This window comes from Streptomyces sp. NPDC056231 (assembly GCF_048270745.1).
Taxonomy (GTDB): domain Bacteria; phylum Actinomycetota; class Actinomycetes; order Streptomycetales; family Streptomycetaceae; genus Streptomyces.
Map to the genome: position 1 here is coordinate 57,672 of NZ_JBLVKW010000017.1, position 55,685 is coordinate 113,356.

Sequence of the window (55,685 nt, forward strand, 5' to 3'; positions counted from 1 at the left end):
CTGCCTTGAGCGCGACGCCGTCCACAGCGGGGAGGCTCAGGCCCCGCTCGGACCCGCGAGGGGCCGCCGGCGCGCTGTCGGCGACGTTCACACTGTTCCGATAGGTGGCGATGAGCGGCAGCGTGTCGGTGTGTGTGTCGTCGTATCCCTGGCGGATGAGCCCAGTGACGTTGAACAGCTGCTCGTCGACCTTGCCCTCGGCGATCGCCTGGGACGCGCCCTCGGGGTAGACGTAGAGGTCCTTGCCCCTCTGATAGGTCTGGACTACCGGCTGTGTGCCGTCCTCGCGGGGCAGCACCGCCGCCGAGCTGTGACCCGACGTGTCCGTGGTCACCATCACCTTGTCACCGGTGACGAGCGTGACCGTCACCTGCTTGCCACCCGTTGTTGCGGTCCCGCCGCCGACGATGGGCTTCCCCGAGGCACCGTCAGGCGGTGTGTCCGCCGCCCCGGAAGGCGTGACCGCCGTGACGGCCAGGACGGCGGCGGTCGCCGTGCCCAAGGCCATACGCGTTATGGAACGCATGAATCTCCCTATTCGAGCCATGAACGTCTGCCAAACTGCGGCTGCAGCCTGTCAGACGTGTGGATTGAGTGGGGATGCCGCGCGTGACGGGTTTCCCGCATGGCGGATTTCCGTCACGTGGTCACTTCCATCGGCTCGGTGGAACTTCTGACCTGGCCGATGGGGTAACGGCCTCACGCACGACAGCGAGCGTGCTCCCGGCGTCATGCGACTCCGCCTCCGGCGTTGTCGTCAGTCGACGACGCTCCGCGCCGCGACGCCGCCTCCCATGTGCCGGTCGGTCCAACCCGCCAGGAGTTGGCGGCCGCCCTCGCTCGGCGACCGTCAAGTCACGGAGGCTCCTTGGCCCTCAGGCCGACGAGGAGGTCAAAGCCAGCCTGCGCGTGCGGCGTGCCATCCGAGTTGCAGGCGCGAATCCGCTCCGGCCAGATCCATCAGACGGCGTGTCCGCCGCTCCACGGTACGTATGGACAGGCCGAGTTGGGAGGCCGCCCGCCGGTCGGAGATCCCTGCCAGCAGCAAAGCAAGAACCTCCAGCTCCCCCTCGGTTGGCTGCTGATCGCCTGTCGGCTCCGCACGCACACCTGTGGCGGTGGTGTACAGCGGCCGGGCCTGGGCCCATTCCTTCTCGAACAGATGGACCAGGGCCGTCAGCAGGCCGCTGCGGTGCACCACGATCGCGCTCGGCTCGCCGCCGGAGTCCGCCATGTCCAGTGGCACCATGGCGCGCTCCCGGTCCGACACGATCATCTTCAGCGGCAGCGAGTCGACCAGGCGAAGCTCGATGCCCGCCGTGATGCCCGCCCGTGCGTCCTTCGCCATACCGGGACCGTCGAGATAGTCCTTGGCAGCCACGATGCGGAAGTCGACTCCGCGGTCCAGCGCGGAACTCTCCGACATGTCGGCGTCCTCGCGCGGCACTGCTATGGGCTCGCCGACGAGGAAGATCAGCAACTCCTGCTGGGCGCCGCGCTGCAGTTGGTGGAAGCGGTGTGCGACCTGCTCCACGCCGACAACCACCTCCACGACGCTGCCCGCAGGGTGTGCGGCGGTACTGCGGTACTGCTCGGTCAGCATCGAGAACGCGGTCTCGGCCCGGTGCAGTGCGTTGCGCTGCTCGGCAAGGAACGGGGCCAGAGCCACTGAGGGGGGTGTGAGCCGGTAGCGGGCGGGCAGGCGGCCGGCCCCACAGTCAGCCGAGTCAGGTGTCTCGCTCCCGGCCTCGCCGACGACCGCCACCAGGCCACGTGTCGTCAGGTCGAGCAAGATGCGGGTGGTCTCGGCGCTCTCGAGTCCGGTCTGCCGGGCGAGGTCCTGCGCAGAGGCTGTCGGGCGGGCCAGCAGTGCAGTGTAGATGGCCTCTTCAGCCGGTCCCAATCCCAATGCCTGCAGCATCCAGCTCCCCTTCCGGCGGCCGCCGTGTCTGGACCTTGGCGCAGCTCGGGTGGACCGAGCAGGTTCTTCCCGGCCAGAACCGTATCCCACTGTCGGGATGTCGCCCTTGGCTGCTGCCTGTTGCGCACGTCACCCAGGGCGTGTTTCGAAAGTAGCGTCGTCCGCCCCTAGGGCGGGCCGGGCGGCGTCTGGTGCGTGCGATCGCAAGGCGGAGGGTCGTGCCGATACCGGTTGTATCGGGGCGAGCCCGACAACGCGGCGAGCGTGCGTGCCAGGCGTCGCCCGGCAGGCGGGACTTTCGAAACACGCCTAGCACGCCCGGACCGGCCTCTCGGGTGTGGGGACCCGGATCCCGGGCCCGTCCGCACCCAGCGACATCGAATGCGACCGGGTCGAAGGCGAGCACGGGCCACACCCACCCTGCACGTAGTGCTGGTCACCACACACGGGACATCGTCCGGCGGGGCGCGGCTCACCCACGGCCGGGCCTGCCTAACGTACGCGGAGTACACCACCTGCCCGGGAGGTCCCGTGCCCCATCAGCGTCCGAAGACACTCGCGCGTCCCTTCGAGACCATCGAACCACCGCGCAACGCCGAAGTAATGATCCGCGTGGTGTCAGTGACCTTTCTGGTGCTGCTCCTCGGTGCCCTGTCCGAGTCTCCGGTGTGGCTTCTCGGGCTCCTTGTATTCCTGCCGGGGACGGCGTCCGCGCTGTGCACCGTACGCCAGACGAAGTTCGTGTCTGCGTGGACCACGCTTGTGGTCACCGTCACCGTGCTGGTCCGGCACGGTGACGGGCGGTCGTGGCTCGACAGGATCCTCATGATGCTGCTCACCCTCGCCCTGGGCGCGGCCTCCGTCTACGCCTGCCACCGTCGTATCCGCCGCGAGCACGAGATGCTGCGGCTGCGCTCCACCGCTGCAGCGATGCAACGCCACATCCTGCGCCCGCTGCCTCTGCTCACCGACGACGTCCTGGTCGACGGCGTGTACGAGCCCGTACAGGAGGACCGGCTCGTTGGCGGCGACATCTACGACGTCGTCGTCTCTCCGTGGGGAACCCGGGTTCTGATCGGCGATGTCCAGGGCAAGGGCCTGCCCGCGGTCGGCGCCGCGTTCGCCGTCATCGGCGCCTTCCGTGAGGCGGCCCACCGAGAGCCCACCCTGACCGCGCTCGTCGATGCCCTCGATGCCTCTGTCGTACGGCACAACTCCTACGCCGCACAGACCGGCGACGACGAACGGTTCGTCACAGCGCTCGTCATCAACGTCGACGCGCACGACGAGGTACAAGTCATCAACTGCGGGCACATTCCGCCGCAGTTGCTGCACAACACCACCGTCATCACGCCGGCCCTCGGCTCCGGCGTCCCCCTCGGTCTCGCCGAGCTCGCCGCCGAACCCGCGACCGTCGACTGGTTTACCTTCCCAGCCGGCGCGACGCTGCTGCTGACCACCGATGGGCTCACCGAGACCCGCGACGCCGACGGCACGTTCTACCCCGTCACCGAACGCCTCACCGAACGTGTATCTCTCACCCCCAGCGATCTGCCGCACGCCCTCTTCGACGACGCGCGGGCGTTCGCCGGAGAGGGCGGCCAGCACGACGACGTCGCGATCCTGTCCGTCCGACGGTCACCGTTCCGCTGAGTACGTCACGGCGCACATCACGTAATCGACCGTTACGCCCGCCCCCTGCGGGACGCGCTGCGAACCAGGCCGCGGCGGAACGGTGCGGGCGTTGGCAATCCTTTTGGTCAGGATGGTCTGCCAGTGGTCCGGCACGTGATCGTGCCGTCCGGGGACGATGACGACCGTCGGCGATGCGGTGAGACTCATGGCGACAGCTCCGGGTTCGTGAGAGTCATGGCGGGAAGAAGCCCCAAGCGGCGTAGATCGTTCTCGTAGCGGAGCTTGCCGATGACGAAGGCCGCGCCACTCAGGACCGCGACACATGGGACCAGCTGCAGTGCGCCGAGCAGGCCCATGCGGTCCGCGAGCATGCCCGTCACCGCGGGCCCCGGGGCAAGCCCGAGCAGGCTGTTGGCCAGGGTGAGCGTGGCCATGGCCGTCGCCGCGACAGCGGCGGGGGTCAAATTCGCCACCATGGCGGCCGCCGGGCCGGCCGTGGCGTTGGACAGCAGGGTCCCGGCGCCGATCAGTAACAGCTGCGGCGGGCCGGCCGACAGGTGGAATCCGGCCGTCAGCAGCACGAGCGACCCGAGACTGCAGATGATCGCGACGGTCCACTTCCGGGCGCCGACCCTCCGGCTGAGGCGGTCGGTGACGAACCCGCAGAGGATCATGCCTATCCCTGTGATCATTGCGAAGGCCCCGGCAATCACGCCGGCCTTCGCGGGAGGCATGGCGTAATAGCGGTTGAGGAAGCTGGGCATCCAGGCGAGCAGGGCCATCGCAATGAACATCTGCAGCCCGCTGCCGATGTAGGCGCAGAGCACGGAGACCGAGGAGAACAGCCGTGGCAGCAAGGTCCGCACCGGGGCCCGTTCGCCGGATGTGCCGCTGCTGCCGCCGGCACCTGAACCCAGTCTCTTTTCCGTGACCACCATGCCGTAGATCGCAGCCATGACCAGTCCGGCGATCCCCATGACGCCGAACGCCCATCGCCAGCCGAGTTGCTGGGCCACGATGCCACCGATCGAGACGCCCAGCACGGATCCGAAGGCGCCTCCCGCGATGAACGCGCCGGAGAGTGTGGCCCGCAGGGTGACGGGAAAGATGCTGAGGACCACCGCGATGCCGACACTCCCGTAGGCCGCCTCGCCGACACCGACCATGAACCGCCCCAGGAACATCTGGCCGTAGCTCGCGGCAACGGCGCAGCCCAGCGTCGCCAGACTCCACACCGTCGCGGCGATGACCAGGCTCCTGACCCGGCCCCAGCGGTCCGCCAGGAGTGACAGGGGGAAGGTGAGCACACCCACCATCAAGGCCACGATGCCGCTGAGAGAACCCAACTGGGCATCGGCAAGCTGCCACTCCGCCTTCAGCAGAGGAAAAACCGCGTTGAGGACCTGCCGCGACATGTAGTCGATCAGCAGGAGCCCAAAACTCAGTGCGAACACCAGCCGGGCATAACCGCGAGATACAGCCGGCATGGCATGAGACGTGCCCGGCACGACCGTGCCGGCAGTGTGAACTCCCATGGGCGTCACCTTCTCGTCTCTGGTCAGGGCTCAGAAGGGCCTGTCGCCGACGATTCCGGCGCGCTCCATCTTGCGGACGGCGGGCCAGTAGTCCTGGACGGCGTAGTGCTGTGTGGAGCGGTTGTCCCAGACGGCGAAGCTGTTCTTCTGCCAGCGCCAGCGCACCTGGTACTCAGGGACGGCCGCCTGGCTGATCAGGTAGTTCAAGAGGTTGTTCGCCCCGGGCGCGTGGTCCTGGCCGAAGCGCACGTTCTCGGGCGTATGGAAGTTGACGAAGTGCGTGGTGAAAGCGTTGACGAAGAGGATCTGCTCGCCGGTCTCCGGGTGGACGCGCACCACCGGGTGCTCGGGGTCCGAGTACCGGGCCTTCAGCTGGTGGCGCTGTTCCATGGGCATGACGGCGCCGAAGGTCGCCTCGATGCTGTGCCGCGCGCGCAGACCCGCGATCTGCGTCTTGATCTGCTCCGGCAGCCTCCGGTAGGCCTCGGCCATGTTGACCCAGACCGTGTCTCCGCCGACCTCGGGCGTTTCCACACAGCGCAGCACGGCCCCCATGGGCGGGCACTCGCGCCAGGTCCCGTCGCAGTGGAGCGCGTTCTCGTAGTGCTCGGGCTTGCTGTCCAGGTCCTTGTAAATGCGGACCAGCCCCGTGTAGTCCGGATCGCTGCCGGCCACAGGATGGTCCTCCAGCGGGCCGAAGCGCGAGGCGAGGGCGACGTGCTCGGCGCGCGTGATGTCCTGGTCCCGCAGAAAAAGGACCTTGTACTTCAGCAGCAGTTCCCTGAACTCGGCGAACAGGTCGTCGTCGCGCGAGGCGTCGCCGAGGTTCACTCCGAAGAGCTCGGCCCCGATGGTGCAGGTCAGCGGCTCAGCCTTGATCGATGTACGGAGGACGCCCGGGCGCACCAGGGCGGGTGTGGCTTCCTTCGGATGGACTGTCCGGGGCATGACTCACTCCTGGGGTGATGTGCGAGGCACGGCGGGTTCGAAGGTGCGTGGCACGGAGTGTTCAGAAGACGAAGACGGAAGATCCCGTGGTCCGTCCTGCTTCCAGATCGCGGTGTGCCTGTACCGCGTCCTGGAGGGAGTAGCGCTGATTGATCTGGATCTTGATACGTCCGGACGCGACGTGCCCGAACAGCTCGCCCGCCAGGGCGTCCCGCTCGGCGGCTTCTGCGATGTAGTCGGCGAGCGCGGGCCGGGTCACGAACAGAGAGCCGTGGATGGCGAGCTGCATGGCGTCGAGGGGCGGCACACCGGAGGCCGTGCCGAAGCACACCAGCAGACCGCGGCGCTGCAGCGAGGCCATGGATCCGGCGACGGTGTCCTTGCCGATGCTGTCGAAGACGACGGGAACTCCGGCACCTCCGGTCAGCTCTCGCACCCGCTCGGCCACGTCTTCGCGCCGGTAGTAGATGATGTGTTCGCAGCCGTGCGCGCGGGCGATCTCGGCTTTCTCCTCGCTGGAGACTGTGCCGATCACGGTGATTCCGAGCAGCTTGGCCCACTGGGAGAAGATCAGGCCCACGCCGCCCGCCGCCGCGTGGAGCAATACGGTGTCGCCGGACTTCAGCGGGTGGATCCGGCGCAGCAGATAGGCCGCTGTGAGGCCCCGCATGGTCATCGCCGCGGCGGTCTCGCAGCTGATCTCCTCCGGCAGCTTGATCAGCGAATCCGCGGGCATGACCCGCTCCGTGCTGTAGGCCCCCAACGGGCTGCCGGTGTAGGTCACCCGATCGCCCTCTGCGACATGGGTGACGGCTTCGCCCACGGCCTCGATGACACCTGAGGCCTCCACGCCGAGCCCCGCAGGCAGCGGAGCCGGGTACAGACCGGAGCGGAAATAGGTGTCGGCGAAGTTGAGTCCGACGGCGACGTGCCGGATCCGTACTTCGCCCGGGCCCGGGTCGCCGACGGTGACCTCCTCCCACCGCATGACATCGGGGCCGCCGGTCTCATGGAAGCGAATGGCGTGTGCCACAAGTTGCTCCGTCTGCTCGTGTGTGGGAACGGCGGTCGCGGGCCGACCCGGATCAGCTGGGGCGGATGCAGGATCGGCCCCGAGACCGCCACTGGTGGGGGGTGGGTCAGCTCGTGACGTCGCGCAGCATGAAACCGCGCCGGCCGGGGCGTCGGTTGGGCACCATGCCGAGCTGGGCCAGGGTCTCGTCAGCGTCCGCGTACCATTCGCCGATCTTGTAGATCTTCTTCGCCTCCTGCCCGGTGGCGATCTCACGGCCGAGCGCATCGGCGACCTGAACCATCTGCTCGACCTGCTTCACGGAGGACATCCGCTCGCCCTTGCGCCGCCACAGGTTGTCCTCGTTGCCCACCCGCACGTGCGTGCCCAGGGCGATGCCGATCGCGTTCATCGGCGCCACCGCGCGCATGGAGGCCTCGATGGTGAGCACGGCGCCGTCCGGGACGCGTCGGATGAACTCGATCAGGTCGGCCGGATGCCGGCCGGCGAAACCGCCGCCGATGGCAACGTAGTTGAGCACCAGCGGACCGGTGTGGATGCCCTTGCGGACAAGCCGCTCCACGGTCTCCAGCTGTGCCATGTTGGCGAGTTGGAAGTGCGGCTGGATGCCGTTGGCGCGGAGCCGCTCGAGGTGCTCCAGGTAGAAGTCCGGTCCTGCCTCGACCACCATGTCCCGGTAGGCCTTGTAGTACGCCGGCTTGGCCATCGAGGTGCCGTCGATGTCCTCGTCGTCGAAGAGCTCGACGATGTTCATCTGGTTGGTGTTGATCGCGATCGTCACCTGGTCCGGACTGGGGGTGATCTCTGCCAGCATGTGGCGAGTGTCGTAGCTCAGCCACTTGGCATCGGAACCCTCGTCCTCGGGGGCGAAGGAGATCGACCCACCGATCTGGAGGACCATGTCCGGCACGGCTTCGCGCAGCCGGGCCATCAGCTCGTTGAACATGGACATGCGCTTGGAGCCGTGACCGTCCAGCTCGCGCACGTGAATGTGGAGCACCGTGGCGCCGGCGTTGTGACAGTCGACCGCCGCCTGTACGTGCTCATCCATGGTGAGCGGCAGGTCGTCGGCGTCACCGGGCAGCCACTCCGGCCCGTAAGGGGCCGCCTGGATCACCAACTTCTCCTGGTTCTCCGGATACAGGGAGTCGTCGAGGAAGTGCACGGTCCATCTCCTTTGTCGGACGGGTCTTCACTCGCCGCGCGCATCGCTGTCCCCATGCGAGGCCTGAAGGGCTTGGCGAGGGGCGGAGTGAGCTCGCAGACCGGGGTCCCAAGCCCGTTGGGCGGCTCGGATACGATCAACGGCTCCGGAGGGAGCACGCGGCTGCAGCAGGGTTCCTGCTCGTCCTTGTGGGGCTGTCGGTGTCCCCTGCGGTAATGCAACGTTAAGGGCCGGTTACGCGCCACGCTTGCCCCTGGGTGACAACTGACTTATCACTTGGGGACAGGCTTTGCCCGTGTCGGCGTCGCCGGCCGACGGGCTGTCCCGTCATCCCTGGTGGATCAAGGCGCGGCTGTCTTCGTGTGCCCGCCAGGGATGACGGGACAGCTCTGAGGAAGGCCCAGGGCGAGGCGGCGGGGCGCACCGGCCTCCGGCTCTTGATCCCCGGTGATCACTCCTCGCCGGAGTGCTACTGCCTGGCCCTTCCGGTGCGCCACTCCCTCGGGCTGCTGCCGAACTGCTCACGGAACCAGCGTGAGAAGCCGCTCGGTCCGGAGAATCCCAGCAGCCCGGAGATCTCCGTCAACGAGCGGCGCGGGTTCGCCACGAGCTGCTCCGCGAGCTCGGTACGCGTCGCGTTGAGGAGGGAGGAGAATGTCGCACCCGAACCCGCCAGGTGCCGGTGGACGGTTCTCCGGTCGACGCCGAGGCTGGATGCGACCTGCTCGATCGAACAGCGCCCGCTCGGCAGCAGGACTTCGATCAACTCGCGCACGCGGTCCAGTACGGTCGTGTCCCTCGAGACGGCGATGGAATCGAAATACTGTCGCGCGTAGTTCCGGAGCAGCGGATCCGACATCGTATTGGGAGTGTTGAGGTCGCTTGCGCAGAAAACGATCCCGGTGAATTCCTGGTCGAATTCCACTACCGGACCGAAGATGTGCCGGTGGGTACCGAGATCTTTGGGAGCGCTGTGCGTGAAACACACGGAGACCGGCTGCCACCGAGCACCGAGGAAAGTGCGGAGAACTCCATGGAAGGCACCCACGGCCAGCTCCGTGGCCTGCCGGGCTTCCATTGCCCCACCCAACTCCAGGCCCACCTTGAGGGTGGTCAGGCCATTTGCCTCGGATAGTCGACTACGGAGCATTTCGTTGTACATGTAGTCATGTCGCATAAGTAGTCCGAGTGCGCTGCGGACATCGGGCTCCTCGCGGATGACCAAGCTGATGGGGCCGAGATTGGCGAAGCGGCGGCGCTCGGCGAGGAGCAGGCCGAAGTCCTCGCGGCGCGAGGCCACCGCCGAGAGTTCGAGCAGCTGAGTCACGGCCACGCCAGAGATCCATCTGTCCTGGACCGCAAGGCCCACGGGGTCCAGACCCACGCTCTTCATCAGCGCCCGCGGGTCGATACCGAGGGACTGGCTGAGCTCGACGTAGCTGTTCAGCGCTGCGTTGCGGACCAGTGGCTTCAAGGGCGCACTCCAAGGCTCTGTCCCCAAATGGTAAGTAAGGTGTCACGTCAAGTAAAGCGATGCGCCAGGCCGTGACCTAGCGTTGCACCACTCCGATGGAGCTCGCCTCCCGGATTCGACGTCCCGGCCGACCGGAATTCCCGCGGAGAACACCATGGCAAATACTCCAACCGTTGACCACCCCCTGGAAAGCGGCACGGAATCCTGTGCAGATCAATAACCTTGGAATAAATGTTCTGCTGCTCCCGCAGTCATAGGTGACCGCCACCCAAGGGCTGTCCCGTAATCCCTGGCGGGCGCACGACGACAGTTGCGGCACCTCGCCGCGTTGTCGGAACGCCCGAATACACCCAGGACGAGGACGCCTCTCCGCCTTGCGATGTACCACATCTGACGCCGCGCGCTGATCCACCAGGGACGACGGGACAGCCCTTACTCCGATCGAAGGGGAAGCCGAATGAACAACCTCGCCTCACTCCTGGCGGAATCCGCCTCGGCCGATGGCGGCCGCATCGCCATTCGCCAGGACGAGATCGTCCTCACCTATGCCCAACTGAACGATGCCAGCGCCCGGGTCGCCGCCCTGTTGCAGGCCAAGGGAATCCGGCCGGGCGATCGCGTGGCGTTGGTCATGCCCAACGTCACCTGCTTCCCCATCGCGTACTACGGCATCCTCCGTGCAGGCGCCGTAGTGGTACCGATGAATCCGCTGTTGAAAGCCCGTGAAATAGAATTCACCCTCCGGGATTCCGGATCCCGCATCGTGGTGACGTTCCCGCTGTTCGCGGACGAGGTCGCGACGGCCGCCGCGGAGGCCGGGGCCCTGTGCCTGGTCACGGACCCAGCAGCATTCAATGTCCTGCTGCAGGCCACCGAACCGATGCCCGGGATCGTCGACCGGGCAGAGGACGACACCGCCGTGATCCTGTACACCTCGGGAACAACAGGGACCCCGAAGGGCGCAGAACTGACCCACCACAACCTGATGACCAACGCGGTCACCACGGTCGAGACGCTGCTCCGCGTCGGGCCGAACGACGTGCTCTTCGGCGGCCTGCCACTGTTCCACGCGTTCGGGCAGACCTGCGCCCTCAACACAGCTGTCGCTGCGGGCGCCACCCTGAGTCTGCTGCCACGATTCGAGCCGACGAAGGCGCTGGAGATCATTCACCGGGATGGGGCCACCGTCTTTCTGGGCGTCCCCACGATGTACACCGCCCTGCTCCACGCAGGGATCCCCGACGGCTGCGACCTCTCACGGCTACGCCTGGCCGTTTCCGGCGGCGCTTCCCTGCCGGTGGAAGTACTCCACGGCTTCGAGCGGGAATTCGGCGTCACCGTGCTTGAGGGCTACGGACTCTCGGAGACTTCTCCGGTCGCCTCGTTCAATCCTCCGGACCGGCCACGCAAGGCCGGCTCGATCGGACTGCCCATCCGCGGGGTCGAACTGAGGCTCGTAGCGGACGACGGCACCACGGCCGGGCCGGGCGAAGTCGGTGAGATCGCGATCCGCGGCGAGAACATCATGAAGGGCTACTGGAACCGTCCCGGCGCGACCACGGAAGCCGTCCGGGACGGGTGGTTCCACAGCGGTGATCTCGCCCGAGTCGACGAAGAAGGCTACTACTTCATCGTCGACCGGAAGAAAGACCTCATCATCCGCGGCGGATACAACGTCTATCCGCGCGAGATCGAGGAGGTGCTCTACGAACACCCTGCCGTCGCCGAGGCGGCAGTGGTCGGCGTGCCACACCAGGTGCACGGGGAGGAGGTAGCCGCCGTGGTAACACTCCGGGATGGTGCACAGGCGACCGCCGATCAGCTGCGCGACTACGTCAAACAGCGGGTGGCTTCCTACAAATACCCACGGATCGTCACGTTCGCCAACGGGCTCCCCAAGGGAGCCACGGGCAAGATCCTCAAGCGTGAAATCGCCCTCCAGCAACAGGCGTTCGAGGGCTGAGGGCGCCCTGCAGGCCTCCGGTCAGGGGGTGGCCGCGGACACGACATACACGACCGGGGATGCCGGATCGGTCATGTCGACGGTGATGCTCTGGGTGGGACGCGGATTCTTGTTGGTGTGCGTGGTGCCCGCCCAGTCGGTGCCGGGGCCGAAGTGCCAGCCAGCGATCTCGGCATCGCGGGCACTGGCGGTGACCGCGCCGTCCTGCAGGGCGGCGCGACCGCTGCCGAGACGGCTCAGGAACCGGTCGAGCCCGGCGGACGACGTGCGGAACTGCACGTACATCCGGCTGGCCTTCCAGTTGTTGGTCTCGTAGTACTGGACGTCCAGGGCGTTGCCGGGAATCGGCAGTTCGAAGATCCTTCGCTGCATCCGGGACGGCCAGCCCTCGCGCATCCCCTGTGCGGCGGCCTCGGCCGCCTTGTCCTGACCGGAGCTGCGGCTCTGCTCTGCGGAGATCAGCAGATAGCCGGCCGGGACGCCGATCAGCAGCACGATGATGGTCGCCGTGATCAGGCGCCGGCGGATCGTCCGGCGCCGGTCCTGCGGGGGCCTGCCGCCGTCCTCGCCGGGCGGCGAGGACTGGCGCGGCACAACGGGATGCTCGGCTGTGGTCATGTTCTGGGAATCCCTAGGAGGTGCGGGTGTTGCGCGTGGAGCGGATGGTGCTCGCGGCCTGGTCGTAGATCTGCGCATACCGCTCGTACCGCTCGACGCGGCGGCGGGTGGTACGGCGGAACCTCCGCGCGACCAGCCGCGCCAGGTCGGCGGCGCCGACCATGCCTGCCTCCGGGCCGAGCTGCGCCTTGGCGATCCGGGCCTCGGGGCGGTAGCCGCGGCCGGTGAGATGGCGTTTGAAGGCGTCCCTGGCGGGGCCGATCAGCAGATCGTCCGCGGCGCTCACACCGCCGCCGATGACGAAGCAGGAGGGGTCGAGCGCGGCGGCCAGATTGGCGAGGCCGACGCCGAGCCACTGGCCGATGTCCTGGAGGAGCTCGATGCACATCGCATCGCCCTCCCGGGCCAGTTCGGTGATGAGCGGCCCGGTGATCTCGGGGATGTTCCCCTTGACCCGCTCGATGATGCCGTGGGCGACCGGGGAGTCCGCGGCGGCCAGCTCCCGGGCCTCGCGGACCAGGGCGTTGCCGGAGCTGTACTGCTCCCAGCAGCCACGGTTCCCGCACGGGCAGCGGTGCCCGCCGGGCACCACTTGCATGTGGCCGAACTCACCGGCGACGCCGTACTTGCCGCGCTTGACCTGACCGTCCTCCAGGATCGCACCGCCAATGCCGGTGCCGAGCGTGATCATGACCAGATGATCCTCGCCGCGCCCGGCGCCGAAGCGCCATTCCGCCCAGGCGGCGGTGTTCGCGTCGTTGTCGACCATGACGGGGACGACGAGGCGGGAGGCGAGGGCGTCCCTGAGGGGCTCGTCGCGCCAGGCGAGGTGCGGGGCGAACAGCACCCTGGAGCGGTCCGCGTCGACCCAGCCCGCCGCACCGATGCCGACGGCGTGCACATCGTGCCGGTCGGAGAGATCGAGGACCAGCTCGACGATGGTGTCCTCGACGACCTTGGGGCTCTTGGACTTGTCGGGCGTCTCGGTGCGCAGCTGCTCCAGGATGTTGCCGTCGGCGTCGACGACGCCGGCCATCACCTTCGTACCCCCGATGTCGATGCCGACGGTGGGCACCCGGGGCGCGGTGAGGTGCGAGCGCCGCTCACGGGTGCCGACGGTCCGCAGGACGGTGGCGCGGGCGGAGCCGCGGTGTGTGAAGTCGCGGTACGTGCTCATCGTCCCTGCGGGGTCGGGGGGCCGGGTGGTGATGCTCCCGGCGACGGACGGCGCCCGTCAGGCTCGATTCTGCCACTGCCGGGGGCCGGGGCGGGCGGACCGGGTCCGCGGCGCCCCGGTGGCGCCCCGCCCACGGGGGGTGTCCGGCGGATCGGGGGCGACCCGGCCATGATCCGCCGAGACACCCCTAAGGGGTGTCGTCGGTCTCCGGCTGCCCCGGTGACGTGGCCCGCCGCAGCTCGTGGCTGAGCTCCTCGAGCTCGCTGCCGCCCGCCATCTGGCGGGTCAGCTCGTCCAGCGTGATGCCGTCCTTGGCGTGGCTGCCGGCCATGGCACCTCGCTTGAGCAGCACGAACCGGTCACCGACCAGATACGCATGGTGGGGGTTGTGCGTGATGAGAACCACGCCGAGTCCGGCGTCCCGGGCGGCCGCGACGTACTTGAGCACGACCCCGGACTGCTTGACGCCGAGCGCCGCGGTGGGCTCGTCCAGGACGAGCACCTTGGCGCCGAAGTAGACGGCGCGCGCGATGGCGACGCACTGACGCTCGCCGCCGGACAGGGTGCCGATCGGCTGGTCGACGTCGCGCAGGTCGATGCCCATGCACAGCAGTTCGGAGCGGGTGGTCTCGCGCATCTTCCGGACGTCGAGCCTCTTGAACGGGCCGACACCCGTCGTCGGCTCGGAGCCGAGGAAGAAGTTCCGCCAGACGGGCATCAACGGGACGACGGCCAGATCCTGGTAGACCGTGGCGATGCCCCGGTCGAGGGCGTCGCGCGGATTGGCGAGCGTGGTCTCCTCACCGTCGATGAGGAAGGTGCCGGCGTCGTGCCGGTGCAGGCCCGCGATGATCTTGATGAGGGTGGACTTGCCCGCGCCGTTGTCGCCCAGTACGCAGGAGATCTCGCCCGCGTGGACCACCAGCGAGACGTCCTGGAGCGCCTTGATGTTGCCGTAGAACTTGCTGACGTGATCCAGCTCGATCAGCGCCGGGGGGGCCGGGGTCGTCATTTCGTCGCCTCCGCGCGCTTGCGTACCCATGCGTTGAGCAGGGTGGCCAGGAGCAGCATGGCTCCGAGGAAGAACTTGAACCAGTCCGGGTTCCACTCCGCGTAGACGATGCCCTTGCTGGTCATGCCGAAGATGAACGCGCCGACCGCCGATCCGATGGCGGAGCCGTAACCTCCGGTGATCAGGCAGCCCCCGATGACGGCCGCGATGATGTACGTCAGCTCGTTGCCGACGCCCTCACCGGACTGCACCACGTCGTACGAGAACAGCAGATGCTGCCCGGAGACCCAGGCGGCGAAGGCGACCCCGAGGTACAGCCCGACCTTGGTACGGATCACCGGGACGCCGACCGCGCGGGCCGCGTCGGCCTCGCCGCCGACCGCGAAGATCCAGTTCCCGAAGCGGGTACGGAGCAGGATTCCGGTGGCGATCGCCACGAGCACCGCCCACCACAGGATGGTCACCTTGAACTCGACCCCGCCGACGGTCCACTCCGAGGCGAAGACCTTGCGGGCCGAGCTGAAACCCTCCATGTCCCCGATGGACTTCGTCGACACGGTGCCGCTGATCAGCTTGGTGAAGCCGAGGTTGAGACCGGTCAGCATCAGGAACGTGCCGAGCGTGATGATGAAGCTCGGCAGTTTGGTGCGGGTCAGCATGAGCCCGTTGAACGCGCCGATGGCCAGCGTCACCAGCAGCGACACGAAGACGCCGACCCAGACGTTGGCCGTCATCTGATAACTGAACATCGACGAGACCAGCGCGGAGCTGGTGACCAGCACACCGGCGGAGAGGTCGAACTCGCCGCCGATCATCAACAGGGCGACCGGCGCCGCCATGATCCCGATGGTGGACGCCGCATACAGCACCGTGCCCAGGCTGGACGCGCGCAGGAAGCTGTCGGCGACGATCGAGAAGAAGAGGAAGACGGCCGCGGCGCCGACGACCGATCCGAGTTCGGGTCGGCCCAGGAGCCTGCGCAGCGGTGAGGTGCGCAGCAGCCGCTCGTCAGCCCCGGACGGGGCGGGTGGTTGCTCCGTCGTGGTCATCGGGTCCCCCGCTTCGTGTACTCCGCCAGCTCGGCGGCGTCCTTCGAGGTGATGATCTGCGGGCCGGTGAGGACGGGGCGGCCGCCGCCGAGCACATTGCGGTTGTAGCGGTAGAGCCAGAGCAGGTCGACGGCCTCGTACCCCTGGAGGTAAGGCTGCTGGTCCACGGCGAAGCCCAGGGTCTTGTCCTGAAGCCCGGCGGCAACCTTGGCGTTCAGGTCGAAGGTGTCGATCTCGGCCGTGGAGCCTGCGGTCTGCTTCGCCTTCACAGCGGCGTCGGCGAACGGCGCACCGAGGGTGACGACCGCGTCGATGCTCTTGTCGGCCTGGAGCTTCGCCTCGATGGACGCCTGGACGTCGGGCATGTTGGTGCCCTCGACGTACAGGTTCTGCATCTGCCCGTCGAAGGTCTTCTTCGCCCCGGCGCAGCGCTGCTCGTGCCCGACGTTGCCCTGCTCGTGCAGGATGCACAGGGCCCTCTTGCGGCCGCGCGCGTTGAGCTCGTCACCGACGGCCTCGCCCGCGATGGACTCGTCCTGGCCGATGTGGGTGAGCGCGCCGAACGCCTTGGACTCCGCGGAGCCCGAGTTCACCGTGATCACCGGTATCCCGGCCCGGGTCGCCTTGGCGACGGCATCCTTCATCGCGTCGGGCTTGGCGAGCGTGACGATCAGCCCGTCGACCTTCTGGTCGATGGCGGCCTGGACGAGCTGGGCCTGCTGCTGCGCCTCGTCGCTGTGCGAGTACAGGAACTTGATGTTGTCCTTGACGGCCGCCTGCTTCGCACCGCTCTGGACGATGTCCCAGAAGGTGTCGCCATCGCCCGAGTGGGTGACCATGGCAAAGGTCCAGCGGGGTGTGTTCACCGCGGACCGGCCTTCGGCGGCGGCCTGGGCCGCACGCTCCTCCGCCCGCTTGCCACCGGTGCTGCTGCATCCCACGAGGGAGGCCCCGAGCACCGCCGCAAGCACGGCGCCCATCGCACGTACCCCTGTCCGAACCCTTGCCACGACGTGGTGCCCTTCTTGTGCTGCTCGCTGTGCTGCTTGGTGCCGACCGGGGGTGTTACCGACCGGTCGTGCTGGCCAAGTATCCCCGAGCCCGACTCGGCGCCGCCCGGCAGGGGCGGGCCGCGGGTGTCGGCACGGAGTGGGCACGGCGGTCCGCACGCGGGTCACCGGGTACCGCGCGCGGTGTACTTCTCCAGCTGCGGCACGTCGGCGGCGGTGACGATCGCCGGGCCCGTGAGCACGGGCTTCCCGCCGCCGATCACGTTGCCGTTGGTCCTGTCGAGCCACAGTTCGTCGACGGCGAGATAGCCCTGGAGGTAGGGCTGCTGGTCGACGGCGAAGCCGACCTCGGAGGCCTTCAGCCGCTTGACGACCTCGGCGTTGAGATCGAACGTGTCGACCTCGGCCGTGGAGCCGGAGCCCTCCTTCGCCTTGACGGAGGCGGCGGCGAACGGCGCGCCGAGGGTGACGACCGTGTCGATGCCGTGGTCGGCCTGGAGCTTCGCCTCGATGGAGGATGTGGAGGCGGGCATGTTGGTTCCTTCGATGCCGAGGTTCTCGACGCTCCCCTTGAAGGTCTTCTTCACCCCGGCACAGCGTTCCTCCAGCGACACATTGCCCTGTTCGTGGATGACGCAGAGGGCCTTCTTGCGGCCCCGCTTGTTGAGCTCCTCACCGACGGCCTCGCCGGCGACCTTCTCGTCCTGCCCGATATGGCTGATCGCGCCGACGCCCTCGGAGAACTGCGCGCCCGAGTTGATGGTGACGACGGGGATGCCTGCCTTCACAGCCTTGGCGACGACGTCCGTCACGGCTTCCGGTTTGGCGAGGGTGACGACGATCCCGTCGACCTTCTGGTCGATGGCGGCCTGGACGAGCTGGGCCTGCTCCTTGCCCTCCTTGTTCGCGGAGTACAGGAACTCGACGTTGTCCTTGGCCGCCGCCTGCTTCGCACCGCTCTGGACGATGTCCCAGAAGGTGTCGCCCTCCCCCGAGTGCGTGATCATCGCGATCTTCATCCGGGGTGTGGAGACGCCCTTGGCTCCCTGTCCGCTGCCGCTGCCGGACCTGTCCTCGGAGCTCTTGCCGCCGGAGCTGCTGCATCCGCCGACGGCGGCGGTGACGGCGAGGCTGATGGTGCAGATGGCGATCAGGGGTGCTGCCTTGCGAGGAGTACGCATGGTGGGTCCGCCTTCTCTCCCGGCCGCCCGAGTGCGGCTTCGGGAGTTGTAGCGAGGAGCGGAGACCCCGTCAACGGGCCGATATGCGGGCGTCAGCGGACAAGCAGCTGGAAATCGAAGGCGTAGCGCGACGCCCGGTAGATGTGCGAGCCGAATTCGACCGCCCGCCCGGTGTCGTCGTACGTGGTGCGTTCCATGGTCAGCAGCGGCGCGCCCTCGGGCTCAGCGAGCTGTGCCGCCTCCTCGGCCGTGGCGAGGCGGGCGCCGACGGTCTGGCGGGCGCTGTGCAGGGTGACTCCGGCGGCCCGCAGCATCCGGTAGAGACCGGTGGCCTCCAGTCGTTCGGTGGACAGGTCGACGATGCCGGCCGGCAGGTGGTTGCGGAGCAGGGCCATCGGTTCGCCGTGCGCGGACCGCAGCCGTTCGACGAGGTGGACCTCGGTGCCTTCCGGGACGCCGAGCGCGGCAGCGGTCGCGGCGGGGGCGGGCTCGACCGTGTTGCGCAGGACGCGGGTGGTGGGGCGCTGCCCGGCCGCTTCCAGGTCGTCGTACAGGCTGCTCAGTTCGAGCGGACGCCGGATCTGGCTGTGGACGACCTGGGTGCCCACCCCGCGGCGACGGACCATCAGCCCCTTGTCGACGAGCGACTGGATGGCCTGGCGGACGGTGGGGCGGGACAGGCCGAGCCGGGCCGCGAGCTCGATCTCGTTGCCGAGAAGACTGCCGGGGGCGAGCCGGCCCTTCTCGATGGCCGCCTCCAGCTGCTGGGCCAGCTGGTAGTAGAGCGGGACCGGGCTGCTGCGGTCCACGCCGAGTTCGAGCGCGGCGGGGTCGGCGGTGGGTTTGGACACGGCAGGAGCGTAGCTGTCACGTCCGGAACACCGGTAGTCAGGTCGTCCTGTTGTCCGGACAATCCAGGTGCCCGCGCCTCACCGCGTCGCTCGGCCCGTGACACCGATGCGACGCCGAAGCCGTACCGGGTGCGGGTGCGACGGCTCGGGGCATCGAACACACCTCTGTTTGTCAGGACATATAGTTGACAGCGCAGCTGGCGGGCGGCACGTTGGGTCCATGCGCATCGGACTCATCGGCACCGGCCGGATCGGTTCCTTCCATGCGGGCGCGCTGGCCCGTCACCCCGAGGTGGACACCCTGGTGGTGACGGACATCGACAGGGCACGGGCGGCCGGGATCGCAGACCGCATCGGCCACGCGACAGCCGTCGGGTCCGTGGCCGAGGTGCTGGGCGCGGGGGTGGATGCCGTCGTGATCGCCTCGGCCACCTCGGCCCATGCGGAGCTGATCGGACTGGCCGCACGGGCGGGCCTGCCGGCGTTCTGCGAGAAGCCCATCGCGCTGGATCTGGCGGGGACGCTGGGCGCCCTGCAGGAGGTCGAGCGAGCCGGGAGCGTGCTTCAGCTGGGCTTCATGCGCCGCTTCGACGCCGGGTACAGAGCGGCGCGCACCGCCGTGCGGAGCGGGGCGCTCGGCAGGCTCCACACCGTACGGGCCATGACGTCCGATCCGGCGCCGCCGCCCGCCGCGTATCTGCCGCACTCCGGAGGCCTGTTCCGGGACTGTCTGGTCCATGACTTCGACATCCTGCGGTGGGTGACGGGCCGGGAGGTGGTGGAGGTGTACGCCACCGGTTCGGATGCCGGTCCCGCGATGTTCCGGGCGGCGGGCGACGTCGACACGGCGGCGGCGTTGCTGACCCTCGACGACTCCTCACTGGCGACGGCGACGGCGACCCGGTGCAACGGCGCCGGGTACGACGTACGGATGGAGCTGGCGGGCGAGCTCGACCAGGTCGCGGTCGGTCTGGACGACCGTATGCCGCTGACGTCGGTGGAACCCCAGGGCCCCGCCGCCCCGGCCAAGCCGTGGCCGGGGTTCCTGGAGCGGTTCGCCGCGGCGTACGAGGCGGAACTCGACGCGTTCGTCCAGGTGGTGCGAGGCGAGGCGGCCAACCCGTGCGACGGCCGGGAGGCTCTGCACGCGCTGCGGATCGCGGAGGCGTGCGAGCTGTCCCGGCGCGAGCACCGGCCGGTGGCGGTGGCGGAGATCCGCACCGGCTGACGGTGCGGGCCCCGCTACCAGGCGACCGGCAGCCGCTCGCGGCCCCGGATCAGCATGCCTCTGCGGTCACCGAGCGCGGCGAGACCGACGACATCCGCGGCTTCGGTCGCCTCGGTCGCTCGACCGGTCAAGGAGGGACCCTTCAGCGCGGCTCGGCGGAGAGCACGGTTCCCTGGGCGACCGCGCACAGGGCTTCCGCACCACCGTCCGCCGCGGCGAACAGATCGCAGCGGACCACCGCCTGGCGACGGCCGGTGTGCACGACGGTGGCGCGGGCGATCAGGGTGCGACCGGTCGCCGGACGGATGTACTGGATCGAGAAGCCACCGGTCAGTACGGCCGGCCCGAGGGTCGTTCCGGCAGCGAAGGTGATCGAGTTGTCGGCGGCGTACGACAGCACGCCACCGTGCACAAAGCCGTTCTGCTGCTGGAGTTCCTGCCGGATGTCCACTTCGAGGGTGGCGGCGCCGTCCCCGAAGGCGGTGATCCGTGCCCCGACGAGCCCGCTGAACGGCTGGCTGTCGAGAACCTTCTGCGCCATCTGTATGTCAAGTCCGCTCATGACACGCCTTCTTACCTCACCAGCGCACCGGCAGGTGCCGGACCCCTCGGATCAGCATCCCGGGCAGCCAGTCCAACTCCGCACCGGCCGGGTCGAGTGCGAGATCCGGGCACCGCTCCAGCAGCGTACGGATCGCGATCCGGCCCTCCATCCGGGCCAGCGGCGCCCCCATGCAGAAGTGCATGCCGTGGCCGAAGGCCAGGTGGCCCTGGGCGTCCCGACGGATGTCGAAGTGGTCCGGGTCCGGGTAGCGAGCGGGGTCGCGGTCACCACCGGCCAGGGCGACCAGGACCGCCTCGCCCGCCGGAATGCTCCGGTTGCCGATCTCGACCGGCTCCCGGGCGAAGCGGAAGGTGGTGGTCTCCACCGGACCGTCGTACCGGAGCATCTCCTCGACCGCGCCGTCGATCAGACCGAGGTCCGCACGGAGTGCGGCGAGTTGTCCGGGGTGGGCAACCAGGGCCCGTACCCCATTGGAGATCAGATTGACGGTGGTCTCATGTCCGGCGACGAGCAGCAGAAAGGCCATGCCGACGAGTTCGTCGGGCGACAGTCCGTCACCCTCCTCGTCCCGCACTCTGATCAGCGCGCTCATCAGGTCGTCGCCGGGCGCGCACCGCTTGTCCTCGATGAGCTCCACGAGATAGGCCCCCATCGCGCGGACCGCTTCGCTTCCGGTGTCCGCGGACGTCGGGGCGACGATGCCGTTCGACAGCAGGCGGAACCGGTCACGGTCCAGGTCCGGCACGCCGATCAGCTCGCAGATGACGGTCATCGGCAGCGGGAAGGCGAGCGCGTCGACGAGGTCACCGCGCCCCGCGGGCACCATCGCGTCGAGCAGTTCGTCGGTGATCTGCTGGACCCGTGGCCGCAGTGACTCGATCCTGCGGGCGGTGAACTCGCGGGCGACGAGTTTGCGCAGCCGGGTGTGATGCGGCGCGTCCATCTCCAGCATGTTGGCGTTGATCGGATCGCCGTCACCGGTCCAGAGGTCCGAGGTCCGCCAGTCCTTGCTGAGCCGTTGGTCGGCGAGGGCCGCACGGCCCTCCTCGTACCCGACGATCAGCCAGATCCGCTCGGCTTCATCGGTGCGGATGCTGTGCACCGGTCCCGCGGAGCGCAGCTTCGCGTACGTCGGATAGGGATCCGCAGTGAAGTCATGGACCCCGCGAAGATCGATGTCGACTGCGGACACGCTTCAGCCCCTCCCGGCCGGTTCGGTTCGATCACTCCGGATCGAACCGTCTCAGCCTAAGGGCTGTCCCGTAATCCCTGGTGGATCAGCGCGCGGCGTCAGTGCGGTGCATCGCAAGGCGGAGGGGTGTTCTCATACTGGGCGTATTCCGGCGTTCCGACAACGCGGCGAGGTGCCGTAGCTGTCGTCGTGCGCCCGCCAGGAATTACGGGACAGCCCTCAGGTGGCCCGGCCCGTCGTCCTCCTCGTCGAGCAGCCCCGCGTCGTACACCAACAGCGCGATCTGGACACGGTTGTTGAAGTCGAGCTTCGCGAGAATGCGTGACACGTTCGTTTTCACGGTGGCCACGCTGAGATAGAGGCTCGCGGCGATCTCCGCGTTGGAACGGCCGTGTGCGACGGCGACCGCGACCTCGCGCTCCCGCTCGGCGAGACCGGCGATCCTCCGGCGTGCCCGCTCGGCCCGGCCTGCGCGGTCGTCGGCGCAGGTGCCCACTGCGACGCCCGCGGCCCGGTCCATCAGCTGCCGGGTGACGGCGGGCGACAGCACGGGGTCACCGACCGCGACCCGGCGCACCGAGTCGACGATCTGCGCGGGCGGTGTGTCTTTCAGGACGAATCCTGCGGCCCCGGCTCGGATGGCCCGCAGCACCTGCTCATCGGCGTGGAAGGTGGTGAGGACGACGACTTCCGGGGCGTCGGGGCGGCTGCGCAGCGCCTCGGTCGCGGCCAGTCCGTCCACGGTCGGCATTCTGATGTCCATCAGCACCACGTCGGGGCGGAGCCGGTCGACGAGGTCCGCGACCTCGGAGCCGTCCGCGCCCTGCCCCACGATGGTGATGTCGTCCGCGCCGCCGAGCATGAACGTCAGCCCGGCCCGCACGAGCGGATCGTCGTCGACGATGAGCAGCCGCACGGGCTGGGCCGGAGGATCCAGGGGGTTGGTCATGAGGTCCACGGTAGCCAGGCCCGGATCCCGAATCCGCCGTCGGGTTCCGGCCCGTGGTGGAGGCGGCCCCCGGCGAGGGTGGCGCGCTCGGTCAGACCGATGAGGCCCTGGCCGGAGCCGGGGACCCGCTCGAACGGTTCGACGGGCGCCGGGTTGCGCACCTCGATGGTGAGACCGTCGCCCGGACCTCCGGTGACGGTGACGGCGACCTCGGCCCCGGGGGCGTGTTTGCGGGCGTTGGTCAGGCCCTCCTGCGCGATGCGGTAGACGGTGCGGCCGCTGGCGGCGGGGGCGGCGGCCGGGTCGGCGATGCGGTTGTCGAGGGTGATCTTCATGCCTGCGAGACGGGACTCGGCGATCAGTGCGTCGAGGGTGGCGAGGGTGGGCTGCGGCCGGTTGCCCTCCCCGTTTTCGCCGGGACTGCGGAGGACGCCGATGATCTCGCGGAGGTCCTGGAGCGCCTCGTGCGCGCTGTCCCGGATCACCCCGGCGGCCCGGCCGACCTCGGCGGGGGGCGCGTCGGGGCGGAATTCGAGGGCGCCCGCGTGGACGCTGAGGAGGGTGAGGCGGTGGGCGAGGACGTCATGCATCTCGCGGGCGATGGCCTCACGGGCCAGCCGCTGCGCCTGCTCGGCGCGGAGCTCGGCCTCGGTCTCGGCCCGGTGGGCGCGCTCGCGCAGGGTGACGACGAGCTGGCGCCGGGACCGCACGATCATGCCCCAGCTCAGCACCAGCAGGATCAGCAGCGCACTGATGATCGTGGACACGGCGAACGAGGTGTCCGGTTCGGGGCGCAGATAGGGCTGTACGGGCGCGACGGCCAGGGCCAGCGCACCGACGGCGGCCACCGGTTTGAACGGCCGGTGCACCGCCACGCTGAACAGCGCGACGAGCATGGCCCCGCCGGCGATCGGTTCGACGGTGGCGAGCAGCGTCAGGGCCACGGCGAGTCCGACCGGCCACCGGCGCCGCGTCCACAGCGCGCAGCAGGCCACGGAGCCGATCAGCGAGTCGACGAAGAGGACACCGTCGGGGGTGGTGTGGTCGGCGTCGATCGCGGAAAGCGCGAGCAGGCCGATGCCTGCCGCACAGAGGAAGGCCGTGATGTCGACGACCCAGTCCCGTATTGTGCGGCGCGCCCGGCGGCCGTGGTCGCCGGGCAGCTCGGGATCGGCCATGGCCGAGGGCAGCAGCCAGCGGTACTCCGTACGCGTCATATCGACAAAACTACTCAAGTGACGGGCTCGTACCAGCCGCGCGGGAGCGGGAAGCCACCAAAGTTGCGGGACCGGATACTTTCGGCGCCGAGCCGCAGACCGGCGGCCGACGCCGCGGCCGGAACGGTCCCGCGAGGCTCTCCCCATGAAGAAACTCTGCGAGTCGGCCGGCTTCATCGTGTTCGTCCAGGGCGTCGCCGGGCTGCTGCACGAATGGACGGGCTGGTTCCGGCTCTGGGGGGTGGTGCGGCGGGTGGAGTTCCTCAGCAGCTACCCGGTGTTCGTCAACATCGTGCTGGTGGTGGCCGGCGCCGCGGTGATGGTGGCGGCGGACCGGCTCAAGGAGTAACGCGCCGGCTCAGCGAGCGGAGGCGGCGCGGCGCCCCCAGCCCGTCCCGGCGAGGACGAGCACCGCGCCCACCAGGCCCAGGACACCGAGCCGTTCTCCTCCGATGGCGATGCCTGCGGCGGCGGCCCACAGCGGTTCCGTACCGAGCAGCAGGCTGACCCGGGACGGCGAGGTGCGGCGCACCGACCACATCTGCACGAAGAAGGCGAAGAGTGTGCAGAAGACAGAGAGGAAGAGCAGCCCGCCCCACTCCCGGACACCGAACTCCGAGGCCACCGCCCACGGCGACGCCCCGGTACCGGGCGCGGCTGCGAGCAGGGCGAAGACGGCGACCGCGCTGCCGAGCTGCACGGTGGTGAGCGACAGCGAGTCGGCGTCCTGGACGGACTTGATGCGGGCCATCAGCAGCACGTGGAGGGTACGGGCGAGTGCGGCCACCAGCATCAGCAGATCGCCCACCGAGGGGCTGGTGAAACCGCCGCCCTGGGTCAGCAGCACCACACCGGCGACGGACAGCGCGGCAGCAGCGAGAAAGGCCCTGGACGGCCGGACCCGGGTCACCGCGGCCTCGGCGAGCGGTGTGAAGATCATGGTGAGGCTGATGATGAGGCCGGCGTTGGTCGCCGAGGTGTGTACGACGCCGTACGTCCTCACGAGGAAGATCCCGCTGAGGACCAGCCCCAGCAGCCCCGCGCCGCGCCACTGCGCCGCGCTGAGCGCCCGCAGCCTGCGCCATCCCGTGGCGGCCAGCACGGGCAGCACGATGACGAATCGCAGGACAAGGACCGCGATGACGGTCTGCGTGGTCGTGATGCCCTTGGCGGCGAGATAGCTGGCGCCCCAGACAACCGCGACGAGCAGCACGGGCAGATCGGTGAGCCAGGCCCGGCGCGGTGGTGCGAGGGCGGGCAGGGCGATCGAGGACACCTGTTTTTCTCCTGGAACTCGTGGTTCTCGTGATACTCCACAGCGGGAACCACGGGGGGACCGCACGGGCTCGCCCGCGGAACGATCACGGTACCGGGAGGTCCACGGCACCAGGAACACCTGTCTCACCGCTCGGCCGCGGCTGTCGCTCCTGCACGGACCCGCCCGGGGACCCGGGTGCGGGACGACGCACGGAGTGGGCACCTGGCGGGAGCACGGGCTGGTCGAGCGGCGTGGCGACGCGTTCCGTCTCCCGCCCTGCCCGTCGCAGACCCACTTTCGCCCGGAACCCATCGGGCCACCGGGCGCAGGCCATGCGCCGCTTAGGCGTCCGTTTCCCGCCGGTCACCGCGCGGCGAACGGACTTTCCTTGTCCCTGTCGAAACAGCAGCCCCGACCGGCAAGGAGCCCACCATGACCAGCACCGACACCAGGACCGCACTCGTCACCGGCGGCAGCCGCGGCATCGGCGCCGCGACCGCGCTGCGGCTCGCCCAGGACGGCGCCGATGTGGCGCTGACGTATGTCCAGGACGAGGACGGCGCCCGTGAGATCGTCAAAAAGATCGAGGCGTACGGCCGCCGCGCGCTCGCCCTGCGCGCCGACTCGGCCGCCCCCGAGGCGGTCCCGGCGGCGGTGAACGAGGCCGCTGACACGTTCGGCCGGCTCGACATTCTCGTCAACAACGCGGGCGTCGGCGTCCTCGGCCCCATCGGCTCACTCACCCCGGCCGATGTGGACCGGGTGCTGGCCGTCAATGTCCGGGCGGTGTTCCTCGCCTGCCGGGCGGCGGCCGCCCGGATGGAGCACGGCGGCCGCATCATCTCCGTCGGTACGGCCCTGAGCAGGCACGCGGGCGGCGCGGGCGCCACGCTCTACGCGATGAGCAAGTCGGCGCTCTCCGGTCTCACCAAACCGCTCGCCCATGAGCTCGGCCCGCGCTCCATCACGGTGAACCTGGTCCAGCCCGGCCCGATCGACACGGACCTGAACCCGGCCGACGGCCCGTACGCCGCCGGCCAGCGCGCGGGCACCGCCCTGGACCGCTTCGGCACGACGGCTGAGGTGGCCTCTCTGATCTCCTACTTGGCAGGCGACGAAGCGGCGTACATCACCGGTACGGAGATGGTGGTGGACGGTGGCCACGCGGCCTGACCCGTACTCCGCCCGGCCGCACCCTCCCTGTCCCACAGGGCAGCGTGTCGCTCACCGCGACGTGGTCGGTGCGGCCGGGACCGCCGTCGGCCGTCGGCAGAGACGTCTCGCGCTCTGCTCACAGGCCGGGGGCCTGGGAGCCGTTCAGGTACCAGAGGGCGGCGGCGTACCAGATCAGGGCGATCGCGGTGACGAGGGTGCCTCCAGCCAGAGGGAGTGCCCAGCTGGGCCAGTGGCGATGGCGGACCACGATGACCTTGGCGACGAAGGCCCCGTAGAGGAAGCAGCCGGTGAGCGAGTGCACCGCCACGCGGGTGTCGGTCAGCTGGACGCCGTAGGTGGTGATGCAGTGCTGCGCGATGGGGAGGGAGACGAGGAAGGCGGTCAGACCGATGAGGCGGTGCGTCGTGTTGACCCGGTGCGGTGCGGTTCGCAGTGCGGGCAGGCGGCCGTACATCCAGAGGGCGAGAAGTAGCTGAATGAGCGCCAGACCCAGCAGTGCGGAGCCGAGTTGGGCTTTGAGCAGTCTGGCGTCGTCGCCGCGCTGCCCGAAGAGGCTGTTCTCGTACGCGGGGATGTGTACCCGGCCGTACCAGTAGAGGCCGACCATGACCGCCACGGGCAGGAGCATCCACAGGACGCCGTAGCGCCGTCGGTTGTTGGCAGGGGGAGCGAGGCCGTCCACGTGATCAGCCGCCCCCGCTCTCGGTCTTGCCGCCCTGGAGCCGGACGGCACACCACGTGGTACCGAGCGCGGCCCTGCGAGTGCCGGTGGTGCGGGCCGACGACCCGGAGGCAAAGCGAGGATCGGTGCGGGCGGATGCGACCGCCGCCGGTGCGGGCTGCCGGCTCACGCCGATCGTCGTCCTTCCGCCGCCGGAGCAACCGATGTGCACCGTGGCACGCATGGCGTCCGCGGCAACCGAGCCGGTCGCGAGGCGAGGGTTTCTCAACAGGCTCTCCAGGCGTTGCGGGCCGATCCCGCCAGTACGTCCGAAGAGTCACCGCCGGGTCCAGTCGGCACGCCAGCAGGTACGCGGATCAAGGAGAGCGGTTGGACCGGACGGCCGATGAGAGCGGCATGCCGAGCCAGGTGAAGGAGGGGCCGTGTCCGTGGAGCCATAGGCGCCCGGGTCTTCGGACCGTCTACGGCATGGGGCGGAACGACGCGGCGATGCTCGTCGCCCGCAGCCCGGTGACCGGCACATGGGCCGTCGCGAACCGTACGTGCCCCGCACACCGCCCCGGCCGGCTGCGCGCCCGAGCACTCGTAGGTCGCCGGTCTCGCATGTCCATGCATCATCGCCGATGGATACGCTGCGCTGACGTGTTCCCTTACCCGGCCCCAGGGTTCGGCGTCACGGTCTGTGGAACGACGGGTCGTGCTGCTCGCCGAGTACGGCCTGCCCGATGGTCGCCAGGACGTGGTCGTCGTTGTCATGGAGCTCGTAGAAGGTCAGGTCGCGCAGGATCCGCTCCACGGGGCTCGGGCGGATCAGGCTGCGGGCACCGCACGCGCGGATGACGTGGTGCACTGTCTCCTCCGCCAAATGCTCGATCACATGCCAGGCCCTGCTGCCGGCGATCCGTGCCTCCTCGCGCCTGCCTTCGTCCCACAGACCGGCGACGTAGCGCAACCAGAGGCGGGCGGTGTCGATGTTGACCGCCATGCTGCCCACCCGCCGCTGCACATGGGGATCACCGCCCCTGCCCTGCCGCATCAGATACCCGAGCCCGTATTCGTTCGCGGCCAGGGCACCGCCGAGGAAGCTGGCAGCGTAGTGCGGGATGAAAGCGGTCTGCCAGTGCCCTTCGAAGTATCCGCCGGGGCGGCCGATGAGATGCTCGCGCGGTACGAAGGTGTCGTGGAACCGCACCACATGGCTGACCGTCGCGCGCATGCCGATCGGGTCCCACCACGAACTGTCCACAGTCACAGTCGGGTCGGACAGGTCGCAGGCGAGCAACAGGAGTTCTCCGTGGGCCTCTCGGCTGTGCCGGGCTCCACCGGGGCCGGCCGGATCGACGAGCAGGATCGCCCACTGGGCTCCGGTGGCACTGGTGGCGAACGCCTTGCTGCCGCGGAGGGTCCAGCCGCTGCGGACCGGAGTCAGCGTGGTGCCGAAGCGACCGCTCTCGCCCGGCTTGGGGGCCTGGGGTTCGCCGCTCCAGGCGGCCCATTTCTCTCCGTGTTCGACCACGCCGGTGAACCAGTGTCGCTTCTGCTCCGGGCCGGCCAGGGCGTCGATGAGGACGAGTGCGTTGGCGTGCCCCTCCCAGCAGCGGGCCAGTGACAGATCGGCCTTGGCCAGCGTGGTGGTCATCTCCCACAGGGGCAGGGTGTTGCGCTGCTGGGGGCCATAGCCCAGGCCGCCGTGCTCCCGCGGCACAGGGGCGGCCAGGAACCCGCCGGAGAACAGATCGTCGAAGTCCTCGGCGGGGAAGGCGGCCCTGCGGTCGTATTCCTCGGCGCGGGGGGCGAAGTTGTCCGCGGCCAGCTTCGCCACGGCGTCGAGAACGACCCGGTCGCCCCCGGCCACCGGATCGCGGGCCGGACCGTGGCCCAGGTCGTCGGTCATAGGAGGACGGCCCCTTCCGAACGGTAGAAGTGGGCGCGGTACATCACGTTCGGTATCTGCGGATCGACGGTATGGACATCGATGGTCAGCAGGCCGCGGTTGAGGTATCCGCAGGGGATGACCTGGCGGGAGCCGAGCGGACCTTCGGCGAGGAAGGCCACGGCCTCGGCGGCGTCCGACGGCCGCGATGCGGCCGGTCCGGCGGAAGAGGCCGAACGGGTCGTCATGGTGCCTCTCCGCTCGTGGGTTGCGCCGGGGGCGATTCCCCCGGCTCGGTGAGATCGTGGACGTCGGCGCGCTCGACCTGGCTGAAGCAGAGGGAGCGCAGTGGCAGCGCATCGGGGAACGGATGGCCTGTCAACAGCTGGAATTGTTCGCTCACTTCGACGAGCAGGACGTCCCAGCCGTCGATGCCGATCAGTCCGCGGGCGCGGGTGGCGCTCATGAGCGCGGTCGGAGGATCGCGGTAGACCATTTCCAACACCGCCGCGTCCGGGTCAACGGCGGCAACCGGAAACGGTTGCCTGTCCGCCAGGGGTGTGGCGTGGACGAGCACAGCGTGTCCTGCCGGGGAGAACCGGGAGAGCGGTACGTAGGGAGCCCCGAGGCGCGAGGAGGCTTCCCGGCCGCGCGCATGCCCCCGGTTGACCAGGGTCACCCGGGCTCCGGCCTGGAGCAGGGCCAGCGCGACGGCCTGCCCGGTGCTGCCGCAGCCGATGACGGCGGCCCTGTGTCCGCTGGGATCGACCCCGGCCCGGGCAAGGATGTGCAGGGCAGCGGCGGTGTCGGTGGTGGCCGCCCGCCAGCGCCCGGCGTCGTGCCACAGAACGTTGGCCGCGCCGCACCGCAGCGCCTGCGGGCCGACGATGTCGGCTGCTTCGACCGCGCTGTGCTTGTGGGGAGCGGTCACGGTCAGCCCGCGCAGCGGCAGCCGGGCCAGCGCCCCGAAGTCGTTGGCGCAGTGCCAGAAGCGGGGGAACGTGTCCACCTGGAAGGGCAGGTAGAGCGCGGGCAGCTGCAGCTCCCGCAACGCCGCATTGTGCAGCCTGGGTGACAGCGAGCGTCCGGGGGCATGGCCGGCAATACCGAACAGGGCGCTGAGCGGTGGCAGTGCGGGCAGTCCGTAGTCGGTCAGGAGTTGGCCCACGCTCGGCATTCCGTCCGCCCCCGGGCCACCGGCCCGGCCGAAGGCGAGGGGCGCGCCCAGCCACGGCGCCAGCACCCGGGTCCAGGTGCCGGCCGGACCGGACGCGAACGCCGTCACGTCGGAGCGCCCGAGCCCGGTGAGCAGCAGCGGCGAGGCCGACCCGTAGTGGGTTCCCGCCTGCGGCACGAGGAGGTACAGCAGCGCAGGTGTGGTGGCCATCGTGGCGAACCGCTCCCGCAGTTCCGCGGATGCCTCCAGCACGCCTGCCCCGCGGTCGGCGCTCCGCTCGGGGCGTGCGGGTTCGGGCTGGTGCCAGGAGACACGCCGCTGCCGGGCGGGGATGCCCGCGAGCAGTTCCGGGACCAGGTCGTCCACGGCCTCCAGATCGACCACGTCATAGTGGTCCGCCGCGCGGAGGAGCCGGGTGCGGCGTTCGACCGGGCCGGCAGTCGAGCGCCCGCCGTGGCGCGGGGAGCGCAGGCTGTAGGTCACCGGCCCGGTGAAGTGTTGGCGCAGCCGGTGCGGATCGGGGTCGCCGACCAGGTCGGCACGCACCTCCAGCGCGTCGGCCACCGCTGCGAGGCCGCGCAGGCGAGGCGTGGTGAGATCCTCAGGCCGGGCGATCACTGCGACTATGTGAGCCCGCCGCGTGACGGCGGCATCGCACCAGCTCGTCAGCCGCTCCATCGGACGTACTCCTCCAGAGGGGACCGCGGCAGGACGAACCGATCGACAGCCGGGGTGGACACGAGAGGACGGTCGCAGTCGATGCCCAGCAGCAAACGCAGGACATCCGCGTAGCCGGCGGTCGGCGGCCCGTAGAAGCGCAGGTTGTCGCCGAAGTGTGCCCGTGCGGCGGCGGTGTCCGCGGTGGCGTCCCCCTTGGCCGGCGGCGCTCCCGACCTGGCGGCGCGGGCACGGCGTTCGACGACGTCGTCCAGCGACGGCGGCCGGTTGGCGTCAACAGGCGTGGGCCGATCACCGCGGTCGAACGCCTCGCACAGGGCGTCCACGAACGCCTCCGGGGTGCTGCCTGTCACCGCGATCACCTGCCACATCCGGGTGTTGCGGCTCGACGGTGCGCCGCGAGGAGATCGGAGCGAAGGAGTTCGCCCAGGCGGACGCGGACGGACCGCTGGATGTGCCGGGCGCACCGGCCGTACACCTCCGGGGACTGCCCCTCTGGATTAGGGATGTCACCGCGCGGATCCAGACACAGAGTGCGGCCCTCGGCCTCGGGTGCCATGGCGATCACCCCGTGGCGATGGGCCCGGGTCATGCAGTAGATGACGGAGCTGTCCCGGCAGAGTTCAGGAGTGACCGGGCGTGCTCGGTGCCGCGACGGATTCCCCCGGCTCCGCACTCGGTCCAGTCCGAGCTCAGCAAGCGCGGACCTGGCCTGGGGAGCCATCGGATCCCCAGGCCGCGTCGTCGCAACACCCGCGCTGGAGAACCAGAAGGCGTACGCGACTCCCGCCTCCGCGGCCTGGGCCCACGCGATGACCTCAGCCATGGGCGAACGGGAGGTGTTCCCGCCACAGACGAACAGCACGCGGCACACCGCCCTGGTGGCGCGTACCCGCCACCAGGTGACAGCCGACGGGTAGGACAGCGCCGCCGCTGCGCCGACGCCGAAGACGAGCGCGAGAAGCTGAGCGGCCCCCGGAGCTCGGAGCCCGGCCACCCACGCCAGCGAGAAGGAGGCGACCAGACCGGACATCAGGCTGGCGAACGCCCATGCCGGCACGCCCCAGGTGTACTCGCGCCGGTCCAGGTAGATCAGCGAAGCGAAGATGAACAGCACCTCGTACGCCACGCCTATGCCCGCCGCCGCCAACGCGACAGGGGTACCGAGGAATGTGGTGAAACCCGCACGCAACTGCGCCTGCCCGGCCAGTGCCCCGGCCGCCAGCAGCAGAGCCAGCCAAACCGGTGCGGCGACATGCTCCTCCACGAAGAAGCGGCGGTCTGTTGCGAGAACCCCCGACTTGGCCACCCTGCTCATGATTTCGAACCGGCCCAGGTAGCCGACGAGATAGATCAGGACGCTCAGCACGGCAGCCAGCGTGAGGTGGTAGCTGTTCACATCACCGAGTGCCACTGAAACCGCGATCAGGCTGAGGCACAACCCCACCCAGGATGACCCCGCCACTCGCCGTTTGCGCGCCTTGTCAACCAACGGGGAGAAAACCAGAACCCCCCCGCGCATCAACAACAGCATGAAGAGGATCGATACACCGGAAAAGGTGTAGTTCATCGTGGTGCTGCCGATAATAAGCGAAGCGAAGAAGCCGGCTGCCAGCGTTTCCCGACCCGCCACTGGAATCCGACGCCCCCCGATCCCACCCCGCCGCATGTGCCGCCACCAGCCCGACAGGGCTACGAACACAGGCATCACCACGAGCTGTCCGAGGACGGCTGCGGGCAACAGCTCAAAGCCGTTGACCGGCTTCCCCGACAGCGGAGTCACTCCGCTGGCCAGTGCCTTCACCAGCATGGCGTAGGGAACATACGATATGAAGTAACCGAAGGTGAGCCATCCCATGCGCAGGCCCGTTTCTGATCGAAAGTTCGGGACATTCCTGCAGGTGAAGTGGCGAAATGCGGCAGACGACACTCAACTCTCGAGGGGTGCCCTGAGATGGATGCGCCCGCCCGTCGCTCGAAAAACAGAAGCCCGATAATCGCTCTTACACAGGTGCTTTTTCTGAAAACTCTTACCCTTAGCGCGGACACGCGGCCAGCGCATGAAGCGCACGCTTCCTGTCCATGCTCCCTCGTCGACAGCCGCCCTGCCACTTGTCGGCCGGCGGGTGGGCCGCCGCGCCGGGTGGTATCCGCCGTGCGGGAGGCGCGTCGGTGTCTGGTTCAACTATCCGATGCCGTGGTGCGGAGGTCGGGCCGTACCCGGCTGGTCTCGTCGTGGTGCGGCCGGGTGCGACGGTGTCGCCGGACCTCGAATGCCTGCCAGACCACGACAGTCAGCAGGGTGAGCGTCTCGGCGATGAGGCTGAGCAGCGCCTGCGGGGCGGGCTGCAGGCCGCGTTCGGTGAACCCGAACAGTCCGATGGTGCGGGATGTGGCGAACCCGGCGAGCGCGCCGATGGCGATTGCGGCGGCAGCGATTCGGAGCAGCAGGGGTGCCGCCAACAGGAGAAGTGCGGCGACTGCGAAGGCGGCGCCGGCCTGGAGCAGGAACAACCGGCCGATGACGTGGATGAAGCGGTATCCGTCGATGTAGAGCTGGGCGTGGATGTATCCACTTGCCGCGAGCGTGGCAGCAAGCACCAAGCGCAGTGCGAGGGCGGTCAGGCTGCGGGTGTTCATGTGAGTTTCTCGTCCTTGACCGCCAGTGCGTGGCTGCTCTGCCGGTAGTTGACGATACGGATGCCAAGTGCGTCCTTGAGGCGTCCGGCGGGCACCACTTGCGGAATGGGGCCGGGGCCATGGCCGGGCTTGGGAAACGGGTAGCAGGTGGGGGCGGCCGAATGGAAGGTGATGTTGCCCTCGGTCTTGGTGAACAACTGGTGGACGTGCCCATTGAGGCAGGTGACTGAGGAGAATCGGCGCAGCATCGACAGCACCTGCACTGCGTCGTCGGTGCCCCAGCCCCACTTCGGATACATCGCGAACAACGGGATGTGACTGAAGACGACGATCGGGGTGTCCGACGACAGGCCGGCGATGTCCTTGCGGACGAAGTCGATCTGATCGGTGCCCAAGTGGCCGAGATGCTCAAGGTGCAGAGTGTTGACCAGCGCGATGAAGTGCACACCATGGGTGTCGAAGCTGTACCAGCCGTCGCCGAGGGTGTTTTTGGCAAAGGTTTGTCGGTATGCGCGTCCGTTGTCTCCGATCGAGTCGTGCTCACCCGGCACGGTGAAGATCCGGTCCGTGCGCAGCTGCGACAGCATCTGCTTGACCTGGTCGAACTGGGCGGGGGTGGAAAGGTGTGTCAGGTCGCCGCTGTGCATGACGAAGTCGGGGCGGAATCCGAGTGAGTTGACCTGGTTGAGCGCTGCGGTGAACGTTCCGGTGACATTCATGTTGGGCGGGCCATGGAAGCCGATGTGGCTGTCGGAGACCTGCACGAATCGCAGGTCTGCGCTGCCTGCCGGGGTGGGGTCCTGCGAACCGGCGATATAGCTGATCACCTCTCCCCCGGTGACTGTCAGGATGACGGCGCCACCGAACCAGGCGGAGTGCCGCATGAGCTGACGACGGGTCATACCGTGCTCGCCGTCGCCGCTGGAGTCGTGCGTGGGTTCGGTCATGGAGTCACCTCCACGGTGGCGGTCATGAACGGGTGGATGGAGCAGTAGTAGGGGTAGGTGCCGGGTTTGGTGAAGGTGTAGCTATAGGTGGCGTTGGTGGCCAGGCCTGCCGACTTCAGCGGCCCGCCCGATCCTTGTTTGCTGGTGACGGTGTGAGTGTCGGGGTCGGTGTTGGTCCAGGTCACCTTCGTGCCCGCCTTGACCGTCAGTTTCGCCGGGGAGAACGCAAAGTTCTTGATCGTCACCGCGTTGGCGGTCGCCGGAGCGGACGATTTGCTGGCGGTAGGTGAGGTCGAGGGCGTGCTTGGCGGTGGGGTGACCGTACCGCCGGTTCCGGAGACACCGGGCGTCCCCGCCAGGGTCTGGCCGGTGCCGGGACTCAGCGCGCCCGCCGGTTTGGGTTGTGACGATCCGCCGCACGCACTGAGCAGTCCCAGTGCTCCGGCGATGGCGACAGCGGCCAGGCACGTGCGTGACCGCCGGACCAGCACAGAGGAGTGAGCGTTCATGGTCATCGTTCCTTCTACGCATTCCCCGTCGCACGGGCGGGTGTGATCCAAGACCGATCCGGGATCGGCCTGTTTCAGGCAGACAGGCAAGCGGGTCATGCCCCCGGGGAGTATGCGAAGGGGCGTAACCCGGTGGGTTACTTTAGGTAGGGAGCCAGTGGATTCCATTCAGCGAAACGAATCCCGCAGCGAAGTCCTCGTTGTTTCACTGTGACGGCGGGTAGCAGTACACCTGGAACCAGGAGAGTTTCTGCGGTGTCGGTGGTGGGCCGCAGGCGAAGGCGGACAAACACTGCACTTCGACCGACCGAAGGCCTGGTACACCGTCACCCGACGCCCGCAGGGAACCTGCGTACACCACGCCATGCTCGGCATCGCCCGCCGGCTACCTCACCCTCGCCGGGTAACGAAGAAAAGGCGGCAGCCCTGAGGTATGGAAGCGCGAGGTCGGTACACCGGCGGCCGCAGCAGGTTGTAGGCCATGAGCCACAGGATGGTCCAGGTGGCGTTCTCCGGCGACTCCACAGACAGCGTCACACAGGCCGTTCGCGCGGGTCACCGCCGCGAACCTCAGAGGTCCTGATGCCCACGAGGAGTTCTGAACCGTCAGGACTCACGGACTACTGACGGCTGGGCCTGAGCTCCGCCATCCGGGACCAACCGTCGCCCGGGACCTCGACATTGATGATCTCCGGCGTCACCGCGACGAGGTCCGCCATCCGGTCCATCGCCGCCGCAAAGTGCTCGGACTTCACATGCGCCTCTCCGGCCTCGGGGGACGCGAAGGCCTCCAGGAGCACGAACTGGTCCGGGTTCTCGACGCTGTACGACCACTCGAAGAACACGTTGCCCGGCTCCTGACGGGTGGCGAGGGTGAAGGGCTCGACGGCGGGCAGCCAGTTGTCGCGCTCTTCGCTGTGGACGGTGAACTTGACGGCGATGAAGATCATGACGACTCCTGCTCGGGATGTGCAACGGACCCAGCGTCCCATAAGCCCTGAATGCGGACGCATCGGGCGCACCCGAGGGGGTGGCGGGAGCCGCCGCGCCCGAAGGAGTGACAGGCGCCGCCACCCGTGAGGGGCGGCAGGGCCGCCCGTCCTCGTCAGCCGCCCAGTTCCTGGTGGCGGGCAGCCAGTCGTGCCGCCCCCTCCTCCGTCAGCGAGCCGAACAGCCGCAGCCGTGAGATACCGCCGTCCGGGAAGATGTCGATCCGCACGTGCGTGGCGCGCACGGCCTCCGGGAGGACGAAGCGGTGATTCGTGTCGGGCTGCAGCCGGGTCCGCGGCAGGACTTCCGCCCAGTCGCTGCTCCTCCCGTCCCGCACCGACAGGCTCGCCCAGCCCGCCGAGTTGCCCTTGAGGCAGGCGGTGTCGATCTCGACGGCCCGGATCTCCGCCTGCTCGGCGAGCCGGTAGCGGACCCAGTCGTTGCCCTTGTCGCGGCGGCGTCGGGTCTCCCAGCCGTCGTCCATCGTGCGGGAGCGACCGGGCTGGATGGTGTTGGTGGCCGGGGAGTAGAAGCGGTCGGAGGCGTCCTCGACCTGGCCGCCGTTCTCCAGCGCGGCGAGGTCAAAGGTGGCGAGGGCGGCCAGCCAGGCGGGGTCGGGGACGACCTCTCCGTAGACCCGGAGGCGGGCGATTCCGCCGTCGGGGTGCTGGTTGACCCGCAGATGGGTGACGCGCCGGCCGGCGTCGACCGCGAAGCCGTTGGCCGCGTGGCCGCCGATGGCCGTACGCGGTATGAGGGTTGTCCACTTCACACCCGGTGCGAGGAGTTCCTCGGGGGACGGGGAGCCGGGCACGGAGGCCGCTTCGACGGAGACGGCCTGCGGGTAGTTGCCGCGGAAGTGGGCGGTGTCGACGACGATGCCGCGTACCACGCCGGGCGCGCCGAGCCGTACCAGCGCCCAGTCATGGTCCTCGTCCGAGGGGTGCGGCTGCGCGGCGCTGACGCCGCGGCGGCGGCGGGTCTCCCAGCCGTCCATGATCTTGCCCTTGTGCCCGAAGTGCTCCGGGTCGAACTCCGCGGGCTCCGGCTTCAGCAGGTTCTCGCGCTCGGCGAAGAACTCGTCGTTGGCGGCGATCACACCCGCGCCGAGCCGCCGGTCGGCGAGATCGACGAGGTGGGTGAAGGGGAAGTCGGCGGTGCGGTAGTCGGCGTACGGATCGCCGCCTCCGTACGGGTCGGCGTCACCGGTGAAGTGCGCTGTCGCCGTCATGGTCAGTGGCTCCTTTCGAGCAGGCGGCCGGCGGGCTCGGTGAGGACGCCGTCGGCTGCGATCCGCTGCCCGCGCAGCCAGGTCGACTTCACGACACCGTGCAGGGTCTTACCGGCGTAGGCGGTGACCTGGTTGCGGTGGAAGAGCTCGGCGGGGTCGACGGTGAAGGTCTCGTCGGGGGCGAGGACCGCGAAGTCGGCGTCGCGCCCGGCCTCGATGGCGCCCTTGCGGGTCAGTCCGGCCAGCGCGGCGGGGGCGGCGGACATCCAGCGGACCACGTCGTCGAGCGAGTGGCCGCGCCGGCGCGCCTCGGTCCAGATGGCGGGCAGTCCGAGCTGGAGGGAGGAGATGCCGCCCCAGGCCGAGGCGAAGTCCGGCGTCTTGAGGTCCGCGGTGCAGGGCGAGTGGTCGGAGACGATGCAGTCGATCGTGCCGTCGGCGAGCCCGGCCCAGAGCGCATCCTGGTTGGCGGCTTCCCGGATCGGCGGGCAGCACTTGAACTCCGTCGCCCCGTCCGGGACTTCCTCTGCGGTGAGGGTGAGGAAGTGCGGGCAGGACTCGGCGGTGACGCGTACCCCCTCCCGCTTGGCGGCGGCGATCAGCGGCAGCGCGTCGCTGGACGACAGGTGCAGGACGTGGATGCGCGCGTTCAGCCGCCTGGCGTGCGCGATGAGGCTCTCGATGGCGGTGTTCTCGGCGTCGCGCGGCCGGGAGGCGAGAAAGTCGGCGTAGGCGGGTCCGCCGCGCTGCGGTGCGGCCGCCAGGTGGTGCGGGTCCTCGGCGTGCACGATCAGCAGCCCGTCGAAGCCGGCGATCTCGGCCAGGGAGCGGGCCAGCTGTTCCTGGTCCAGCTCCGGGAACTCCTCCACCCCTGAGGGCGACAGGAAGCACTTGAAGCCGAAGACCCCGGCCTCGTACAGCGGCCGCAGATCCTTCACGTTGGACGGGATCGCGCCGCCCCAGAAGCCGGTGTCGATGTGCGCCTTGGCGGCTGCCACCTGCTGCTTGGTACGCAGATGGCCGACGGTGGTGGTCGGCGGGAGGGAGTTGAGGGGCATGTCGAGCAGCGTGGTGATCCCACCCGCCGCGGCGGCGCGGGTGGCGGTCCAGAAGCCTTCCCACTCGGTGCGGCCGGGGTCGTTCACGTGGACATGGGTGTCGACGAGGCCGGGCAGCAGGACGTCGTCACCGAAGTCCTGGAGCCGGGCGCCGGCCGGCACCTCGGTGTCGTACGGAAGGACGGCGTCGATCGTGCCGCCGGCGACGGCCACCGCCGCGGGGCGCGTCCCCTCGGTGGTGACGACGCGCGTCGAGCGCAGTACCAGGTTCACGTCCGCACCGGACACCCGTGGTCCTCACTTCCGGATGGTCGGCGGCTCACGGCCACCGAAAAAATTCAACGAACTGTTGAAGGAGTCTTCACTCGGGATTCCAGCCCGTCAAGACCCCACCTTCCTCGCCGGACAGCCGGCGGACCACCCCGCACATCCGACTGGAGATTTCCACAAAGTAAAAGACCATTTTCGAAGAGCGGAACGTAGCATGGGCCAGGTGCGGCATCGCGGAACGGTCCGACTGATCCCGGACACCCGGACAAACAGGCCCTGACCGGCCAGGACGCCGCACCGGGAGCAGTGGGCCGATGGAGAACCTCCCGGTAGGCTGCTGCCTTGCCCTTACGCCTCGAAAGGACCGTTGACGTGCCGCCGTCCCACGCCAGCACATCCGACTCCAAACCCACCGGTTCCAGCGGCGGTGTGCAGTCACTTGAGCGCGCCTTCGATCTGCTGGAACGGATGGCCGACGCCGGGGGCGAGGTCGGGCTCAGCGAACTCTCCGCGAGCAGCGGACTCCCGTTGCCCACCATTCACCGGCTGATGCGCACCCTGGTCATCTGCGGCTACGTGCGCCAGCAGTCCAACCGGCGCTATGCCCTCGGCCCGCGCCTGATCCGGCTCGGCGAGTCCGCGTCGCGGCTGCTCGGGACCTGGGCCCGCCCGTATCTCGCACGGCTCGTCGAGGAGACCGGCGAGACCGCGAACATGGCGCTGCTCGACGGCGACGAGATCGTCTACGTCGCCCAGGTGCCGTCGAAGCACTCGATGCGGATGTTCACCGAGGTCGGCCGCCGAGTGCTCCCCCATTCCACCGGGGTGGGCAAGGCGCTGCTCGCGCACACTCCGCCGGAGGAGGTACGGGCGCTGCTGGCCCGCACCGGAATGCCGGCCGCCACCGAGAAGACGATCACCACCCCGGACGGTTTCCTGGACGCGCTCGACCAGGTCCGCCGGGCAGGCTATGCGGTCGATGACAACGAGCAGGAGGTAGGGGTCCGCTGTCTGGCGGTCTCCGTACCCGACTCACCCACCTCGGCCGCGATCTCGATCTCGGGCCCGGCGGGACGGGTGACGGAGGAGGCGACGGAACGGATCGTGCCGATTCTCCAGCAGGTCGCGAAGGAGCTGTCCGACGCGCTGGCCAGCAGCGGTCCGACCGGCTGAGACCACACGGACGCAGCGGTGCCCGCCGGGCAGGGAACCGGCGGGCACCGACATGTTCGTGCGGGGATCAGCTGAGCACCGCTTCCGTCAGCCGCCCGTCCCGCATCACCACCGTCCGGTCCGTCCGGTCCAGATGCGTCCGGTCGTGGGTGACCAGCACGGTCGCCGTCGCCCGTTCCCGGGTCAGCGTGATCAGCAGGTCCAGTACCGCCGCGCCGCGCTCGTGGTCGAGAGCGCTCGTCGGCTCGTCGACCAGGAGTACCGCCGGATCGTTCATCAGCGCCCGCGCGATATTGATCCGCTGGCGCTGGCCGCCCGACAGCTGGTGCGGCCTGCGGTCCGCCTTGTCCGCCAGACCGACCGCGTCGAGGAGCTCCAGCGCCCGCCCGCGGGCGCCGCGGGCGGTGCCGCCCGACAGATGCGTCATCACCTGAAGCTGTTCGGCGGCGGTCAGCGACGGCAACAGGTTCGGCTGCTGGAAGACGATGCCGATACGTTCGCGGCGCAGCGCCGCCTTCTCCGCGCGCCCGAGTCCCGCCGTCTCCCGACCTGCGATCACCACCCGCCCCTCGTCCGGCGTGACCAGCGTCGCCGCCACCGCGAGAAGGCTGGACTTGCCGGAGCCGGACGGTCCGACAACCGCGGTGAGTGAGCCCTCGGGAACGTCGAGCGAGACGTGGTCGAGTGCGGTGAGCCGGCCGTCACCGTCGGGGTAGGTGAGGGTGACATCGGAGAGGGTGAGGGTCATCGGGCACTCCCGAGTGCGGTGAGCGGGTCGACGGCGGTGATCCGCCGGATGGACAGCGCCGCCCCGAGGGCACCGAGGGCGATCATGACGGCGGACGGAACGAGGACGGTCGCCGCGTCGAGGACGAAGGGCACGGCCCCGCCGCTGACCACCGCGCCGATGCCCGAGGCGAGCGCGGTCCCCAGCCCCGTGCCGATCGCGAGCATCACGACGGCCTGCCCGAGCGCGTCGCGCAGCAGGTACGGGGTGGAGGCGCCGAGTGCCTTGAGGACGGCGACGTCCCCGCTGCGCTGGATCGTCCAGACGGTGAAGAAGGCGCCGATCACCAGGGCCGAGATGGCGAAGAGGAAGCCGCGCATCAGCTGCAGCGAGCCGTTCTCGGCCTGGTAGGAGCCGATGGCGGTGAGTGAATCGCCGAGCGAGAGCGTGCTGGTGCCGGCTGCCTCGTCACCGGCGGCGAGGTCGGCGCCGCCGGTGGTGGTCAGGGCGATCACCGTGGCGTGCGGCGCGCCGCCCGCCCCGCTGTCCGCGAAGCGCTGCCAGTCGTCGAGCGAGGTCCACACGACCGGTGTATGGCTGTACGAGGCATCTCCTGCGACCGCCGCCACACGCACTTCGACGCGGCCGAGTCGCACCCGGTCACCGGCGGCCGCGCCGAGCTCGTCGGCGGCCTGCTCAGAAAGCACGATGCTCCCCGGGCCGACGTGTGCCCCGCCGGCCGTCGGGGCAAGGCCCGAGTCCTGCTCGACACCGAACGCCGACACCGCGGCCGTCCGCTTCCCCGCAACGGTGGCTGCGTTGAGCGTACGGATGCCGAGGGGCTGCGCGGAACCGACGCCGGGCTGCTTCGCCCAGCTCCGCCACGCGCTCTCGTCGACGGTCGAGTTGGTGAAGGACACCGACTGGCCGTCGGGCGGGGCGGCGAACGCGAGGTGATCGGCGTTCAGCCCCGTGACGGCCGAGGTGTTCTCCCTGGCCAGGCCGGCCGTAAGACCGGACAACAAGCCCACGAGCAGCGTGATCAGCACCACGACCGAGCCCATGAGCGCGAACCGGCCCCTGGCGAACCGGAGATCTCTCCATGCGACGAACATGACTCCAGCCTCGGTCGGCCGGCCCGCGAAAACATCGCACGCCGGACGGGTCTGACATCAACCTTTCGATTGACCGGTCGCCGACTCCGCACGTCTACGCTGGAACACATCATGAATTCGCGTTCGCACACCCCGGTCGCCGCCGCGCTGCGGTTCTGTCTGCACGCACTGCTGCTGGGACTGCTGGCGCTCTGCGCGGTGCCGGCCGTGAGCCACGGCGCGTCGAACGCGCCCGCCGTCGTCGCGCTCGTCTGCGTCATGGCCGCTGTCTACGCGGCGGGCGCGCTCGCCCCCGCAGTGCAGCCGCAGAACAGGGCGGCCGCCCTGTGGCTGTCGCTGCTGGGGGCGATCTGGCTCGCTCTACTCGTCCTCTCGCCGGACGCCCTGTGGCTGGCCTTCCCGCTGTACTTCCTGCAACTGCATCTGCTGCCGATGCGCTGGGGTCTGCCCGCCGTCGTCGTCACCGCGGCAGCTTCCATCGCCGGCTTTGTGGTGCACGGCGGGCCCGTCACGCCCGGCGCTTTCATCGGGCCGCTGCTCGGTGCGGCAGTCGCGATCGCCACGGTCCTCGGGTACGACGCGTTGTTCCGGGAGAGCGAGCGGCGCCGCGAGCTGATCGAGGAACTGGTCTCCACCCGGGCGGAGCTCGCCGCCGCCGAGCGCACGGCGGGAACACTCGCCGAACGCGAGCGGCTGGCCCGCGAGATCCACGACACACTCGCGCAGGGCCTGTCCAGCATTCAGCTGCTGCTGCGCGCCGCCGAACGCACCCTTCCGCCGGACGCCCCCGCCACCGCGCATGTGCGCCGGGCCCGCGAAGCCGCGCAGGACAATCTCGCCGAGGCCCGCCGCTTCGTACGCGCCCTCTCCCCGCCCGATCTGGAGAACGGTTCGCTCGCGGGCGCCCTCGAACGCCTCTGTGCGCGCACCACCGGACCGGATCTGGCGGTGCAGTTCGCGGTCAGCGGGACGCCGGTGGAGCTGCCTACGCCGTACGAAGTGGCGCTGCTCCGTACCGCCCAGTCGGCGCTGGCCAACACCGTGCAGCATGCCGGAGCCCGGCGTGCGGAGATCACACTGAGCTTCATGGACACCTCGGTGTCGCTGGACGTCGTGGACGACGGCCGGGGCTTCTCGCCGGGTGCACCCCCGCTCACGGGGGCCACGACGACCGGCGGTTTCGGTCTCCCGGCCATGCGGTCCCGGGCCCGTTCGCTCGGTGGCGCGCTGAGCGTGGAATCGGCCCCCGGCCAGGGCACCGCCCTCGCGCTCACCCTCCCCCTCCCGCTGTCCGGGCACGAAGAGAGGTCCGCCGCATGACCGCCACCCCTGTCCGGCTGCTGCTCGCCGACGACCACCCGGTGGTGCGTGCGGGGCTGCGGGCCGTCCTCGACACCGAACCGGACTTCCGCGTGGTCGCCGAGGCCGACACCGCCGAGCGGGCCGTGGCGCTCGCGGCGACCGGCGAGTTCGACGTCGTGCTGATGGATCTCCAGTTCGGGGCCGGCATGCACGGCTCGGAGGCCACCGCGGCGATCACCGCGGTGCCCGACGCGCCCCGGGTCCTGATCCTCACCACCTACGACACGGACGCCGACATCCTGGCGGCGGTGGAGGCGGGCGCGAGCGGCTACCTCCTCAAGGACGCCCCGCCCGAGGAACTGGCGGCAGCGGTACGCACGGCGGCGGCCGGCCGCTCGGCGCTCGCCCCGGCCGTCGCGCACCGGCTGATGGACCGCATGCGGACGCCCGCGGAGGCCCTGACCAAACGCGAGCTGGAGGTACTGCAACTGGTCGGTGAGGGAATGTCGAACCTGCAGATCAGCAAGGCGCTGTTCCTCAGCCAGGCGACAGTGAAGTCCCATCTGGTGCACATCTATGCCAAATTGGGCGTCGACTCCCGCACGTCGGCGGTCGCTGCGGCAACGGCGCGCCGCCTCATCCGCCGCTAGGGCGTGTTTCGAAAGTCCCGCCTGCCGGGCGGCGTCCGGCCCGCCCCAGGGGCGGACGACGCTACTTTCGAAACACGCCCTGGGGCTGCCCCCTCCCATACGTCAGCGGCGCGGCGGCTCGCCGAAGAGATCCACGGCGACCCGCACATCCCTGAGTGCGGATGCCAGTGCGCTGACCGAGCCGACCGCCCCCGCGATCAGCAGCAGTGAGCGGCGCAGCCGCGGAATCTCGGGCACACCGGTGACCGCCATCGCATCCAGGGCCGCCAGTTCGTCCTCGGCGATCCCGCGGTCGGGGAACTCCGCGGGATGCCCCGCGAGCTCACGGCGGAGCCGGGAGACCGCCGTACGCAACTCCGTCACCCTCGGGTCCTCGCCACTGCCGGTCGCCCGCGTCTGCCCCATGCTTCGCAACAAAGCACTCCCCCTCGCACATCTTCGTGCCGGTGTTTCGATCATGCCCCGGACCGTGGTCAAGTGTCCGGGGGTGCGCAAGTTAACGCCATGAAAGGTGCCGTGCGCCACTCCGTGGACAGAATTCAGGGTGACGACCAGGGGACGCGGCCCACGGCCGGGTCAGGTGGGAATTCATGGGCGCCGTGGGGTATTCAGGGCCTCATGGCTCATTCATCTCCCCCCGTCATCGCAGGTCTGCTGCTCGCCGCAGGCGGTGGCCGACGGCTCGGCGGCCGGCCGAAGGCATTGCTGGAACACCGCGGGCGGCCGCTCGTCGAGCACGCCATACGCATGCTGCAGGAGGGCGGCTGCGGCCCCGTCCACGTGGTGCTCGGCGCCGCTGCGGACGAGGTGCGGGCGCGGGCGGACCTCTCGGGATGCGCGGTGACCGTCAACCCGCAATGGCCGGAAGGCATGGGTTCCTCACTGCGGGCGGGGCTCGGCGCGCTCTCCGGTACGGAGGCGGACGCGGCGCTCGTCCTCCTGGTCGACCAGCCGGGCATCGGTGCGCAGGCGGTGGCCCGGGTCCGGTCGGCGTACCGCTCCCGGATGACGCTGGCGGCAGCCTCGTACGAGGGGGAGCGCGGCCATCCGGTGCTGTTCGGTGCCGACCGGTGGGCGGACATCGCGGCGGGTGCCGTGGGCGACCAGGGGGCGCGTGCGTACCTGCGGGCGCACCGCGATGCGATCACCCTCGTCGAGTGTTCCGATGTGGCGGAGGCGTACGACATCGACACCGCGGAGGACCTGAGGCACCTCGACTGAACGGGCTTGCGCGCGCCGGCACGCTGCGCCGCCCCCACCCCACTTGTGTCGACCCGGAGAATCTCGACATCAACAAACCATTGAACTTCCACCATGAGGAAACTACTATCCACTGGTCAGAAGCGCTCTGTACCCCAGACGGCGCCCACGGCCGTATCCCGGAGCCCTGGCACCCCGTGCCATTGAGGCGACCCGGCGACCGCGAAGGCGCCACCCGCACCGCCCGCTGAAGGAGTGACAGCTCATGTCCGCACCAGCGCCGTCCCCGCTGGCCATCGTCGATGCCGAGCCCCTGCCCCGGCAGGATGAGGTCCTGACCGACGCGGCCCTCGCGTTCGTGGCCGAGCTGCACCGGCAGTTCACGCCCCGCCGTGACGAGCTGCTCGCCCGCCGCGCCGAACGCCGCGCCGAGATCGCCCGCACTTCCACGCTGGACTTCCTGCCCGACACGGCAGCGATCCGCGCGGACGACTCCTGGAAGGTCGCCCCGGCCCCGGCCGCGCTGAACGACCGCCGCGTGGAGATCACCGGTCCGACCGACCGCAAGATGACCATCAACGCCCTGAACTCGGGCGCCAAGGTCTGGCTCGCCGACTTCGAGGACGCGTCCGCCCCCACGTGGGAGAACGTCATCCTCGGCCAGCTCAATCTGATCGACGCCTACGAGCGCCGCATCGACTTCACGGACCCCAAGTCCGGCAAGTCGTACACCCTGAGGCCCGCCGACGAGCTCGCCACGGTCGTCACCCGCCCCCGCGGCTGGCACCTGAACGAGCGTCACCTCCAGCTCGACGGCACCCCGGTGCCGGGAGCGCTGGTCGACTTCGGCCTCTACTTCTTCCACAACGCCCAGCGCCTCATCGACCTCGGCAAGGGCCCCTACTTCTACCTCCCGAAGACGGAGTCGCACCTGGAGTCCCGCCTCTGGAACGACATCTTCGTCTTCGCCCAGGACTACGTCGGTATCCCGCAGGGCACGGTCCGCGCGACCGTCCTGATCGAGACGATCACCGCCGCGTACGAGATGGAGGAGATCCTCTATGAACTCCGCGACCACGCCTCCGGGCTGAACGCGGGCCGCTGGGACTATCTCTTCTCCATCGTCAAGAACTTCCGTGACGGCGGCTCGAAGTTCGTCCTGCCGGACCGCAACGCGGTGACGATGACCGCCCCGTTCATGCGCGCGTACACGGAACTCCTCGTCCGCACCTGTCACAAGCGCGGTGCGCACGCGATCGGCGGCATGGCGGCATTCATCCCGTCCCGCCGTGACGCCGAGGTCAACAAGGTCGCCTTCGAGAAGGTCAAGGCCGACAAGGACCGCGAGGCGAACGACGGTTTCGACGGCTCCTGGGTCGCCCACCCGGACCTCGTCCCGATCGCCATGGCCTCCTTCGATGCGGTCCTCGGCGAGAAGCCGAACCAGAAGGACCGTCTGCGCGAGGACGTCTCCGTGGCGCCGGGCGATCTGATCGCCATCGATACCCTGGACGCCAAGCCCACGTACGACGGCCTGCTGGGCGCCGTCGCCGTCGGCATCCGCTACATCGAGGCGTGGCTGCGCGGCATGGGCGCCGTCGCCATCTTCAACCTGATGGAGGACGCCGCCACCGCGGAGATCTCCCGCTCGCAGATCTGGCAGTGGATCAACGCGGACGTGGTCTTCGAGAACGGCGAGCACGCCACGGCGGACCTGGCCCGCAAGGTCGCCGCCGAGGAACTCGCCGCGATCCGCGCGGAGATCGGCGAGGAGGCATTCACCTCCGGCAGGTGGCAGCAGGCCCATGACCTGCTTCTCCAGGTGTCGCTGGACCAGGACTACGCGGACTTCCTGACACTGCCGGCGTACGAGCAGCTGGTCTGAGCCGCTCCGACTCCGTAGAGCTTTCCGCCCCCGGTTCCGCACAGCACCGGGGGCGGAGCGCTGCCCGGCCTCCGCCGAGGGCGCGCTCCAGAGGGTTTGACCGTCCGCTGCGGATGGGGAGTCAGGGATGTGGACCGAGGGGCATTTTCCACCGTGCAGCCGAGGAGACATCAGATGCGTGGAGGCCGGGTCGTCGTCGTGGGCGGCAGCGTCGCCGGATGCGCCGCCGCACTGGCCGCGCACCGGGGCGGTGCCGACGAGATCGTGGTCCTGGAGCGTGCGCCGGGGCAGTTGGCGGAGCGGGGCGTCGGGCTGGCCGTGCACGACGACCGTTACGAGGAGCTTCGGTCGGCCGGGTATCTGGACGCGGGGATGCCCTGGATCCAGCTGAACCGTCGGCGCTGGTACGTACGCGGCGAGGGCGGCGAGCCCCTCGGGAAGCTGATCGGCGAGATGCCCTTCCCGTTCCGTACGTACAACTGGGGTCCGCTCTGGCGGGAACTGCGGACCCGGGTTCCGGACGAGGTCGAGTACCGCACCGGCACCACCGTCGGCGCGGTGCGGCACACCCCGGACGGGGTTGCGTTACGCATCACGGGCGTCGACGGCGGCGACCGTACCGAGGTGTTCGACTTCGCCATCGGTGCGGACGGCTACCGCTCCCTCGTCCGCGCCGAGGTCTGCGCCGGGCTCGCCACCGCTGCGCGCCCCGAGTACGCCGGATATCTCGCCTGGCGCGGCGCCTTCCCCGTCTCCAGGATGACCCCCTCCGATCAGCGTCTGTGGGACGTCGATGAGTGTGCGTACGCCGCCTTCCCGGGTGGGCACGTGATCACCTACCGCATCCCGGACGCCGCCGGCGGCCACCGGGTGAACTGGGTGCTCTACACCACTCCTCCCCCGGATCTCGAACTGTCGCTGGAGACTCCGACGAGTCTGCCGCCCGGCACACTCACGGACGCATTGCACAGTCATCTCGCCCGTATCGCCGCCGAGTCGCTGCCACCGTACTGGGGCGGCCTGGTCGGCCTGACCGCGCCGGACGAGCTGTTCATCCAGCCGTTGTACGACTTCACGGCGCCGCACTACGCCACCGGCCGGCTTCTGCTGACCGGTGACGCGGCGACCGTGGCCCGTCCGCACACCGGCGCGGGTGCGGTCAAGGCGCTCCAGGACGCGACGGCACTGGAGTCGGCGCTCAGATCCACGCCCCACTGGGCCGAGGCACTCCGTACGTACGACTCCGAACGCACCGCGGCCGGCCGGGCCATGGTGGAGCTGGGGCGGCGACTGGGGCAGGCCCTGGTGGAGGCCACACCGGAGTGGGGCTCGATGGATCCGTCGGCACTGGATGCCTGGTGGCAGCGGGCCGCTGTGGGCGGCGGGTTCGGTGGCCATGCCCTGAAGGCGTGACTCCCGGCCCGATCGGCTCCTGGCCGTCCCCACGGTCACGAACCCGTTGACCAGTATGGACAAGGATTCCGGGACCCGTGGACGATGCGGTGCGACATCCCGCACGCCATGTCTGCCCGGGTGAGCCCCTGTCAGCCGGCGAGGACGACGTGCGGGAGAAATTCGCCGCAGGTGTCCGGCGCGAACGCCCCGCGCGAGGACCGATGAGTTCTGGGTACCGGAGCGGTCTGAAGAGTATGGATACCGAAAACGAAACGATGCCCTCGGCCGATCTGGGACCTGCCGCACGTCAGGTCGCCGCACTGCTCGACGGCATCGAGGAGAAACAGCTGACCGACCCCACCCCTTGCCCCGACTATGCGGTACGGGAGCTGCTCGCCCATCTGGTCGGGCTGAGCATGGCCTTCCGCGACGCGGCGCGGAAGGATCTCGGGCCGACGACCGACAGCTCGCCGGCCGCCGCACTGCCGGTCCTCGGCGACGACTGGCGCAAGGTACTGCCGCCCCTGCTGGACGAGCTGGTGACAGCTTGGCGCGACCCTGCCGCCCGGCAGGGGATGACCAGGGCGGGCGGTGTGGATCTGCCGGGCGAGGTGGCCGCGATGGTCGCGCTGAACGAGCTGGTCGTCCACGGCTGGGACCTGGCCCGGTCCACCGGGCAGGCGTACGAGGCGGACGAGGCGAGCCTGCGGGTGTCGCTGGCCATGCTGACGCCCCGCGACGGCAGCCCGCGGCCCGACGTCTTCGGACCGCCGGTCCCGGTACCGGCCGGCGCACCCCTCGTCGACCGGGCTATCGCCATGAGCGGCCGGCACCCGGACTGGCAGCCCGGGCGCTGACGTCTGCGGGGGCGCTGCCGCCTGAGGGCGTGGACGCGCCCGCCCCACGACCGGCCGATCCGGCGGGCCGTGCCGGAGTTCCGGCGCGGCCCGCCGATCCCGCGGTCGCGGACGGCGGGGCGGCGCCGTCATGCCCTCCCGGCGGCGCGCAGGCGATCCCGCACGCGCCGTCAGTGCGGTCGCAGTGTGCGCACCGCCTCGCGCACCCGGTCGCGCAGCCGTTCGTCGGCCGGGGCGATGCCTGACTCCAGCCCTGAGGCCGTCACCCGCAGGTCCCTTTCAGCGAGGGCGGTCAGCCGGTTCAGGTGGTCGTCGGTGAGGGCGGTCGGGCCGAGGGCCACCAGGGCATCGACGGCGGTGACGGGTTCGGCGTCCGCCTCCGCGGCGTCCAGGAGCAGGCCCGCCAGCCGAGGGGCGTCGAGGGACTCGGGTGCGATCGCGTGCAGGGCGAGAACCGCGGCCGGGGTCTGCTCCCGGTCCGTCAGCAGGCCCTCCAGTGCGGGGACCAGCGGGCGGGCCGCCTCTCCGATGAGGGCCGCCGCTCGCGCGGCACGGATGAACGTCCAGCGCATCCAGGCCGGTCCGACCTCCGCGAGCACCCCGGCGAGCACCGGCACCGCCTCCTGCGCGTCGCCCGTGATCCGCCACAGGGCAGTGGCGATCTCGACATCGCCGTCCAGCTGCGGGATGGTGCGGTTCGGTTCGGGGACGGTGAGCGCCGACCGCAGGGCCGGCACCAGATCGGCTGCCTCGGGGCCCAGTTCGCCGGCGGTGCTCGCAGCCTCCCGTACGTCGTAGCCACCCTCGGCGAGCCGCGCGGCCGTCGCTGCCAACAGGGGGCCGGTGTCGCCGGTCAGCTCGTGCACGGCCCGGGCCGCCGCAAGCCTGCCCGCCTCCGGTCCTGAGCGGGCCGCGGTGGTCAGGAGTTCCGCCGTCTCCGCGCGGTATTCCGGCGGACAGACCGCCACCAGTGCCCCGGGGACGACCTTCGGGAACCGCGCCAGCGCGGACCGCAGTTCGGGCAGGGCCGAGGATGCCCGGCTGCCCCAGGCGGTGAGCAGGGCCGTGAGCCAGAACGGCTCATTGCCTTCGAGATCGTCCGCGACGAGGCGGACACGGATCGCGTCCAGCAGGTCGGGGTCGTACGGGAACGAGAGGCCGGCCGCACCTCGGTTCGGGAAGCCGCATACGGCACCGAGCGCGCGCGGGCGCCGCCCCAGGTCGCGAGCGAGGAGCGGCGCGGCCTGCGCGGGGGCCACGGCGACAAGCGCTTCGAGCGCCCGGTCCGCCGGATCACCCTGCTCTGCGGCGAGCCGGGCCAGGACCGGTGCGGCCACGGCTTCATGGACGCCCAGCTTCTTGAGGAGCGAGTACGCCGCGGGCACGGCAGCCGGATCGGCCGTCAGCGCCCGCAGGGGCGCGGCCAGCCGTTCGGGCGCGCTGCGCGAGAGCAGACAGGCGGTCTCCGCCGCCCACAGCGCCTCGGCGCGGGCGTCGGGGTCGGGGCTGCGCAGTGCCGCGTCGAGCAGGCCGTACGCCGCTGCGCGGTCCTCGGGGGTGTCACGGAGCAGCAGGGATTCGACGACATACTGCAGCGGTTCGTTGCGCTCCTGGTCGAGGCGGCTCCGGACCAGCTCGTCGGCCGGGAGGAGCGCCAGCATCGCCTCGTGGTGGGCGGGGGCCCAAGGCCGGCCCGCGTCGACGTCGGCCAGCAGGGCCGCGATCCTCACCTCGCCCGGCTCGCCCGCACGCATGGCTTCGGTCGCCTCGGCGGCGCTCCCTGCCGGGTCCAGGTGGGCAATGGCACCGAGGAGTTCGGCCCGGACAAGGGAATCCGACTCTTCCGCCCAGCGCCTCCGGAGCACCGGCAGCACCTGGCCGGATGCCCCTGTCATGGCCGCGGTCCACGCGGCGGCCTGCCGCAACCCGGGATTCTCGTCGGCGATCCAGCCCAGGATCAAAGGCAGTTGGGCGACGACGGCCGTCCGGCAGGAGGCTTCGTCCGTCTCCCCCTGGTCCTCGCCGCCCTCCGCGATCCCGCCGAGCAGCACCAGCAGGTCCTCCGTGCGGTGGCCGGCCTCCGCGAGCCGCGCCAGATACGGCACCGCGTGGGCCGTCGCCTCGTACACCGAACCCTGGTGCAGGATGCTGCCGTACAGCTCGGAGAGCGCTTCGGACGCCGCGTCCTCGTCGTCCCCGGCGAGCATCCGGAGGCAGTCGGGCACATCGGCGGCGCTTCCGTACGCATGGTGCAGCTCGGCCCACGGCTGTGCGTCGACCTCGGCGAAGAACAGTGCAAGCTCCATGCGGACGATCTTGGCACCCGGCGCTGACATTCCCCCCGGCCGGGCCCCCCACGATGCCGGCCGGCGCGGTTCGCCGGCTCCCGGGGGCACCCCGCTCCGGGGTTCAGCCGACTGCCGGTGTCTCAGCTGGTGAAGAACTCGGTGATCTGCTGGGCAACCTGGTCTGCGTGGGTCTCATGGACCCGGTGGCCGCCGCCGAGCGTGATCACCCGGCAGTCCGGGATCAGGGCTGCCATGTCGGCCAGCCGGCCCTGCGGCATGGTGCTCTCCGGGCCGCCCGCGATCATCAGCGTCGGCGCGACGATCTCGCCGAGACCGTCCGCCCACTGCGGGTCGGGGTCGGCGACCTGGGCCCGGATGGGCGCGACGGCATTCCAGTCGTAGTCGACCGGTTCTTCGGGCTGCGCGGCGGGCCTCGGCTCACTGGGGAACGGCGGCGGGGTCTCCACCAGCACCAGGCGCTCCACCCGGTCCGCGTGCTCCTGGGCAAGCAGATGGGCGACGACGCCGCCCATGGAGTGGCCGACCAGGCCGACGCGGTCGAGCTCGCACTCGTCGAGGAAGCCGAGGACGTCGTCCCTCATCAGCTCGAAGGAGTACTCGTCGGGCCAGTCGCTCTCCCCGTGCCCGCGCAGGTCGAGGGCGTACACCCGCCATTCCTCGCCGAGCAGGCTCCCGACCGCTTCCCAGCTCGCAGCGGAACCGCCGAGGCCGTGCAGCAGAACGACGGGCGAGCCGAACGGGTCTCCCCAGGTCCGGTACGCGAGCCGGACGTCGCCGACATCCACAACAGACTGATCATCCATACCCCAGACGCTACAGGCGTGCGGACCAAGATCCTTCCCCGCACCTGGCAGGCTGGAGAAGTGAAGGTCATTCCGCGTTCCCGGCTCGCCCCCACCACGGCTCTGGTCACCGCTCTGGCCACGGCGGCCGCCCTGCTGGCAGGGTGCTCCGGGCGCTCGCCCAGACCCGTTTTCGGCAACGGCGCCCCGGCGGCCGGGCTGGACGATCCGGCGAAGAAGGAGATCGCCATGCAGCTGGTCTCCAGCGCGGAGAACTCCACGCTCGACTGGAAGGCGCAGTACAAGTACATCGAGGACATCGGCGACGGCCGCGGCTACACCGCGGGCATCATCGGCTTCTGCTCCGGCACCGGCGACATGCTGAGCGTCGTCGAGCGGTACGCATCGGCGCGCCCCGGCAATCCGCTGGAACGGTTCCTGCCCGCTCTGCGCGCGGTGCAGGGAAGCGATGCGCACGACGGCCTCGGTCGCCCGTTCACCGACGCATGGGTGGAGGCGGCCGCCGACCCCGCGTTCCGGTCGGCGCAGGATGCCGAGCGGGACAGCTCATACTTCGATCCGGCGGTCGAACAGGGAAAGGAGGACGGTCTCGGCGCCCTGGGCCAGTTCATCTACTACGACGCCTATGTGATGCACGGGTCCGCCGACGAGGACGGCACGGTCGGCTTCCGTACCATCCGCCGCGAGGCTCTCGACGCCGCCGAACCGCCGTCCCGGGGCGGCGACGAGGTGACGTATCTGAACGCCTTCCTCGATGCCCGGGTCGCCGCAATCCGCAAGGAATCCTCGCACTCCGACACCAGTCGCGTCGAAACGGCGCAGCGGGTCTTCGTACGCGAGGGCAGACTCCAGCTGGAAACGCCGCTCGCCTGGAAGGTGTACGGCGACAGCTACCGTATCGACGGACCCTGAACCCGTGATCGGCGGTCTGCACGGTCGACGAGAACGGGGTTGTGAGCTGCTGTCGGTTTGCTGAGCTGAAGTGAGTGGTGGTGTGCGGGAGTGAGTCCTGTCGGTCGGTTGGTGGGGGTGGGAACTGAAGTTCTGGGGTCGAATGGGTGACCTTGCCGGCTGCTGCTCGTTGGCCTGGACAGCGGGTGTCTGGCCTTTGAGGGCGGGGTGATGTGGTGGGTGGTTTGCGGAAGTTGGCCGTTTCCTTCGTGGTGCCCGGGCCTTGCGGGGTGGCGGTCCGAGACCGACTCAAGCACCTCACTGCCCAGGACGAGAGGGTGCTGCGTGCGGTCGGTGAGCATCAGGGTGCGTTGGCCTCCCGTGATCTCAAGGCTCGCTGTGCGGACGGTCTGGAGCACAGTGCGGACACCTGGGCAGCGCGTAAGCGGGACCTGACGAAGGAGTCGTCGTCGCGGATCGCGGGTGCGATCACCAAGGCCACGCACGATCAGTGGGCGCTCGCGCGCCGTTGCCAGGCGGCGCATATCCAGAAGCTGGCAGCCGGGATCAACATGCTGCGGCACCGCCTGTCCCTCCCGATCGGGGAGAAAGGCACCAAGCGCGCGGCGGGTGGCTACCGGTCGAAGAGCGAGTGGTTCCGCAAATCTCGTCGCCTCGCGATGCTGGAAGACCGGCACGCCACTGTTGTTGCCGAGTGGCAGGCCGGGCGGGTGCGGGTGGTGCGGGGTGGCAGACGTCTCCTGAACACCCGCCACCACCTCGCCCAAGCCGGGCTCACCGAAGGCCAGTGGCGGCAACGGTGGGAGGCGGAGCGCTGGTTCATCGGGGCCGACGGTGAGTCGGGGAAGCGGTTCGGGAACGAGACGATCCGCGTCACCCCGGACGGCGAGGTCAGCATCAGACTGCCTGCCCCGCTCGCGCACCTGGCCAACGCCCCGCACGGCCGGTACGTCCTCACCTCCACCGTGGCGTTCGCGCACCGGGGCACGGAGTGGGCCGACCGCATCACCGCGAACCGGGCCGTCGCCTACCGCATCCACCTCGACACCCAGCGCGGTCGCTGGTACCTCACCGCATCCTGGCAGCGCCCCGTCGTGCAGACCATCCCGTTGGAGGCCGCCCGCGCCCGGGGCATGATCGGTGTCGACACCAACGCCGACCACTTCGCCGCCTACCGGCTCGACCGGCACGGCAACCCCATCGGAGACCCGCGCCGCTTCCCCTACGACCTGTCCGGTTCGGCCGGTCACCGCGACGCACAGATCCGCCACGCCCTGACCCGCCTGATCAACTGGGCCGTGCGTGCCGGTGTCGCCGCGATCGGCATCGAAGACCTCGACTTCACCACCGAGAAGACCCGCGAGAAGCACGGCCGCCGCAAACGGTTCCGGCAGCTCATCTCCGGCATCCCGACCGGGAAACTCAAGGCCCGGCTGGTCTCCATGGCCGCCGAACACGGCCTGAGCATTGTCGCGGTCGACCCCGCCTACACCTCCCAGTGGGGTGCCCAGCACTGGCAGAAACCGCTGGCCACCCCCCATCGCACCATGTCCCGTCACGATGCCGCCGGTATCGCGATCGGACGACGCGCCCTCGGGCACCCGGTCCGGCGTCGGACGGCACCGCCCCCGCACGACCGGAGAGATCGTGCGGGGCATCGGACCGCCCAGGCCGGACCAGGCACCCGAGGGCGCGAGGGAACCCGCCCACCCACAACGGACCAGCCCCCCGGAGGACCGTCGCCGAACGGGACGCGAAAGCGGGAACCCAGCGCATCCAACACCGTTCGGGATGCGCCCAGTACGCAACAGTGGGTCCAGCACTCACTCACGCACACTGGTTAGGAACGGTCAGAATCTCAGCTGCCGTGTCCAGTAGGGCCATTGGGCCATGGGCGACCTGCGGGGTGGCCCCACGGGCGTATGGATCCACCTGACCTGCCCCGGCTGCTGACAGCCATCGGCCAGAGGGTGTCCGCCCCTGATCCGCGGGCCGCCCCGTACGGCCCCGCACCGCGCGTCCGGCACGTGTGCGGGGCCTTTCCGTAGCCGGAGCCGGATTCAACTCGCTTGCGCCGAACGAGTGCACGACTCTCACTCCGCCACGACTCTCACTCCGCTCTGATAGGAAAGCTTCCTAGCGGATCCGGAACGACGAACTCCCTTTGGAGGAATGGTGCCCGCTCGCCATAAGCACGCCGCACGTCGTAACACTCGCCCCGTACGGCTCGCGCTGGTCGCATTCGAGGTGACCCTCACGGCGGCACCCGCCACCGCCTACGCCAGTGCCCCCACGCATGCAGCCGTGCGCCAGGAGGTCTCCGCCACCCGGCAGGCGGCTGCCGCCACCGGGCTGGACAATCCGGCGAAGAAGGAGATCGCCATGGAGCTGGTCTCCAGCGCGGAGAACTCCACGCTCAACTGGAAGGCGCAGTACAAGTACATCGAGGACATCGGCGACGGCCGCGGCTACACCGCCGGCATCATCGGCTTCTGCTCCGGCACCGGCGACATGCTCGACCTCGTCGAGCTGTACACCCGGCGCAAGCCGGGCAACGTCCTCGCGAAGTATCTGCCCGCTCTGCGGGAGGTGAACGGCACCGACTCGCATGACGGCCTCGACCCGAACTTCGCCGAGGACTGGGCGACCGCCGCGTCGGACCCGGCCTTCAAGCAGGCCCAGAACGACGAACGGGATTGGGTGTACTTCGACCCGGCGGTCGATCGGGGGAAGGCCGACGGCATCGGCACGCTCGGCCAGTTCGAGTACTACGACGCCATCGTCACGCACGGCGACGGCAGCGACAGCACGAGCTTCGGCTCCATCCGCAGGCGCGCGCTCGCCAGGGCGAAACCGCCGTCGCAGGGCGGCGACGAGGTGACCTACCTCAACGCCTTCCTGGACGCGCGGGTCTGGGCGCTGCGGCAGGAGGGGGCCCACTCGGACACCAGCCGGGTGGACACCGCCCAGCGGGTCTTCCTGAAGAAGGGCAATCTGAACCTGGATCCGCCGCCGGAGTGGAAGGTGTACGGGGACAGCTACCACATCGGCTGAGTCCCGCCCGGAGTACGCCGGTGGCGCGTACGGCTCCCGCCGTGCGCGCCACCACGCCGTACCGGACGCGCTCAGTGCGCGCCCACCGGCG

Annotated in this window: 54 protein-coding genes (2 of these 54 cut by a window edge); 15 read left to right on the plus strand and 39 right to left on the minus strand. The window is 69.8% G+C overall.

Annotated elements, in window-relative coordinates; all coding sequences use genetic code 11:
• A protein-coding gene (locus ACNPQM_RS16230; protein WP_418084536.1) for a S8 family peptidase crosses the window boundary here: on the minus strand, positions 1-526 show its 5' end (the start). It extends 2,861 nt beyond the left edge of the window; the window shows 526 of its 3,387 coding nt (coding positions 1-526); its start codon is at positions 524-526; the stop codon falls past the left edge of the window.
• Positions 527-892: 366 nt separating this feature from the next.
• On the minus strand, positions 893-1,921 hold the full coding sequence (locus ACNPQM_RS16235; protein WP_418084537.1) for a helix-turn-helix domain-containing protein: 1,029 nt from the start codon (positions 1,919-1,921) through the stop codon (positions 893-895).
• Positions 1,922-2,452: 531 nt separating this feature from the next.
• Between ACNPQM_RS16235 and ACNPQM_RS16240 the strand changes: the two genes are divergently transcribed.
• A complete protein-coding gene (locus ACNPQM_RS16240; RefSeq protein WP_418084538.1) occupies positions 2,453-3,574 on the plus strand; it encodes a PP2C family protein-serine/threonine phosphatase in 1,122 nt (373 codons plus the stop codon).
• Here ACNPQM_RS16240 and ACNPQM_RS16245 read toward each other — a convergent pair.
• The 6 genes from ACNPQM_RS16245 to ACNPQM_RS16270 form a co-directional block, all read right to left on the minus strand.
• Entirely contained in the window at positions 3,560-3,763 is a 204-nt protein-coding gene (locus ACNPQM_RS16245; RefSeq protein WP_418084539.1) for a hypothetical protein, read from the minus strand. The genes ACNPQM_RS16240 and ACNPQM_RS16245 overlap by 15 nt on opposite strands.
• The gene (locus tag ACNPQM_RS16250) at positions 3,760-5,091 is read right to left on the minus strand and encodes an MFS transporter (RefSeq protein ID WP_418084540.1); all 1,332 of its coding nucleotides are present in this window, start codon (positions 5,089-5,091) and stop codon (positions 3,760-3,762) included. The genes ACNPQM_RS16245 and ACNPQM_RS16250 overlap by 4 nt, the downstream gene beginning before the upstream one ends.
• 30 nt (positions 5,092-5,121) lie before the next feature.
• Positions 5,122-6,039 carry a TauD/TfdA dioxygenase family protein gene (locus ACNPQM_RS16255; RefSeq protein WP_418084541.1) on the minus strand — a complete coding sequence of 306 codons (918 nt, stop codon included), beginning with the start codon at positions 6,037-6,039 and terminating at the stop codon, positions 5,122-5,124.
• Between the two features lie 61 nt (positions 6,040-6,100).
• On the minus strand, positions 6,101-7,072 hold the full coding sequence (locus ACNPQM_RS16260) for a quinone oxidoreductase family protein (protein WP_418084542.1): 972 nt from the start codon (positions 7,070-7,072) through the stop codon (positions 6,101-6,103).
• Positions 7,073-7,178: 106 nt separating this feature from the next.
• Positions 7,179-8,237: a 3-keto-5-aminohexanoate cleavage protein gene (locus ACNPQM_RS16265; RefSeq protein ID WP_418084543.1), complete on the minus strand. Its 1,059-nt coding sequence runs from the start codon at positions 8,235-8,237 to the stop codon at positions 7,179-7,181.
• Between the two features lie 469 nt (positions 8,238-8,706).
• On the minus strand, positions 8,707-9,711 hold the full coding sequence (locus tag ACNPQM_RS16270; RefSeq protein ID WP_418084544.1) for an AraC family transcriptional regulator: 1,005 nt from the start codon (positions 9,709-9,711) through the stop codon (positions 8,707-8,709).
• Between the two features lie 457 nt (positions 9,712-10,168).
• Here ACNPQM_RS16270 and ACNPQM_RS16275 point away from each other — a divergent pair, with 457 nt between their 5' ends.
• Positions 10,169-11,674 (plus strand): long-chain-fatty-acid--CoA ligase, encoded by a 1,506-nt coding sequence (locus ACNPQM_RS16275; RefSeq protein ID WP_418084545.1) that lies wholly within the window; start codon positions 10,169-10,171, stop codon positions 11,672-11,674.
• 21 nt (positions 11,675-11,695) lie between these two features.
• On the opposite strand, the gene ACNPQM_RS16280 is transcribed toward ACNPQM_RS16275, so the two are convergent.
• The 7 genes from ACNPQM_RS16280 to ACNPQM_RS16310 all read right to left on the minus strand — a co-directional run bounded on the left by ACNPQM_RS16280 (position 11,696) and on the right by ACNPQM_RS16310 (position 18,572).
• A complete protein-coding gene (locus ACNPQM_RS16280; protein WP_418084546.1) occupies positions 11,696-12,292 on the minus strand; it encodes a hypothetical protein in 597 nt (198 codons plus the stop codon).
• Positions 12,293-12,305: 13 nt separating this feature from the next.
• Positions 12,306-13,469 carry an ROK family glucokinase gene (locus ACNPQM_RS16285; protein ID WP_358857342.1) on the minus strand — a complete coding sequence of 388 codons (1,164 nt, stop codon included), beginning with the start codon at positions 13,467-13,469 and terminating at the stop codon, positions 12,306-12,308.
• A gap of 187 nt (positions 13,470-13,656) precedes the next feature.
• Positions 13,657-14,481 carry an ATP-binding cassette domain-containing protein gene (locus ACNPQM_RS16290; RefSeq protein WP_418084547.1) on the minus strand — a complete coding sequence of 275 codons (825 nt, stop codon included), beginning with the start codon at positions 14,479-14,481 and terminating at the stop codon, positions 13,657-13,659.
• The gene (locus ACNPQM_RS16295) at positions 14,478-15,530 is read right to left on the minus strand and encodes an ABC transporter permease (RefSeq protein WP_358857340.1); all 1,053 of its coding nucleotides are present in this window, start codon (positions 15,528-15,530) and stop codon (positions 14,478-14,480) included. The genes ACNPQM_RS16290 and ACNPQM_RS16295 overlap by 4 nt, the downstream gene beginning before the upstream one ends.
• On the minus strand, positions 15,527-16,510 hold the full coding sequence (locus tag ACNPQM_RS16300; RefSeq protein ID WP_418084548.1) for a sugar ABC transporter substrate-binding protein: 984 nt from the start codon (positions 16,508-16,510) through the stop codon (positions 15,527-15,529). The genes ACNPQM_RS16295 and ACNPQM_RS16300 overlap by 4 nt, the downstream gene beginning before the upstream one ends.
• A gap of 194 nt (positions 16,511-16,704) precedes the next feature.
• Positions 16,705-17,721 (minus strand): sugar ABC transporter substrate-binding protein, encoded by a 1,017-nt coding sequence (locus tag ACNPQM_RS16305; protein ID WP_418084549.1) that lies wholly within the window; start codon positions 17,719-17,721, stop codon positions 16,705-16,707.
• A 92-nt stretch (positions 17,722-17,813) separates the two neighbouring features.
• Positions 17,814-18,572, minus strand: coding sequence for a GntR family transcriptional regulator (locus ACNPQM_RS16310; RefSeq protein ID WP_418084550.1), 759 nt, complete (start codon positions 18,570-18,572; stop codon positions 17,814-17,816).
• Positions 18,573-18,792: 220 nt separating this feature from the next.
• On the opposite strand from ACNPQM_RS16310, the gene ACNPQM_RS16315 reads away from it, so the two are divergent.
• A complete protein-coding gene (locus ACNPQM_RS16315) occupies positions 18,793-19,800 on the plus strand; it encodes a Gfo/Idh/MocA family oxidoreductase (RefSeq protein ID WP_418084551.1) in 1,008 nt (335 codons plus the stop codon).
• Positions 19,801-19,942: 142 nt separating this feature from the next.
• Here the strand turns inward: ACNPQM_RS16315 and ACNPQM_RS16320 are convergent, their stop codons facing one another.
• From ACNPQM_RS16320 to ACNPQM_RS16335, 4 genes are all read right to left on the minus strand, one after another.
• Positions 19,943-20,362 carry a PaaI family thioesterase gene (locus ACNPQM_RS16320; RefSeq protein WP_358857335.1) on the minus strand — a complete coding sequence of 140 codons (420 nt, stop codon included), beginning with the start codon at positions 20,360-20,362 and terminating at the stop codon, positions 19,943-19,945.
• Between the two features lie 16 nt (positions 20,363-20,378).
• On the minus strand, positions 20,379-21,557 hold the full coding sequence (locus tag ACNPQM_RS16325; RefSeq protein ID WP_418084552.1) for a cytochrome P450 family protein: 1,179 nt from the start codon (positions 21,555-21,557) through the stop codon (positions 20,379-20,381).
• 205 nt (positions 21,558-21,762) lie between these two features.
• A complete protein-coding gene (locus ACNPQM_RS16330; protein WP_418084553.1) occupies positions 21,763-22,506 on the minus strand; it encodes a response regulator in 744 nt (247 codons plus the stop codon).
• Positions 22,503-23,723 carry a sensor histidine kinase gene (locus ACNPQM_RS16335; protein WP_418084554.1) on the minus strand — a complete coding sequence of 407 codons (1,221 nt, stop codon included), beginning with the start codon at positions 23,721-23,723 and terminating at the stop codon, positions 22,503-22,505. The genes ACNPQM_RS16330 and ACNPQM_RS16335 overlap by 4 nt, the downstream gene beginning before the upstream one ends.
• A 145-nt stretch (positions 23,724-23,868) precedes the next feature.
• Between ACNPQM_RS16335 and ACNPQM_RS16340 the strand changes: the two genes are divergently transcribed.
• Complete coding sequence (locus tag ACNPQM_RS16340) at positions 23,869-24,072, plus strand: hypothetical protein (protein WP_358857331.1); 204 nt, start codon at positions 23,869-23,871, stop codon at positions 24,070-24,072.
• 9 nt (positions 24,073-24,081) lie between these two features.
• On the opposite strand, the gene ACNPQM_RS16345 is transcribed toward ACNPQM_RS16340, so the two are convergent.
• Positions 24,082-24,999, minus strand: a complete 918-nt coding sequence (locus tag ACNPQM_RS16345) for a DMT family transporter (RefSeq protein ID WP_418084555.1) — start codon at positions 24,997-24,999, stop codon at positions 24,082-24,084.
• 414 nt (positions 25,000-25,413) lie between these two features.
• On the opposite strand from ACNPQM_RS16345, the gene ACNPQM_RS16350 reads away from it, so the two are divergent.
• Complete coding sequence (locus ACNPQM_RS16350) at positions 25,414-26,154, plus strand: SDR family NAD(P)-dependent oxidoreductase (protein WP_418084556.1); 741 nt, start codon at positions 25,414-25,416, stop codon at positions 26,152-26,154.
• A gap of 118 nt (positions 26,155-26,272) precedes the next feature.
• On the opposite strand, the gene ACNPQM_RS16355 is transcribed toward ACNPQM_RS16350, so the two are convergent.
• The 13 genes from ACNPQM_RS16355 to allB form a co-directional block, all read right to left on the minus strand.
• Complete coding sequence (locus ACNPQM_RS16355) at positions 26,273-26,839, minus strand: DUF6529 family protein (protein ID WP_418084557.1); 567 nt, start codon at positions 26,837-26,839, stop codon at positions 26,273-26,275.
• Positions 26,840-26,843: 4 nt separating this feature from the next.
• Positions 26,844-27,107, minus strand: coding sequence for a hypothetical protein (locus tag ACNPQM_RS16360; protein ID WP_418084558.1), 264 nt, complete (start codon positions 27,105-27,107; stop codon positions 26,844-26,846).
• A 405-nt stretch (positions 27,108-27,512) separates the two neighbouring features.
• Complete coding sequence (locus ACNPQM_RS16365) at positions 27,513-28,733, minus strand: acyl-CoA dehydrogenase family protein (protein WP_418084559.1); 1,221 nt, start codon at positions 28,731-28,733, stop codon at positions 27,513-27,515.
• A complete protein-coding gene (locus ACNPQM_RS16370; RefSeq protein WP_418084560.1) occupies positions 28,730-28,960 on the minus strand; it encodes a hypothetical protein in 231 nt (76 codons plus the stop codon). Before ACNPQM_RS16370 ends, ACNPQM_RS16365 begins: the two co-directional genes overlap by 4 nt.
• Positions 28,957-30,567 carry a type I 3-dehydroquinate dehydratase gene (locus ACNPQM_RS16375; RefSeq protein ID WP_418084561.1) on the minus strand — a complete coding sequence of 537 codons (1,611 nt, stop codon included), beginning with the start codon at positions 30,565-30,567 and terminating at the stop codon, positions 28,957-28,959. The genes ACNPQM_RS16370 and ACNPQM_RS16375 overlap by 4 nt, the downstream gene beginning before the upstream one ends.
• On the minus strand, positions 30,555-30,920 hold the full coding sequence (locus ACNPQM_RS16380) for a hypothetical protein (protein ID WP_418084562.1): 366 nt from the start codon (positions 30,918-30,920) through the stop codon (positions 30,555-30,557). Before ACNPQM_RS16380 ends, ACNPQM_RS16375 begins: the two co-directional genes overlap by 13 nt.
• Before the next feature lie 5 nt (positions 30,921-30,925).
• Positions 30,926-32,425 carry a hypothetical protein gene (locus tag ACNPQM_RS16385; RefSeq protein ID WP_418084563.1) on the minus strand — a complete coding sequence of 500 codons (1,500 nt, stop codon included), beginning with the start codon at positions 32,423-32,425 and terminating at the stop codon, positions 30,926-30,928.
• Positions 32,426-32,748: 323 nt separating this feature from the next.
• Positions 32,749-33,207, minus strand: coding sequence for a hypothetical protein (locus ACNPQM_RS16390; protein WP_418084564.1), 459 nt, complete (start codon positions 33,205-33,207; stop codon positions 32,749-32,751).
• On the minus strand, positions 33,204-34,154 hold the full coding sequence (locus ACNPQM_RS16395) for a metallophosphoesterase family protein (protein ID WP_418084565.1): 951 nt from the start codon (positions 34,152-34,154) through the stop codon (positions 33,204-33,206). Before ACNPQM_RS16395 ends, ACNPQM_RS16390 begins: the two co-directional genes overlap by 4 nt.
• Positions 34,151-34,663: a cupredoxin domain-containing protein gene (locus ACNPQM_RS16400; protein WP_418084566.1), complete on the minus strand. Its 513-nt coding sequence runs from the start codon at positions 34,661-34,663 to the stop codon at positions 34,151-34,153. The genes ACNPQM_RS16395 and ACNPQM_RS16400 overlap by 4 nt, the downstream gene beginning before the upstream one ends.
• 620 nt (positions 34,664-35,283) lie before the next feature.
• Positions 35,284-35,613, minus strand: a complete 330-nt coding sequence (locus tag ACNPQM_RS16405; protein ID WP_418084567.1) for a putative quinol monooxygenase — start codon at positions 35,611-35,613, stop codon at positions 35,284-35,286.
• A gap of 155 nt (positions 35,614-35,768) precedes the next feature.
• Positions 35,769-36,884 (minus strand): allantoicase, encoded by a 1,116-nt coding sequence (gene alc / locus ACNPQM_RS16410; RefSeq protein ID WP_418084568.1) that lies wholly within the window; start codon positions 36,882-36,884, stop codon positions 35,769-35,771.
• A 2-nt stretch (positions 36,885-36,886) separates the two neighbouring features.
• Positions 36,887-38,230 (minus strand): allantoinase AllB, encoded by a 1,344-nt coding sequence (allB, locus tag ACNPQM_RS16415; protein WP_418084569.1) that lies wholly within the window; start codon positions 38,228-38,230, stop codon positions 36,887-36,889.
• Positions 38,231-38,584: 354 nt separating this feature from the next.
• Here allB and ACNPQM_RS16420 point away from each other — a divergent pair, with 354 nt between their 5' ends.
• The gene (locus ACNPQM_RS16420; RefSeq protein WP_418084570.1) at positions 38,585-39,385 is read left to right on the plus strand and encodes an IclR family transcriptional regulator; all 801 of its coding nucleotides are present in this window, start codon (positions 38,585-38,587) and stop codon (positions 39,383-39,385) included.
• A 67-nt stretch (positions 39,386-39,452) separates the two neighbouring features.
• Here ACNPQM_RS16420 and ACNPQM_RS16425 read toward each other — a convergent pair whose 3' ends face one another.
• Together ACNPQM_RS16425 and ACNPQM_RS16430 are read right to left on the minus strand one after the other, a co-directional pair.
• Positions 39,453-40,133, minus strand: a complete 681-nt coding sequence (locus ACNPQM_RS16425; protein WP_358857314.1) for an ABC transporter ATP-binding protein — start codon at positions 40,131-40,133, stop codon at positions 39,453-39,455.
• Positions 40,130-41,227, minus strand: a complete 1,098-nt coding sequence (locus ACNPQM_RS16430; RefSeq protein ID WP_418084571.1) for an ABC transporter permease — start codon at positions 41,225-41,227, stop codon at positions 40,130-40,132. Before ACNPQM_RS16430 ends, ACNPQM_RS16425 begins: the two co-directional genes overlap by 4 nt.
• Before the next feature lie 111 nt (positions 41,228-41,338).
• On the opposite strand from ACNPQM_RS16430, the gene ACNPQM_RS16435 reads away from it, so the two are divergent.
• Both ACNPQM_RS16435 and ACNPQM_RS16440 read left to right on the plus strand, forming a co-directional pair.
• Positions 41,339-42,547, plus strand: a complete 1,209-nt coding sequence (locus ACNPQM_RS16435) for a sensor histidine kinase (RefSeq protein WP_418084572.1) — start codon at positions 41,339-41,341, stop codon at positions 42,545-42,547.
• Complete coding sequence (locus ACNPQM_RS16440) at positions 42,544-43,179, plus strand: response regulator transcription factor (RefSeq protein ID WP_358857311.1); 636 nt, start codon at positions 42,544-42,546, stop codon at positions 43,177-43,179. Before ACNPQM_RS16435 ends, ACNPQM_RS16440 begins: the two co-directional genes overlap by 4 nt.
• A 102-nt stretch (positions 43,180-43,281) precedes the next feature.
• On the opposite strand, the gene ACNPQM_RS16445 is transcribed toward ACNPQM_RS16440, so the two are convergent.
• On the minus strand, positions 43,282-43,584 hold the full coding sequence (locus tag ACNPQM_RS16445; RefSeq protein ID WP_358857310.1) for a DUF5955 family protein: 303 nt from the start codon (positions 43,582-43,584) through the stop codon (positions 43,282-43,284).
• 213 nt (positions 43,585-43,797) lie between these two features.
• Here ACNPQM_RS16445 and ACNPQM_RS16450 point away from each other — a divergent pair, with 213 nt between their 5' ends.
• The 4 genes from ACNPQM_RS16450 to ACNPQM_RS16465 all read left to right on the plus strand — a co-directional run bounded on the left by ACNPQM_RS16450 (position 43,798) and on the right by ACNPQM_RS16465 (position 48,516).
• Positions 43,798-44,400: a nucleotidyltransferase family protein gene (locus ACNPQM_RS16450; RefSeq protein ID WP_418084573.1), complete on the plus strand. Its 603-nt coding sequence runs from the start codon at positions 43,798-43,800 to the stop codon at positions 44,398-44,400.
• A 244-nt stretch (positions 44,401-44,644) separates the two neighbouring features.
• A complete protein-coding gene (aceB, locus tag ACNPQM_RS16455) occupies positions 44,645-46,264 on the plus strand; it encodes a malate synthase A (RefSeq protein ID WP_418084574.1) in 1,620 nt (539 codons plus the stop codon).
• Between the two features lie 174 nt (positions 46,265-46,438).
• On the plus strand, positions 46,439-47,677 hold the full coding sequence (locus ACNPQM_RS16460) for an FAD-dependent monooxygenase (RefSeq protein ID WP_418084575.1): 1,239 nt from the start codon (positions 46,439-46,441) through the stop codon (positions 47,675-47,677).
• A 236-nt stretch (positions 47,678-47,913) separates the two neighbouring features.
• Entirely contained in the window at positions 47,914-48,516 is a 603-nt protein-coding gene (locus tag ACNPQM_RS16465) for a TIGR03086 family metal-binding protein (protein ID WP_358857306.1), read from the plus strand.
• A gap of 170 nt (positions 48,517-48,686) precedes the next feature.
• Here ACNPQM_RS16465 and ACNPQM_RS16470 read toward each other — a convergent pair whose 3' ends face one another.
• Entirely contained in the window at positions 48,687-50,822 is a 2,136-nt protein-coding gene (locus ACNPQM_RS16470) for a hypothetical protein (protein WP_418084576.1), read from the minus strand.
• Positions 50,823-50,944: 122 nt separating this feature from the next.
• A complete protein-coding gene (locus tag ACNPQM_RS16475; protein WP_418084577.1) occupies positions 50,945-51,628 on the minus strand; it encodes an alpha/beta fold hydrolase in 684 nt (227 codons plus the stop codon).
• A gap of 60 nt (positions 51,629-51,688) precedes the next feature.
• Here ACNPQM_RS16475 and ACNPQM_RS16480 point away from each other — a divergent pair, with 60 nt between their 5' ends.
• The 3 genes from ACNPQM_RS16480 to ACNPQM_RS16490 all read left to right on the plus strand — a co-directional run bounded on the left by ACNPQM_RS16480 (position 51,689) and on the right by ACNPQM_RS16490 (position 55,594).
• Entirely contained in the window at positions 51,689-52,540 is an 852-nt protein-coding gene (locus ACNPQM_RS16480) for a chitosanase (protein WP_418084587.1), read from the plus strand.
• A 215-nt stretch (positions 52,541-52,755) separates the two neighbouring features.
• Entirely contained in the window at positions 52,756-54,384 is a 1,629-nt protein-coding gene (locus tag ACNPQM_RS16485) for an IS200/IS605 family accessory protein TnpB-related protein (protein ID WP_418084578.1), read from the plus strand.
• A gap of 328 nt (positions 54,385-54,712) precedes the next feature.
• Positions 54,713-55,594: a chitosanase gene (locus tag ACNPQM_RS16490; RefSeq protein WP_418084579.1), complete on the plus strand. Its 882-nt coding sequence runs from the start codon at positions 54,713-54,715 to the stop codon at positions 55,592-55,594.
• A gap of 71 nt (positions 55,595-55,665) precedes the next feature.
• On the opposite strand, the gene ACNPQM_RS16495 is transcribed toward ACNPQM_RS16490, so the two are convergent.
• Positions 55,666-55,685: the final stretch of a nucleobase:cation symporter-2 family protein gene (locus ACNPQM_RS16495; RefSeq protein WP_418084580.1), read on the minus strand. The gene runs 1,423 nt beyond the window's last position; only the last 20 of its 1,443 coding nucleotides appear in the window; its start codon lies off the right edge, out of view; the stop codon is at positions 55,666-55,668.

What these genes read in the sequence shown, in the direction of transcription:
- ACNPQM_RS16290 (WP_418084547.1), bottom strand. Translation starts at nt 14,481, where the DNA reads ATGACGACCCCGGCCCCCCCGGCGCTGATCGAGCTGGATCACGTCAGC.
- ACNPQM_RS16465 (WP_358857306.1), top strand. Translation starts at nt 47,914, where the DNA reads ATGGATACCGAAAACGAAACGATGCCCTCGGCCGATCTGGGACCTGCC.
- ACNPQM_RS16255 (WP_418084541.1), bottom strand. Translation starts at nt 6,039, where the DNA reads ATGCCCCGGACAGTCCATCCGAAGGAAGCCACACCCGCCCTGGTGCGC.
- ACNPQM_RS16235 (WP_418084537.1), bottom strand. Translation starts at nt 1,921, where the DNA reads ATGCTGCAGGCATTGGGATTGGGACCGGCTGAAGAGGCCATCTACACT.
- ACNPQM_RS16395 (WP_418084565.1), bottom strand. Translation starts at nt 34,154, where the DNA reads ATGACCGAACCCACGCACGACTCCAGCGGCGACGGCGAGCACGGTATG.
- ACNPQM_RS16385 (WP_418084563.1), bottom strand. Translation starts at nt 32,425, where the DNA reads ATGGGATGGCTCACCTTCGGTTACTTCATATCGTATGTTCCCTACGCC.
- ACNPQM_RS16280 (WP_418084546.1), bottom strand. Translation starts at nt 12,292, where the DNA reads ATGACCACAGCCGAGCATCCCGTTGTGCCGCGCCAGTCCTCGCCGCCC.
- ACNPQM_RS16445 (WP_358857310.1), bottom strand. Translation starts at nt 43,584, where the DNA reads ATGGGGCAGACGCGGGCGACCGGCAGTGGCGAGGACCCGAGGGTGACG.
- ACNPQM_RS16335 (WP_418084554.1), bottom strand. Translation starts at nt 23,723, where the DNA reads ATGACGCGTACGGAGTACCGCTGGCTGCTGCCCTCGGCCATGGCCGAT.
- ACNPQM_RS16425 (WP_358857314.1), bottom strand. Translation starts at nt 40,133, where the DNA reads ATGACCCTCACCCTCTCCGATGTCACCCTCACCTACCCCGACGGTGAC.
- ACNPQM_RS16460 (WP_418084575.1), top strand. Translation starts at nt 46,439, where the DNA reads ATGCGTGGAGGCCGGGTCGTCGTCGTGGGCGGCAGCGTCGCCGGATGC.
- ACNPQM_RS16340 (WP_358857331.1), top strand. Translation starts at nt 23,869, where the DNA reads ATGAAGAAACTCTGCGAGTCGGCCGGCTTCATCGTGTTCGTCCAGGGC.
- ACNPQM_RS16440 (WP_358857311.1), top strand. Translation starts at nt 42,544, where the DNA reads ATGACCGCCACCCCTGTCCGGCTGCTGCTCGCCGACGACCACCCGGTG.
- ACNPQM_RS16250 (WP_418084540.1), bottom strand. Translation starts at nt 5,091, where the DNA reads ATGGGAGTTCACACTGCCGGCACGGTCGTGCCGGGCACGTCTCATGCC.
- aceB (WP_418084574.1), top strand. Translation starts at nt 44,645, where the DNA reads ATGTCCGCACCAGCGCCGTCCCCGCTGGCCATCGTCGATGCCGAGCCC.
- ACNPQM_RS16400 (WP_418084566.1), bottom strand. Translation starts at nt 34,663, where the DNA reads ATGAACGCTCACTCCTCTGTGCTGGTCCGGCGGTCACGCACGTGCCTG.
- ACNPQM_RS16275 (WP_418084545.1), top strand. Translation starts at nt 10,169, where the DNA reads ATGAACAACCTCGCCTCACTCCTGGCGGAATCCGCCTCGGCCGATGGC.
- ACNPQM_RS16470 (WP_418084576.1), bottom strand. Translation starts at nt 50,822, where the DNA reads ATGGAGCTTGCACTGTTCTTCGCCGAGGTCGACGCACAGCCGTGGGCC.
- ACNPQM_RS16315 (WP_418084551.1), top strand. Translation starts at nt 18,793, where the DNA reads ATGCGCATCGGACTCATCGGCACCGGCCGGATCGGTTCCTTCCATGCG.
- ACNPQM_RS16490 (WP_418084579.1), top strand. Translation starts at nt 54,713, where the DNA reads ATGGTGCCCGCTCGCCATAAGCACGCCGCACGTCGTAACACTCGCCCC.
- alc (WP_418084568.1), bottom strand. Translation starts at nt 36,884, where the DNA reads ATGACGGCGACAGCGCACTTCACCGGTGACGCCGACCCGTACGGAGGC.
- ACNPQM_RS16330 (WP_418084553.1), bottom strand. Translation starts at nt 22,506, where the DNA reads ATGACCAACCCCCTGGATCCTCCGGCCCAGCCCGTGCGGCTGCTCATC.
- ACNPQM_RS16295 (WP_358857340.1), bottom strand. Translation starts at nt 15,530, where the DNA reads ATGACCACGACGGAGCAACCACCCGCCCCGTCCGGGGCTGACGAGCGG.
- ACNPQM_RS16305 (WP_418084549.1), bottom strand. Translation starts at nt 17,721, where the DNA reads ATGCGTACTCCTCGCAAGGCAGCACCCCTGATCGCCATCTGCACCATC.
- ACNPQM_RS16285 (WP_358857342.1), bottom strand. Translation starts at nt 13,469, where the DNA reads ATGAGCACGTACCGCGACTTCACACACCGCGGCTCCGCCCGCGCCACC.
- ACNPQM_RS16390 (WP_418084564.1), bottom strand. Translation starts at nt 33,207, where the DNA reads ATGAACACCCGCAGCCTGACCGCCCTCGCACTGCGCTTGGTGCTTGCT.
- ACNPQM_RS16475 (WP_418084577.1), bottom strand. Translation starts at nt 51,628, where the DNA reads ATGGATGATCAGTCTGTTGTGGATGTCGGCGACGTCCGGCTCGCGTAC.
- ACNPQM_RS16365 (WP_418084559.1), bottom strand. Translation starts at nt 28,733, where the DNA reads ATGACCGACGACCTGGGCCACGGTCCGGCCCGCGATCCGGTGGCCGGG.
- ACNPQM_RS16405 (WP_418084567.1), bottom strand. Translation starts at nt 35,613, where the DNA reads ATGATCTTCATCGCCGTCAAGTTCACCGTCCACAGCGAAGAGCGCGAC.
- ACNPQM_RS16435 (WP_418084572.1), top strand. Translation starts at nt 41,339, where the DNA reads ATGAATTCGCGTTCGCACACCCCGGTCGCCGCCGCGCTGCGGTTCTGT.
- ACNPQM_RS16370 (WP_418084560.1), bottom strand. Translation starts at nt 28,960, where the DNA reads ATGACGACCCGTTCGGCCTCTTCCGCCGGACCGGCCGCATCGCGGCCG.
- ACNPQM_RS16320 (WP_358857335.1), bottom strand. Translation starts at nt 20,362, where the DNA reads ATGAGCGGACTTGACATACAGATGGCGCAGAAGGTTCTCGACAGCCAG.
- ACNPQM_RS16375 (WP_418084561.1), bottom strand. Translation starts at nt 30,567, where the DNA reads ATGGAGCGGCTGACGAGCTGGTGCGATGCCGCCGTCACGCGGCGGGCT.
- ACNPQM_RS16350 (WP_418084556.1), top strand. Translation starts at nt 25,414, where the DNA reads ATGACCAGCACCGACACCAGGACCGCACTCGTCACCGGCGGCAGCCGC.
- ACNPQM_RS16245 (WP_418084539.1), bottom strand. Translation starts at nt 3,763, where the DNA reads ATGAGTCTCACCGCATCGCCGACGGTCGTCATCGTCCCCGGACGGCAC.
- ACNPQM_RS16430 (WP_418084571.1), bottom strand. Translation starts at nt 41,227, where the DNA reads ATGTTCGTCGCATGGAGAGATCTCCGGTTCGCCAGGGGCCGGTTCGCG.
- ACNPQM_RS16300 (WP_418084548.1), bottom strand. Translation starts at nt 16,510, where the DNA reads ATGGGCGCCGTGCTTGCGGCGGTGCTCGGGGCCTCCCTCGTGGGATGC.
- ACNPQM_RS16450 (WP_418084573.1), top strand. Translation starts at nt 43,798, where the DNA reads ATGGCTCATTCATCTCCCCCCGTCATCGCAGGTCTGCTGCTCGCCGCA.